General features: G+C 69.5%; 53 protein-coding genes and 2 pseudogenes (2 of these 55 running past the window's edge). 25 read left to right on the top strand and 30 right to left on the bottom strand.

Going from position 1 to position 56,018, the window contains the following annotated elements; genetic code table 11:
• The 3 genes in view from ASF43_RS26450 to ASF43_RS26440 are tightly spaced (at most 11 nt apart) and all read right to left on the bottom strand, a layout consistent with a single transcriptional unit that may run on beyond the window.
• On the bottom strand, positions 1-3,740 hold the 5' portion of the coding sequence (locus ASF43_RS26450; RefSeq protein ID WP_056188136.1) for a RecQ family ATP-dependent DNA helicase. Its footprint begins 1,393 nt before the window's first position; 3,740 of the gene's 5,133 nt are visible here — the first part of the coding sequence; its start codon is at positions 3,738-3,740; its stop codon lies beyond the left edge, outside the window.
• Entirely contained in the window at positions 3,737-4,033 is a 297-nt protein-coding gene (locus tag ASF43_RS26445) for a type II toxin-antitoxin system RelE/ParE family toxin (protein WP_235578386.1), read from the bottom strand. Before ASF43_RS26445 ends, ASF43_RS26450 begins: the two co-directional genes overlap by 4 nt.
• A gap of 11 nt (positions 4,034-4,044) precedes the next feature.
• Complete coding sequence (locus ASF43_RS26440) at positions 4,045-4,317, bottom strand: type II toxin-antitoxin system ParD family antitoxin (protein ID WP_056188131.1); 273 nt, start codon at positions 4,315-4,317, stop codon at positions 4,045-4,047.
• A gap of 186 nt (positions 4,318-4,503) precedes the next feature.
• Between ASF43_RS26440 and ASF43_RS26435 the strand changes: the two genes are divergently transcribed.
• Positions 4,504-4,740, top strand: coding sequence for an AbrB/MazE/SpoVT family DNA-binding domain-containing protein (locus tag ASF43_RS26435; RefSeq protein ID WP_082498187.1), 237 nt, complete (start codon positions 4,504-4,506; stop codon positions 4,738-4,740).
• Between the two features lie 26 nt (positions 4,741-4,766).
• Here the strand turns inward: ASF43_RS26435 and ASF43_RS26430 are convergent, their stop codons facing one another.
• The 6 genes and pseudogenes from ASF43_RS26430 to ASF43_RS32365 form a co-directional block, all read right to left on the bottom strand.
• Positions 4,767-5,972: a GIY-YIG nuclease family protein gene (locus tag ASF43_RS26430; RefSeq protein WP_056188125.1), complete on the bottom strand. Its 1,206-nt coding sequence runs from the start codon at positions 5,970-5,972 to the stop codon at positions 4,767-4,769.
• A pseudogene (locus ASF43_RS26425) lies at positions 5,965-8,078 on the bottom strand (DEAD/DEAH box helicase). Before ASF43_RS26425 ends, ASF43_RS26430 begins: the two are co-directional and overlap by 8 nt.
• Positions 8,075-8,242 carry a hypothetical protein gene (locus ASF43_RS31900; RefSeq protein WP_235578374.1) on the bottom strand — a complete coding sequence of 56 codons (168 nt, stop codon included), beginning with the start codon at positions 8,240-8,242 and terminating at the stop codon, positions 8,075-8,077. The pseudogene ASF43_RS26425 and the gene ASF43_RS31900 overlap by 4 nt, the downstream one beginning before the upstream one ends.
• A gap of 105 nt (positions 8,243-8,347) precedes the next feature.
• Positions 8,348-9,250: a YhcG family protein gene (locus ASF43_RS26420; RefSeq protein ID WP_235578373.1), complete on the bottom strand. Its 903-nt coding sequence runs from the start codon at positions 9,248-9,250 to the stop codon at positions 8,348-8,350.
• Positions 9,247-11,004, bottom strand: coding sequence for a DNA methyltransferase (locus ASF43_RS26415; RefSeq protein ID WP_369803339.1), 1,758 nt, complete (start codon positions 11,002-11,004; stop codon positions 9,247-9,249). Before ASF43_RS26415 ends, ASF43_RS26420 begins: the two co-directional genes overlap by 4 nt.
• Complete coding sequence (locus tag ASF43_RS32365; RefSeq protein ID WP_369803338.1) at positions 10,983-11,528, bottom strand: type IIL restriction-modification enzyme MmeI; 546 nt, start codon at positions 11,526-11,528, stop codon at positions 10,983-10,985. The genes ASF43_RS26415 and ASF43_RS32365 overlap by 22 nt, the downstream gene beginning before the upstream one ends.
• 78 nt (positions 11,529-11,606) lie before the next feature.
• Between ASF43_RS32365 and ASF43_RS26410 the strand changes: the two genes are divergently transcribed.
• From ASF43_RS26410 to ASF43_RS26340, 16 genes are all read left to right on the top strand, one after another.
• On the top strand, positions 11,607-12,557 hold the full coding sequence (locus tag ASF43_RS26410) for an ATP-binding cassette domain-containing protein (RefSeq protein WP_056188122.1): 951 nt from the start codon (positions 11,607-11,609) through the stop codon (positions 12,555-12,557).
• A 71-nt stretch (positions 12,558-12,628) separates the two neighbouring features.
• On the top strand, positions 12,629-13,429 hold the full coding sequence (locus ASF43_RS26405) for an ABC transporter permease (protein WP_235578372.1): 801 nt from the start codon (positions 12,629-12,631) through the stop codon (positions 13,427-13,429).
• Between the two features lie 78 nt (positions 13,430-13,507).
• Positions 13,508-14,188, top strand: a complete 681-nt coding sequence (locus ASF43_RS26400; protein WP_056188118.1) for a TetR/AcrR family transcriptional regulator — start codon at positions 13,508-13,510, stop codon at positions 14,186-14,188.
• Between the two features lie 72 nt (positions 14,189-14,260).
• Entirely contained in the window at positions 14,261-14,809 is a 549-nt protein-coding gene (locus ASF43_RS26395; RefSeq protein ID WP_200932615.1) for a TRAP transporter small permease, read from the top strand.
• Positions 14,806-16,086, top strand: a complete 1,281-nt coding sequence (locus ASF43_RS26390) for a TRAP transporter large permease (protein WP_056188116.1) — start codon at positions 14,806-14,808, stop codon at positions 16,084-16,086. Before ASF43_RS26395 ends, ASF43_RS26390 begins: the two co-directional genes overlap by 4 nt.
• A gap of 49 nt (positions 16,087-16,135) precedes the next feature.
• Positions 16,136-17,134 carry a TRAP transporter substrate-binding protein gene (locus ASF43_RS26385; RefSeq protein ID WP_056188111.1) on the top strand — a complete coding sequence of 333 codons (999 nt, stop codon included), beginning with the start codon at positions 16,136-16,138 and terminating at the stop codon, positions 17,132-17,134.
• Positions 17,135-17,145: 11 nt separating this feature from the next.
• Positions 17,146-18,192: a Gfo/Idh/MocA family protein gene (locus ASF43_RS26380; protein ID WP_056188110.1), complete on the top strand. Its 1,047-nt coding sequence runs from the start codon at positions 17,146-17,148 to the stop codon at positions 18,190-18,192.
• 14 nt (positions 18,193-18,206) lie between these two features.
• Entirely contained in the window at positions 18,207-18,653 is a 447-nt protein-coding gene (gene aroQ, locus ASF43_RS26375) for a type II 3-dehydroquinate dehydratase (RefSeq protein WP_056188107.1), read from the top strand.
• Between the two features lie 6 nt (positions 18,654-18,659).
• Entirely contained in the window at positions 18,660-20,552 is a 1,893-nt protein-coding gene (locus tag ASF43_RS26370; RefSeq protein ID WP_056188104.1) for a bifunctional sugar phosphate isomerase/epimerase/4-hydroxyphenylpyruvate dioxygenase family protein, read from the top strand.
• Positions 20,549-21,481 carry an AEC family transporter gene (locus ASF43_RS26365; protein ID WP_056188101.1) on the top strand — a complete coding sequence of 311 codons (933 nt, stop codon included), beginning with the start codon at positions 20,549-20,551 and terminating at the stop codon, positions 21,479-21,481. The genes ASF43_RS26370 and ASF43_RS26365 overlap by 4 nt, the downstream gene beginning before the upstream one ends.
• A gap of 59 nt (positions 21,482-21,540) precedes the next feature.
• Complete coding sequence (locus tag ASF43_RS26360; protein WP_056188097.1) at positions 21,541-21,795, top strand: type II toxin-antitoxin system ParD family antitoxin; 255 nt, start codon at positions 21,541-21,543, stop codon at positions 21,793-21,795.
• On the top strand, positions 21,792-22,124 hold the full coding sequence (locus tag ASF43_RS26355; protein ID WP_056188094.1) for a type II toxin-antitoxin system RelE/ParE family toxin: 333 nt from the start codon (positions 21,792-21,794) through the stop codon (positions 22,122-22,124). Before ASF43_RS26360 ends, ASF43_RS26355 begins: the two co-directional genes overlap by 4 nt.
• Positions 22,125-22,395: 271 nt before the next feature.
• The gene (locus tag ASF43_RS31020; RefSeq protein ID WP_156373530.1) at positions 22,396-23,064 is read left to right on the top strand and encodes a hypothetical protein; all 669 of its coding nucleotides are present in this window, start codon (positions 22,396-22,398) and stop codon (positions 23,062-23,064) included.
• A 246-nt stretch (positions 23,065-23,310) separates the two neighbouring features.
• On the top strand, positions 23,311-24,639 hold the full coding sequence (locus tag ASF43_RS26350) for a selenium-binding protein SBP56-related protein (protein ID WP_056188091.1): 1,329 nt from the start codon (positions 23,311-23,313) through the stop codon (positions 24,637-24,639).
• The gene (locus tag ASF43_RS26345) at positions 24,636-25,319 is read left to right on the top strand and encodes an SCO family protein (protein ID WP_056188089.1); all 684 of its coding nucleotides are present in this window, start codon (positions 24,636-24,638) and stop codon (positions 25,317-25,319) included. The genes ASF43_RS26350 and ASF43_RS26345 overlap by 4 nt, the downstream gene beginning before the upstream one ends.
• Complete coding sequence (locus ASF43_RS26340) at positions 25,316-26,416, top strand: cytochrome-c peroxidase (protein ID WP_056188086.1); 1,101 nt, start codon at positions 25,316-25,318, stop codon at positions 26,414-26,416. The genes ASF43_RS26345 and ASF43_RS26340 overlap by 4 nt, the downstream gene beginning before the upstream one ends.
• A gap of 6 nt (positions 26,417-26,422) precedes the next feature.
• On the opposite strand, the gene acpA is transcribed toward ASF43_RS26340, so the two are convergent.
• On the bottom strand, positions 26,423-28,108 hold the full coding sequence (gene acpA / locus ASF43_RS26335; protein ID WP_056188083.1) for an acid phosphatase: 1,686 nt from the start codon (positions 28,106-28,108) through the stop codon (positions 26,423-26,425).
• A gap of 133 nt (positions 28,109-28,241) precedes the next feature.
• On the opposite strand from acpA, the gene ASF43_RS26330 reads away from it, so the two are divergent.
• Complete coding sequence (locus ASF43_RS26330) at positions 28,242-29,132, top strand: LysR family transcriptional regulator (RefSeq protein ID WP_056188080.1); 891 nt, start codon at positions 28,242-28,244, stop codon at positions 29,130-29,132.
• 12 nt (positions 29,133-29,144) lie between these two features.
• Here the strand turns inward: ASF43_RS26330 and eno are convergent, their stop codons facing one another.
• From eno to ASF43_RS26295, 7 genes are all read right to left on the bottom strand, one after another.
• Positions 29,145-30,443, bottom strand: coding sequence for a phosphopyruvate hydratase (gene eno, locus ASF43_RS26325; RefSeq protein ID WP_056188077.1), 1,299 nt, complete (start codon positions 30,441-30,443; stop codon positions 29,145-29,147).
• A 20-nt stretch (positions 30,444-30,463) separates the two neighbouring features.
• Positions 30,464-31,879: a pyruvate kinase gene (gene pyk / locus ASF43_RS26320; protein WP_056188074.1), complete on the bottom strand. Its 1,416-nt coding sequence runs from the start codon at positions 31,877-31,879 to the stop codon at positions 30,464-30,466.
• A 13-nt stretch (positions 31,880-31,892) separates the two neighbouring features.
• Positions 31,893-33,179 carry a glycerate kinase gene (locus ASF43_RS26315; RefSeq protein WP_056188071.1) on the bottom strand — a complete coding sequence of 429 codons (1,287 nt, stop codon included), beginning with the start codon at positions 33,177-33,179 and terminating at the stop codon, positions 31,893-31,895.
• Between the two features lie 13 nt (positions 33,180-33,192).
• On the bottom strand, positions 33,193-34,521 hold the full coding sequence (locus tag ASF43_RS26310) for an MFS transporter (protein WP_056188068.1): 1,329 nt from the start codon (positions 34,519-34,521) through the stop codon (positions 33,193-33,195).
• 420 nt (positions 34,522-34,941) lie between these two features.
• Complete coding sequence (locus ASF43_RS26305; protein WP_056188594.1) at positions 34,942-35,850, bottom strand: sugar phosphate isomerase/epimerase; 909 nt, start codon at positions 35,848-35,850, stop codon at positions 34,942-34,944.
• A 5-nt stretch (positions 35,851-35,855) separates the two neighbouring features.
• On the bottom strand, positions 35,856-36,764 hold the full coding sequence (locus ASF43_RS26300) for a 4-hydroxyphenylpyruvate dioxygenase (RefSeq protein ID WP_056188065.1): 909 nt from the start codon (positions 36,762-36,764) through the stop codon (positions 35,856-35,858).
• 75 nt (positions 36,765-36,839) lie between these two features.
• Positions 36,840-37,610, bottom strand: a complete 771-nt coding sequence (locus ASF43_RS26295) for an SDR family oxidoreductase (RefSeq protein ID WP_056188062.1) — start codon at positions 37,608-37,610, stop codon at positions 36,840-36,842.
• A 114-nt stretch (positions 37,611-37,724) separates the two neighbouring features.
• Between ASF43_RS26295 and ASF43_RS26290 the strand changes: the two genes are divergently transcribed.
• The gene (locus ASF43_RS26290; RefSeq protein ID WP_056188059.1) at positions 37,725-38,807 is read left to right on the top strand and encodes an adenylate/guanylate cyclase domain-containing protein; all 1,083 of its coding nucleotides are present in this window, start codon (positions 37,725-37,727) and stop codon (positions 38,805-38,807) included.
• 9 nt (positions 38,808-38,816) lie between these two features.
• Here the strand turns inward: ASF43_RS26290 and ASF43_RS26285 are convergent, their stop codons facing one another.
• Positions 38,817-39,170: a heavy metal-binding domain-containing protein gene (locus tag ASF43_RS26285; RefSeq protein ID WP_056188056.1), complete on the bottom strand. Its 354-nt coding sequence runs from the start codon at positions 39,168-39,170 to the stop codon at positions 38,817-38,819.
• Between the two features lie 68 nt (positions 39,171-39,238).
• A complete protein-coding gene (locus ASF43_RS26280) occupies positions 39,239-40,060 on the bottom strand; it encodes an IclR family transcriptional regulator (protein WP_056188054.1) in 822 nt (273 codons plus the stop codon).
• 244 nt (positions 40,061-40,304) lie between these two features.
• Here ASF43_RS26280 and ASF43_RS26275 point away from each other — a divergent pair, with 244 nt between their 5' ends.
• Positions 40,305-42,338 (top strand): PQQ-binding-like beta-propeller repeat protein, encoded by a 2,034-nt coding sequence (locus tag ASF43_RS26275; RefSeq protein ID WP_056188051.1) that lies wholly within the window; start codon positions 40,305-40,307, stop codon positions 42,336-42,338.
• Positions 42,339-42,405: 67 nt separating this feature from the next.
• Positions 42,406-43,224: a PEP-CTERM sorting domain-containing protein gene (locus tag ASF43_RS31895; protein WP_056188049.1), complete on the top strand. Its 819-nt coding sequence runs from the start codon at positions 42,406-42,408 to the stop codon at positions 43,222-43,224.
• Between the two features lie 74 nt (positions 43,225-43,298).
• Here ASF43_RS31895 and ASF43_RS26265 read toward each other — a convergent pair whose 3' ends face one another.
• Entirely contained in the window at positions 43,299-43,841 is a 543-nt protein-coding gene (locus tag ASF43_RS26265) for a PEP-CTERM sorting domain-containing protein (protein WP_056188046.1), read from the bottom strand.
• Between the two features lie 799 nt (positions 43,842-44,640).
• On the opposite strand from ASF43_RS26265, the gene ASF43_RS26260 reads away from it, so the two are divergent.
• The 4 genes and pseudogenes from ASF43_RS26260 to ASF43_RS26245 all read left to right on the top strand — a co-directional run.
• Positions 44,641-45,246: a ThuA domain-containing protein gene (locus ASF43_RS26260; RefSeq protein WP_056188043.1), complete on the top strand. Its 606-nt coding sequence runs from the start codon at positions 44,641-44,643 to the stop codon at positions 45,244-45,246.
• Between the two features lie 56 nt (positions 45,247-45,302).
• Positions 45,303-45,758, top strand: coding sequence for a ThuA domain-containing protein (locus ASF43_RS31890; protein WP_235578371.1), 456 nt, complete (start codon positions 45,303-45,305; stop codon positions 45,756-45,758).
• Positions 45,755-46,360 carry a ThuA domain-containing protein gene (locus ASF43_RS31885; RefSeq protein ID WP_056188038.1) on the top strand — a complete coding sequence of 202 codons (606 nt, stop codon included), beginning with the start codon at positions 45,755-45,757 and terminating at the stop codon, positions 46,358-46,360. The genes ASF43_RS31890 and ASF43_RS31885 overlap by 4 nt, the downstream gene beginning before the upstream one ends.
• Positions 46,361-46,368: 8 nt before the next feature.
• A pseudogene (locus ASF43_RS26245) lies at positions 46,369-47,358 on the top strand (ELWxxDGT repeat protein); the annotation flags it as partial.
• 347 nt (positions 47,359-47,705) lie between these two features.
• Here the strand turns inward: ASF43_RS26245 and ASF43_RS31880 are convergent.
• The 10 genes in view from ASF43_RS31880 to ASF43_RS26195 are tightly spaced (at most 5 nt apart) and all read right to left on the bottom strand, a layout consistent with a single transcriptional unit that may run on beyond the window.
• A complete protein-coding gene (locus ASF43_RS31880) occupies positions 47,706-48,284 on the bottom strand; it encodes a type II secretion system protein (RefSeq protein ID WP_082498186.1) in 579 nt (192 codons plus the stop codon).
• A gap of 2 nt (positions 48,285-48,286) precedes the next feature.
• Positions 48,287-48,676, bottom strand: a complete 390-nt coding sequence (locus tag ASF43_RS26235) for a type II secretion system protein (RefSeq protein WP_056188033.1) — start codon at positions 48,674-48,676, stop codon at positions 48,287-48,289.
• Positions 48,677-48,678: 2 nt separating this feature from the next.
• Positions 48,679-49,296 carry a type II secretion system protein gene (locus tag ASF43_RS26230; protein ID WP_082498185.1) on the bottom strand — a complete coding sequence of 206 codons (618 nt, stop codon included), beginning with the start codon at positions 49,294-49,296 and terminating at the stop codon, positions 48,679-48,681.
• A complete protein-coding gene (locus tag ASF43_RS26225; RefSeq protein WP_056188029.1) occupies positions 49,293-51,533 on the bottom strand; it encodes a secretin N-terminal domain-containing protein in 2,241 nt (746 codons plus the stop codon). The genes ASF43_RS26230 and ASF43_RS26225 overlap by 4 nt, the downstream gene beginning before the upstream one ends.
• Positions 51,534-52,139 carry a hypothetical protein gene (locus ASF43_RS26220; RefSeq protein ID WP_156373529.1) on the bottom strand — a complete coding sequence of 202 codons (606 nt, stop codon included), beginning with the start codon at positions 52,137-52,139 and terminating at the stop codon, positions 51,534-51,536.
• A gap of 3 nt (positions 52,140-52,142) precedes the next feature.
• A complete protein-coding gene (locus tag ASF43_RS26215) occupies positions 52,143-52,682 on the bottom strand; it encodes a hypothetical protein (RefSeq protein WP_156373528.1) in 540 nt (179 codons plus the stop codon).
• A complete protein-coding gene (locus tag ASF43_RS26210; RefSeq protein ID WP_056188019.1) occupies positions 52,679-53,191 on the bottom strand; it encodes a PilN domain-containing protein in 513 nt (170 codons plus the stop codon). Before ASF43_RS26210 ends, ASF43_RS26215 begins: the two co-directional genes overlap by 4 nt.
• 5 nt (positions 53,192-53,196) lie before the next feature.
• Positions 53,197-53,973: a hypothetical protein gene (locus tag ASF43_RS26205; protein ID WP_056188017.1), complete on the bottom strand. Its 777-nt coding sequence runs from the start codon at positions 53,971-53,973 to the stop codon at positions 53,197-53,199.
• A complete protein-coding gene (locus tag ASF43_RS26200) occupies positions 53,951-55,660 on the bottom strand; it encodes a GspE/PulE family protein (protein WP_082498184.1) in 1,710 nt (569 codons plus the stop codon). The genes ASF43_RS26205 and ASF43_RS26200 overlap by 23 nt, the downstream gene beginning before the upstream one ends.
• On the bottom strand, positions 55,657-56,018 hold the end of the coding sequence (locus ASF43_RS26195) for a type II secretion system F family protein (RefSeq protein WP_056188013.1). The gene runs 844 nt beyond the window's last position; the window shows 362 of its 1,206 coding nt (coding positions 845-1,206); its start codon lies off the right edge, out of view; the stop codon is at positions 55,657-55,659. Before ASF43_RS26195 ends, ASF43_RS26200 begins: the two co-directional genes overlap by 4 nt.

The raw sequence follows: 56,018 nt of genomic DNA, 5'->3' as shown, positions 1-56,018 counted from the left end.
TGCGCGGGGCCGATGTCCTGGTATTCGTCGACCAGCATCCATCGGAAGCCCGCCAGCAGCCGCTCGCGCTGTTCGTCGGCGTCTTCGGGCGCCAGGCCCTGGCCTTCGAGCAGTGCGGTGGCTTGCTGCATCACGCCGTCGAAGAAGTTGGCGTCGGGGTTGCTGCCGGCCTCCAGCCGCGTCCCGGTGAGCCGCATGGCCAGCGCGTGGCAGGTCAGCACGGTCACGCCGCGCGCATCGTCGCCGACCAGGGCCTGCAGCCGCTGGCGGATCTGCACGGCGGCGTGGCGGTTGTAGGCCAGCGCGACGATGCCGTGGGCCGCCTCGCGGCGCACGCGCAGCAGGTACGCGATGCGGTGCACCAGCACGCGCGTCTTGCCCGAGCCGGGGCCGGCCAGCACCAGCACACTGGTCTGCTCGCGCTCGTCGGCCACGATGCGCTGCTGCTGGCGGTGGTCCAGCACCTCGACGATGGCGCGCCAGGAGGCGGGCAGCGTCTCGCGGGCGGTCTCTTTCTCGCGGCCGGGCAGCCAGCGGCCGAGAAAGTCCGCGCGCTCCATGCTGAAGTAGTCCAGCGCCAGCCGCAACGCGTCGGCCATGGCGGCCAGGCCGCGTTGCGCGTACTCGGCCATCACGTGGATCTGCAGCACGACCTCGTCGTAGTGCATCTTGAGCGGCTGGAAGTCCGCCTTGGCGAAGCCGCGCTTTTCCGGCGCGAGGCGGATCGTCATGGCCGGGCGGAACACGGCCAGGCCCTTGTTCAGGCGCATCACCTCCTGCTCGTGCAGCCACAGCAGCGCGCGGTCCAGCAGGCGCGGCAGGTTGGGGCTGCTGGCCGCCAGCACCAGGTCGTCGCGCAGCGCGGTGGTGAGCCGGCCCAGCGTGGTGCTGACCAGCAGATCGGTGCCGCGCGCGCCATCCGCGCATTGCGCGAGGTGCGCCAGCAGCAACTGCGATGCGGCGCGGCGGCGCTCGGACAATTCAGCGATGCGCGCCCAGGGCCGGCGCAATTCCACACGCGCGGTCTCGGGGTCGAGCCGGCGCAGGGCGAGGCTGTCGCCACCACCGCTGTCGTCGCGGCCATCGGCGGCCAGGCTGCGCAGCAAACGCCACACGCGCTCGGGCAGGGCCTGCGGGTGGCCCTCTTCATGCAGCGCCTGGCACAGCTTACGCAGGTGCAGCGTGCCGTGCTGGCCGGGCTCCAGGTCGGGCTCGGCGATGCGCAGCGCCGACAGCAGGGCCGCCTCCATGGCCGAGGCTTCTTCGAGCCGCCTGGGCGAGGCGTTGGCCACACCCAGGTGCACGTAGGCCGTGAGCGCCAGGTCGTTGCTGGAGATGCCCAGTTGCTCCAGGTCGAACAGCGCCTTGCGCACGCCCTCAGGCGAGAGCCGGGCCACGCCCATGAGCTCGTCGGTGCTGACGCCTTGGTCGGGGTCGGCCTGCAGCAGCAGGTCGATGATGTCGAGCAACTGCGTGCGGTAGGGCGGCAAGATGCCGTGGGCCACCAGCGCCTCGCGCGCGGCGTCGAGCGAGGGCACGCGCAGCGAGGACGGGAACACGTTGACGATGTTCTCCTCGCGCGAGAGCAGGCGCGCCTCTTCGAGCCAGGCCACGGCCGTGCGCACGCGCGTGTCGTCGCCGAGCTGGTCGCGTTGGAACTCGGCGCCCTCGTCCTCGCGCAGGATCTCGCCGGCCGTGGCAATGACCTCGCCCGGTGTGTCGCCGGGCCGGCGGCGGCGCTCCAGCCGGCGCAGCGATTTGAGGATGGCCTGGATCTCCGATTGCGTCAGCCGCGAGCGGGCCGACAGGCCGAACTGGCGCTCCACGTCGTCTTCGGCATACAGCAGCACGCAGCGCGCGGCGGCGCGGTCGCGGCCGGCGCGGCCGGCCTCCTGCAGGTAGTTCTCCAGCGAGCCGGGCACGTCGGCGTGGATCACCAAGCGCACGTCGGGTTTGTCGATGCCCATGCCGAACGCGTTGGTGGCGGCCATCACGCGCAGTTCACCCGCGATGAAGGCGTGCTGCGTGCTCTTCTTGCTCTCAGGCGGCAGGCCGGCGTGGAAGTGGCCGGCCGCCCAGCCCTTGGCGCGCAAGAACTCGGCGATCTCCTCGGTGCCGCGCCGCGAGCTGGCGTAGACGATGGCGCCGTCTTTCGCATCGGGCTGCAGGTCGTGCGCCAGCAACTGGTGGATGGCCTCCAGCTTGTGCGCGGCGCTGGTGGGAATGACCGCGAAGTCCAGGTTGTCGCGGCGCGAACCGCCGTCCAGCACGTGCAGCTCCACGGCCAGGCTGGTGCGGAAGTAGTCGACGATGTCGGCCACCACGTCGGGCTTGGCGGTGGCCGTGAGGCACAACACGGGCGGCACGGGATCGGGCCCCGCCAGCTCACGCATGCTGCGGGCCACATAGCGGTAGTCGGTGCGAAAGTCCTGGCCCCATTTGGACAGGCAGTGCGCTTCGTCCATCACCCACAGGCCGATGCTGCGCTGGCGCAAGGCCGTGCGCAGGGCGCGGCTGCGCAACTGCTCGGGCGAGACCAGCAGGAGGGCGATGTCGCCCAGGCGCACGCGCTCCAGCACGTCGGCGCGCTCGGGCATGGAGAGCAGGCCGTTCAGCGCGGCGCAACTGCTGACGCCGCGCGCCTCCAGCCCGGCCACCTGGTCGGCCATGAGCGCGACCAGTGGCGAGATCACGACGGTCAACGCGCCGGTGTTGTCGTAGCGCGAGAGCGCCGGCAGCTGGTAGCAGATGGACTTGCCGGTGCCGGTGGGCAGGATGCCCAGCACCGGCCGGCCGGCCAACGTGGCCTGCACGATGGCCTGCTGCAATGGGCGGCCTTGCGGGTCCACCGGCTCGGGGCGGAAGCCCGGCAGCGCGGGGAACCAGCGGCGCAGCACGGCGTGGGCGCCGTGGTGCCCGGCGCACCAGTTGCAGGCCGGGTCGCGGCAGGCGCGGTCGCGCAGCGCGCGCACCAGCGCGGCGGCCTGCGGGAACTGGTACAGCACCCAGGGCGGCATGACGGAGTTGCCACCGGCCACCGAGATCCAGGCCAGCGCGTAAGCCAACGGCCAACCCGCGTGCAACAGGGCGAGGTCACGCGCGCGGGTCGCACAGCCGCGGCCCTCCAGATAGCCCGCGAGCGCGGCTTGCAGCGCAGCAGCATCCGGTGCCGAGGCCGCGCGCAGTTCCGAGAACAAGGTGGCCGTGCCCACGCCGTCCGGGTCGCGCGCGGCCAGGCCGTGCCAGATCAGCAGCAGCCGTGGATCGGCCTGGCGCAACGCCACCAGCTGGTCCTGCAAGAGCTGCAGCGTGAGCCGCGCATCCAGCTCCGGGTCATTGCGCTGGCCGCGGCGGATGGCACCGTCCTGGTAGTGCTTGACGAGGTGGTGGTAGGGGTTGCGCGGAAAGGCCAGCGGGTTGAGCCGCAGCGTATCGATGCGCGGCAGGCGCAGCACGGCCAGCCCGGGGCGCACGGCCGCCAGGTGCGGGGCGTCGAAGGCGATGAGGTTGTGGCCGAGCAGGAAGGTGGCGCCGGCGGCGTGGGTGTCGAGGGCCGTGAGCGCGGCTTGCAAGTCGCCGCGCGTGTGGACGAAGGCCTGGCCGGTGTCGCCGCGCACGGCAGCCAACAGGTGGATGCGGCTGTCCTGGATGCCGACTTCCAAGTCGAGGGAGAAGCACGCATGGGCCAAGCCCGCCGTGTCGCGGCCGGAGGATGCGATGCCGTCGATGCCAGGAATCATCCGCGCGACACGCCAAACTTCGCCCGCGTCACATCACGCGCGCTGTGCAACACGCGCAAAACTTCGATGCCGTCACGCATCGGCCGGTAGAACACCACATAGCGCTTGACCGGAAAAGCCCGCAGCCTGGGCGCCAGTTCAGGCCGCTCGCGCCCCATCTCGGGCTGCGTCGCCAGCAAGGCCAACCTGACGTCCAGCATGTCCAGGAACAGGTCTGCCTGCTGCTCGCTGTCGTCGGCGATGTAGGACCAGATGTCCGCCAGGTCTGCATACGCCAAGGGCCGCTTGCGCACTTGCGGCAAGCTCAGCCCCTCGCCGCCTTCGCGCGGTCGGCACGCCTGCGCCGGCCTTCCGCCTTGACTTCACCCATGTCGAGCAGCGTGGCCGGCCCGCTGTCGATGCCGGCCTGGATATCGCCACGCAAGCGCTGCAGCTTGGCCTCGCGCTGCGCGTCGTGGTCCTGCAGCATGCGCAACCCGTCGCGCACGACCTCGCTGGCGTTGTTATAGCGGCCGCTTGCGATCTGCGTTTTCACAAAGGTTTCGAAGTGCTCACCCAAAGCCACACTAGTCGGCATGGACCGCTCCTTGTCACTAACTATTAGTGATTATCGGCAACCCGGCAACCCCCGACAAGCAGATCGACACCCCCTGCGGGTTTCCTGGCGGCGATGTCGGCGCGATCTCTGCCGAGTCACGCCAACGTTGCGACGACGCGATTGCGTTCTAGGAAGCCCACCTCGTAAGACTTTCAGGAGCCCGCCCTGTCCGCAGTTCTCGTTTCCACCAAAGGCCAGGTGGTGCTACCGGTGGCGGTGCGCAAGGTGCTGGGCTTGAAGCCCGGGATGCGCGTGAACATCGAGGTGGATCGCAAGGCCGCGCGCATCACGCTGGCGTCAACCACCGCCGCGGCCACATTGGAGGACGTGCAGTCCATCCTGCGCTACGACGGCCCCCGAGTGGCTATCGACAAGATGCGTGTCACTGGTGACGAGAAGTGATCGCGCCCCGGAACCGGCAGCCGCGCTCAGTTGCGTTCTGAACGCTCCACCAGCCGTGCCGACACCGGGTCATAGGCCAACCCCGTCACCGATCCATCACGGATGCGCTCTACCGCCTGATTGATCACATACAACGGCACCAGGAACCACTCCTTGGGCCGCACCGGGTTGCCGAAGCGGTCCTCGATGACAAGGTCCAACTGCGCCGCGCCAAACACCCGGTGGAAGATGTTCTCCAGCCGCGTGCGGTTCAGGTTGTGCAGCTGGTAGGTGGCCACCACCTCCACATCGGCCAGCAGGTAGGTGGCGTCCTTGGGGGCGGCGGAGATGCGCGCCTCCACCGAGCCGCCGGTCACCCCGATCTTGTGGATCAGCTCGCGGTGCGCGGCCACATACGGGTGATCGGACAGGCTGCGCAGCACGTAGATGGTGCCGCTGGCGATGTCGTCGGGCTCGGCCACGTCGCCGAACAGCGGCCCCAGGTCCGGGTCGGAGATGCGCCGGCCCGTGTCGTCCTTGTACAGCGCCCGCTGCAACGAGCGGCGCAGCAGGTTGCTCTCGGTGCCGTTGGCATAGACGACCAGCAGCCGCGCATCGCTCTCGCCGTTCGGCGCCTTGATGGCCCCGCCCACCTCGGCCACGTAGGCCAGCAAGCCGCCGACGATGAAGAAGTTGCCGCCCGCGATGCTGGTGTCGCGGCCGAAGCGCAGCGCCTGGCGCGCGCCGGATCTCAGCTCGCGCTCCACCTGCTCGAACAGCGGCTCGAAGCGCTCGAAGTCTTCGCAGCGCTTGCGGTCTGCCACGGCTTCGGCCGCGCGCTTGTCGGCGCTGGTGCGCACATGGCGCAGCACCGTGATGTCGTCCGTGTCGGCCGGCGCGCCGCCGACGCCCAGCTCGGCCAGCAGGGCCTCCTCGTCCAGTGCGTCCCGGTCGGCCCCCGCAGCCGTATCGGCCGCAGCGCCCGCCAGCAGGCCAGCGGTGTCCAGCGGCGCCAGCAGCGGCAGCGCCTCGGGCAGTTGGCGCAAGCGGTCCAGCCGCACCGCGTACAGGCGCTCGAAGATGTCGCCGCCTTCGCCGTGCTGCGGCGCGCGGCCATGCGTCTGGTGAAAACGCAGGAAGTCCTCGAAGCCCGCGATGATGCGTTCCTCCCGCGCCGTGCGGGTGGTCGGCTGGAGCGGTGCGACCTCGATGCCCAGATCGGCCAGCAGTTCGTCTTCGTCAATGTCAGCCATGGCCCGCCCCGCCCGCCTGGGCCGCCAGCTCCTGCGCCTTGTAGCGCGCGAAGGCGGCCACGCCCTCGGCCATGCGCTTTTCCCACGCATCGGCGGCGTGGATGTCGGGCAGGCGGCCCCGCTCCTTCTTGAAGTCCCGCGCACGTTTGGCCAGTTCCACCGCCTCTTCGCGCGAGATCGCCAGCTTCTTGCCCGCGATGCTGGCCTGCACCTGGCGCAGCGATTTCTCGTCCATCGCCTTGGCCAGCACCGCGTAGGCGGCCTCGAAGGGGTTGATGCTGTCGATCAGATCGATGTCGAGCTGGCGCACGTTCACGAACCTTCGCACGCCGTCGATCAGGGCCGTGCTGCCCTGTGCCGTACCGCCTGCCGCATCCGCCTGGGCCAGCAGCGACTTGGCTTGCTGCGTGACATTCATCGCCGCGATCGCATGCTGGCGAATGGCCTCCTGGTCGGCGTCGCTGAGTTCGGGGTAGCGCTCGCGCACGATCTTGCCCATCTTCAGTTGCGTCAGCTCCTGCGGCAGCGTGTTCTCCTGGTCGAGCACGCCGCGCTCCAGCACCGTCTTGTCCTGCAGAAAGCTGGTCACCACCTCGTTCAGGTCTTCCTGGCAGATGCGCGTGGCCTCGGGCGTCTGCGGCTGGGCCAGGCCGTTGATCTCCAGGTGGATCTGGCCCGTGGCCGGGTTCACGCCCAGGTTTCTGCCGCCCGGCTGGTAGCCCGCCTCGCCGTAGTCGAAGCCCGGCTGCGCGCCGGCATTGCGGGCGTGAACTCGTAGCGCGGCGCCAGCACCTGCTCCATCAGCAGGCTGGCCGAGATGGCCTTGAGCATGTCGTTCACCGCCTCGGCCACGGCCGACTGCTCGGCCGTGGGCTCGGCGATCAGGTTGGTGAAGCGCGCCCGCTCCTTGCCCTGGGCATCGCGCGTGGCGCGGCCGATGATCTGCACGATCTCGGTCAGGCTGCTGCGGTAGCCGATGGTCAGCGCGTGCTCGCACCAGATCCAGTCGAAGCCCTCCTTGGCCATGCCCAACGCGATGATGATGTCCACATGCGTCCGGTCGTTCTTGTGCGCCGGGTCTTTCAGCGCGGCCAGCACGCGGGAGCGCCGGGGGTGGTCGCTGTCGTCCACCAGGTCGGCCACCTTCAGCACGCGGCCGTCCGGGGCCTTGATCCGGTGGAAACCGGTGGCCGGGTCCACGCCCTGCCAGTCGCCCAGGCCGTGCAGGATGTCGTTGACCTCGCGCTCCTTGTCCTTCAGGCTCTCGCGCGCGTTCACGTTCGGGATGTGGACGATGGTTTTCAGCGCCGGGTCCAGCACCTTGGCCACGGCGTCCACATAGGGGCCGGTGTAGAAGAAGTAGCCGATGTCCAGCGACTTCAGCCACTAGTAGCCGTTGAGCTGCTCGTAGTAGGTGTAGGTCACCGTCTCGAACTTGGCCTCGTCCGCCGGGCCCAGCACCGCCTCGCTGTCGCCACGGAAGTACGAGCCGGTCATCGCCACGATGTGGACCCGGTCGCGCGCGATGAAGGCGCCGAGCTGGCTGCCCAGCACGTTGCCGGGGTTGCTGGAGACATGGTGGAACTCGTCGATGGCGATCAGGCGCTCGTCGAAGGCCTCCACGCCCAGCTCTTCCACCGCAAAACGGAAGGTGGCGTGGGTGCAGACCAGCACTTGGTCCGCACTGGCGAGGAACTGGCGCACCGCGTCGACCTTGGACTTGGCGATGCGCGGCTCGTCCACGCCCGGTGCGTTGCACAGGTTCCACTGCGGGGCGACTTGCCAGTCCCACTCGAAGCCATGCGCGCTCAGCGGCTCGTCGGCAAAGCTGCTGCCGATGGAGCGCTCGGGCACCACCACGATGGCCTGGCACAGGCCCTGGTGGTGCAGCTTGTCCAGCGCGATGTACATCAGCGCGCGCGACTTGCCGGAGGCCGGCGGCGACTTGATCAGCAGGAACTGCTCGCCGCGCTTGGCATAGGCACGCGCCTGCATGGTGCGCATGCCCAGCTCGTCGGCCTTGGCGGATGCGCCGGTACGGGCCGTGGTGATGGACACCGAGGGCACGGTGCGGGCGTTGGTGGGGTTGGTCGTGGGGCTGTTCATTCGGGGGCCTCTTCGCTGGCGGGCGCCTCGCCGGTCAGTTCGCGCTCGATCTCCTCGACGCTGGGCAGGCTGGACTTCAGGTCGGTGGGCAATGCACACGTGAGTTCGTAGCTCGACACCCCGATGGGGCTGTCCATGGTGCGCAGGGTGTATTCGGCCAGCACGCGGTTGTGCTGCTGTCACAGGATCAGGCCAACCGTGGGCTTGTCGTCACCATGGCGCAGCCGGTCATTGACCACGCTGCAGTAAAAGCTCATCTTGCGCGCGTACTATGGCTTGAACGCACCGCGCTTGAGGTCGATCACCACGTAGCAGCGCAGCCGCAGGTGGTAGAACAGCAGATCGATGTAGAAGTCCTGGTCGCCCACGTCCACGTGGACTTGGCGGCCGACGAAGGCAAAGCCCTGGCCCAGCTCCAGCAAAAACTTTTGCAGATGCACCATCAGCCCCGTTTCCAGTTCTCGCTCGTGGAAGGGCTCCCGCAGCGTCAGGAAGTCGAACAGATACGGGTCCTTCACCGTCTGCTGCACCATGCCTGAATCCGGCGCCGGCAGGCGCAGCGCGAAGTTGCTGGCGGCACGGCCCGCGCGCCGGTGGCTGTCGCTGCTGATGTGGTTGTGCAGCAGTTCACGGCTCCAGCCGTTGTCCACCGCCGCGCGCATGTACCACTGGCGTGCGGCCGCATCCTTCACCTTTTCCATCAACACCGCATGGTGCCCCCAGGGGATGGCCAGCAACAGCGCGGCGGGAAAGTCCGCGCCCGGCGCGGCCAGGGGCACCAGTGCATCCGCCGCGCCCTCGGGCGGCTGCGCCGCTTGTGCCACAGGCTGTGGCACAAGTTCGGCGTCCAGTGCAGCGCGGGGGTACAGGCGGTGAAACGCCAGCATGCGCTTGATGTTGCGCTCGGAGAAGCCCTTCTCTTCCGGCAGTTCGTTGTGCAGGTCGCGCGACAGGCGGGGGATGACGGCCGTGCCATAACCTTCCTGCCGCTGGCGCCGGTCGATCACCTGGCCGATGCTCCAGTACAGCCGGATCATGTCGGCGTTCACCGCCATCCAGGCACGCGCCTGGGCATGGCAGATGCGCTGCTTGATCTCGCCCAGCAGTTCGGCGTACTGCCGCGACGCCGGGGCGGCGGGTGTTGCCGCCACCGTCTTTTTCTTCGTGCTCATGCTGCACTCCTGCGGCGCACTGCCTTGGCGGACGGCCTGGCTTTGGCCGCGGCCGTCATCTTCGTGTACAGCTCGAACAGCTTTTCCAGCCGCTCGGTGTCGTTTCGGAACCGCCGGCCGATGTAGATGCGCTCCAGGAACCTCTTGAGGAACTGGCTGGTCAATGGATCAGTAGCAAGGACCTTCGCCGCAGTGTCGGTGTCTATAAGAAGACTGCCTCCATCCCGAGGCATATTGCCGAACAGCATGGTCGACTGCTCGGTGATTGGCCCTTTCGCCTTCTGCACGCAAGCGAGGCTGTCCGGAACAAGGTACGGACCAATCGACGAGCAGTGCTTGACGAAATCATCCTGATACAGCTTCTTTGGCGTGGGGCTGCTTTTGCCGATGCCGAGGACCACGACCGTGACCCCTGCATTGTTACTCGCGAGGTTGGCCCACTTGAAAGAAGTGTGCGCAAAGCGAATTTCACACCCGCGTTCAAAAGCCGCCGGCCAGATCTCACTCGCCTGCTGCCCCTGACAGACGCTGTTTGTCGCCACAAAGCCCGCTAGCGCATTGGTTTCCTTGTCCGCGTAATCCATGAACCGCGCAATCCAGCCAGTGACCAGATCCGTTGTCTTGGCCAACTTCGCGTGCCTAGTCCAAGCGCTCGCCAGATCTTCCTTTTGTTCTTCGGTCTGCCACTTACTGCCACGGTAGGGCGGATTGCCGCAAATATAGGTTTCTCCACCCTCATTTTGAAAGTCAATCTCTGTCTGCCGAAGCGGCGTTCCGAACAAATCATCCGCCTGCAGCTTCACCCCCGTCCCCGTCGGGGGGCACACGCTCAACCAATCAAGCCGCAACGCGTTCCCGCACACGATCCAGTTCTGCGCGTCCAGCGGCAGAAACTCCGCCAGCGCATCCTTCTGCCCCCGGTGCAGCACGTCGCACTGGAACTCCGCAATGATCAGCGCCAGCCGCGCGATCTCGGCCGGGAAGTCGCGCAGCTCGATACCGCGGAAGTTGGTCAGCGGGATCTCGCTGCCCCGATGCGATTCGCCGCGGCGCTGGTTGATCTCGGCCTCGATCGCGCGCATCTGCTTGTAGGCGATGACCAGGAAATTGCCCGACCCGCAGGCCGGGTCGAACACGCGGATGCGCGCCATGCGACGGCGCAGGTTCAAGAGCTTGCGCTCGTTGTCGCCCGCGTCCGCCAAGGCGGCCCGCAGGTCGTCCAGGAACAGCGGGTTCAGCACCTTCAGGATGTTGGGCACGCTGGTGTAGTGCATGCCCAGGGCGCCGCGCTCCTCGTCGTCGGCCACGGCCTGGATCATGCTGCCGAAGATGTCGGGGTTGATCTCGCGCCACTTGAGGCTGCCGGCATGCAGCAGGTAGGTGCGGGCCATGCGGGTGAAGCGCGGCACGTCGGTGGCGCCCGAGAACAGGCCACCGTTCACATACGGGAACTGGTCGGCCCAGGTCGGCACGCGCGGCAGGGCCGCCGCACGCGCGCTGGGCTGGATGTTCATGGCGCGGAAGATGTCGCCCAGCACCACGTGGGTGTTGGCACCATCGCGCTCGCTGAAGCGATCCACGGTGCGGGTGAACAGGCCTTCGCCGTTGAAGATGTCGGTGTCTTCGGCGAAGAAGCAGAACACCAGCCGCGCCATGAAGTGGTTCATGTCGCTGCGGCGCGCGTCCGTGGCCCAGTCGGGGTTCTCGCGCAGCAGCTCCACATACAGCTTGTTCAGCCGGCTGGTGGCGCGCACGTCGATGGGTTGTCCTTGATCTCCTGGATGGTGGAGGTGCCGGCCAGCGGCAGCAGAAAGCCGAAGTGGTTCGGAAAGTCGGCGTAGTCGCAGGCGATGGTCTCGCCGCTGGTCAGCTCTTCGGCCTCCAGCGTCTGGCCGTCGGTGGCGAGGATGAACTTCGCCTTGGCCTTGGCGGTGGCCGGGCTGGCGCGCAGGGCCTGCAATGCCTCGCCCACCTGGCCGGCCGCGCTCACGGCGATGTGGATGTGGTTGCGCTGCAGGACGCCCTGCAGCACCGCGCCGCCCGCCACGTCGGACGCGTTGTTGTGGCCGCTGCGCAGGCGCTTGAGGGCGATGTCCTTGTTGCCGAAGCCGGCCAGGAAGGCGTAGGGGAACTCGGCCGCGTCGAAGGGCTGCAGGGCCAGTCGGAGATGGCTTGTTCGATTTCTACGGCGTTCATGGGGCTTGGCCTGGCGGTGAAGGGCTCGCAGCGCTTGCGCGGGTGGAGAACGTCGCCGCCGTCGGTGTTCCTCAGCGGCCATTCGACCGGCGAGGCGCCGGGCTTCTTGGCGGGCGTGCCATTGTCAGCGATGGCCCGACGGCTGGCCGACAATGCCCGCATGACCCCTCCCCTGTTCGACGTGCAATCGCTGACCAAGCGCTACGGCACGAACACGGTCGTCGACGACCTGTCGTTCCAGATCGCGCCGGGTGAATGCCTGGGCGTGATCGGCCCCAACGGCGCCGGCAAGACCACCACCATCCGCATGTGCCTGGGCCAGACCGCGCCCGATGCGGGCGCCATCCACTACCGCGCCGCCGATGGCCGCGCGCTGCGCATGCCCCAGGACATGCTGGCCGTGAAGGCCGAGATCGGCGTGGTGTCGCAGTCCGACACGCTGGACCCGGACTTCGACTGTGCCGAGAACCTGCTGGTCTACGGGCGCTACTTCGGCATGCGCAAGGCCGACATCGCGGCGCGCATCCCGCAGTTGCTGGAGTTCGCCTCGCTGTCGAGCAAGGCGCACGCCAAGCCGGCCGAGCTGTCGGGCGGCATGAAGCGCCGCCTGAGCCTGGCGCGCGCGCTCGTCAACGACCCGCGCCTGTTGCTGCTGGACGAGCCCACCACCGGCCTGGACCCGCAAGCCCGCCACCTGATGTGGGAGCGGTTGCAACTGCTGCTGCAACAGGGCAAGTCCATCCTCTTGACCACGCACTTCATGGACGAGGCCGAGCGCCTGTGTTCGCGCCTCCTGGTGCTGGACCACGGCAAGAAGATCGCCGAGGGCAAGCCGCGCGCGCTGATCGCCGAGCACCTGGAGCCCGACGTGGTCGAGGTCTATGGCAACGGCGCGCTGGAGCTGGCGAAACGCGACGAGCACGCGGCGCTGCGTGCCCACGCCAGCCGCGTGGAGGTCAGCGGCGAGACCGTGTTCTTCTACACGCGCGAAGCCAAGCCGCTGCTCGACGCCTTGGGTGGGCACGGCCACATCCGCACCTTGCACCGGCCGGCCAACCTGGAAGACCTGTTCCTCAAACTCACGGGGCGGCAGATCCGCGAAGACGCATGAGCGACGCGCCGGGCCGCCCCAAGCAAGCTCGCACCGAAGGCGCAGCCGAAGGTACTCAAATGAGCACGAGCATGAACACACGCAGCATCTGGCGCACGCCTGAGATCTCCACCCGCTGGTGGCCCGTCTTCCTGCGCAATCTGCTGGTCTGGCGCAAGCTGGCCATCCCCAGCCTGGTGGGCAACATCGCCGAGCCGCTGATGTGGCTGGTGGCCTTCGGCTATGGCATGGGGGCGCTGGTCGGACAGGTGCAGGTGGGCGGCGAGAAGGTGCCCTACATCCTGTTCCTGGCCTCGGGCTCGATCTGCATGAGCGCGATGAACGCGGCCTCCTTCGAGGCGCTGTACTCGGCGTTTTCGCGCATGCATGTGCAAAAGACCTGGGAGGGCATCATGAATGCGCCCGTGAACCTGGACAACCTGGTGCTGGCCGAGCTGCTGTGGGCCGCGTTCAAGTCCATCTTCACGGTGACGGCCATCCTGTGCGTGATGCTCGCGCTGGGCATCAGCCACAGCCCCAAGCTGCTGGTCGCGCTGCCCGTGCTGCTGGCAGCCGGCATCATGTTCAGCGCCATCGCGCTGATCTTCAACGCGCTGGCCAAGGGCTACGACTTCTTCACCTACTACTTCACGCTGGTGCTGACGCCGATGATGTTCCTCTCGGGCGTGTTCTTCCCGCGCGAGCAGCTGCCCGAGGTCGTGCGGCTGGCATCGGACTGGCTGCCGCTGACCAATGCGGTGGAGCTGGTGCGCCCGCTGTTCATGGACCGCTGGCCCGAGCACGCGCTGCGCCACGGCCTGGTGGTCGTGGCGTACGCCGTGGTGGCGTTCTGGGTGGCACTGGCGTTGACGCGGCGGCGGTTCAAGGGCTAGAAGAACCCTTCTTGCCGCAGTGCAGGCATGCTCGAAAACCATGCCTTGCGGCAAGCGGCGGCTGCCTATACTGCCGCAATGAACCAAACGGTACATTCCCGCCGCCGCACCGCGAGCAGCCGGTCGCGGGGCAAGGAGACCACCCGCACCAACGACCCCGCGCGCACCATGGCCAACATCATGGACGTGGCGCTGGTCGAGTTTGCCGAGAAGGGCCTGGCCGGCGCGCGCATCGACGAGATCGCAGCCGCCACGCAGACCTCCAAGCGGATGATCTATTACTACTTCGGGAGCAAGGAGGGGCTGTACCTGGCCGTTCTCGAAGCCTCGTATGCCGCCATGCGCGAGACCGAGGCCGACCTGCACCTCGATGACCTGGCACCGCCTGACGCACTGCGCCGCCTCGTCGAATTCACGTTCGACCACCACTTCGCGAGCGAGCCCTATATCCGCCTCGTGATGGCCGAGAACATGCTGCGCGGCCAGTTCCTGGCGCAAAGCGACAACATCCAGCAGCTCAACATCCCGGCCATCTCGGCGATCGAGAAGGTCTACGCGCGTGGCGTGGCCGGCGGGTACTTCCGCAAAGGGCTGGACCCGATCGACCTGCACGCCACGATCTCGGCGCTGACCTTCTTCAACGTGGCCAACCGCCACACCTTCGGCCTGATCTTCAAGCGTGACTATGCCGACCCCAAGGTGGCGGCCAAGCGCCGCGAAGTCATCGTCGAGACCGTGCTGCGCTACGCGAGGATCTGAAGCCTAGGGAAACTACTAGGACATGAAAACTAACCAGTTCGTACATTACTGGACCACCGAGGAGACAAGCTCGTGATTCAAAGATTCATCAATGGTTATTGCCGGGCCCTGGCCTGGCTGATGATCGCCAGCCTCGCGCTGATGGTCGTCATGGTGTTTGGCAACGTCGTCATGCGCTACGCGTTCAATTCGGGGCTCACGCTGTCCGAAGAGCTGTCGCGCTGGCTGTTCGTCTGGATGACCTTCATGGGCGCCGTCGTCGCATTGAACGAGCGCGCCCACCTGGGCACGGACGCGCTGATCTCGCGCCTGCCACGCATCGGGCAGCAGGTCTGCCTGGCGGCCAGCCTGTTGCTGATGCTGTTCGTGTGCTGGCTGGTGTTCGCCGGCGCCTACGAGCAGGTCAAGATCAACTGGGATTCGACCAGCGCCGTCATGGAAACCTCCATGGGCTACTTCTACGCCAGCGGCATGGTGTTCGCCATCCTGGCCGCGCCGGTGCTGCTGCTGAACCTCTTCAAGCTGTTCGCGGGCCAGCTGTCCGACGAAGAGCTCGTCGGCATTCGCGAATCGGAAGAAGGCAACCCCAACGACTACATCCCCCAGGAGCAAGCCAAATGACCATCGCCGTCTTCCTGGGTTCGCTCTTGGCCGCGCTGGCCATCGGCATGCCGATCTCGTTCGCGCTCTTGGCCTGCGGCGCCGCGCTGATGGTGCACATGAACATGTTCGACGCGCAGATCCTCGCGCAGAACGTGATCGAGGGCGCCAACAGCTTCCCGCTCCTGGCCGTGCCCTTCTTCATGCTGGCCGGCGAGATCATGAACACCGGCGGCCTGTCCAAGCGCATCGTGAACTTCGCGATGGCGCTGGTGGGCCATGTGCGCGGCGGCCTGGGCTACGTGACCATCGTCGCGGCCTGTTTGCTGTCGGCCCTGTCGGGCTCGGCCGTGGCCGATGCGGCCGCCCTCACCGCGCTGCTCTTGCCCATGATGGTCAAGGCCGGGCATGACAAGGCCCGCTCGGGCGGGCTGATCGCTGCCTGCGGCGTGATCGGCCCCATCATCCCGCCCTCCATTGGCTTCGTGATCTTCGGCGTGGCCGCCAACGTCTCGATCTCCAAGCTGTTCCTGGCCGGCATCTTCCCGGGCATCCTGCTGGCGGCCGGCCTGTGGGCCACCTGGTGGTGGACCACGCGCAAGGAGGACCTGCAGCCGCCGCCACGCAAGAGCGCCGGCGAAGTGTGGGCCGCGTTCCGCAGCGCGGGCTGGGCCCTGCTGCTGCCGTTGATCATCCTGGTGGGCCTGCGCATGGGTGTGTTCACGCCGACCGAGGCCGCCGTGGTGGCCGCCGTGTACGCGCTGTTCGTGGCCGGCGTGATCTACCGCGAGCTGACGATCCACCAGCTGTACGAGGTGTTCCTGAACGCGGCCAAGACCACGGCCGTGATCATGTTCCTCGTCGCCGCCGCCATGGTCTCGGCCTGGCTGATCACCGTGGCCCAGCTGCCCGACCAGATCGTGACGCTGCTGCAGCCGTTGCTGGACAGCCCCACGCTGCTGCTGCTGGCCATCATGGTGCTGGTGATCGTGGTCGGCACGGCCATGGACATGACGCCGACCATCCTGATCCTCACGCCGGTGCTGATGCCCATCGTCAAGGCCGCCGGCATCGACCCGGTGTACTTCGGCGTGCTGTTCATCATCAACAACTCCATCGGCCTGGTGACGCCGCCGGTGGGCACGGTGCTCAACGTGGTGGCCGGCGTGGGCCGCATGCGCATGGACGATGTCACGCGCGGCGTGCTGCCCTTCATGCTGGTGCAGTTCGCCGTGATGTTCCTGATGGTCTTCTTCCCGCAGCTCGTGATGTGGCCCGCCAGGCTGCTGTACGGCTGAAGCCTGCCCGCCCCTCTTACCCACCCGCGTTCAACCTCCGGAGACACCCATGAAACGACTGATGCTCAAGACCCTCGTCGCTGCCGCTGCCATCGCCGCATTCGGCGCCGCCCAGGCGCAGGACAAGACGATCAAGTTCGCCACGCAGAACCCCAAGGGCCACCCCATCGTGATGGGCATGGAGAAGTTCGCCGAGATCGTGGCGGCCAAGTCCGGCGGCAAGCTCAAGGTCAACCTGTTCCCCGGCGGCACGCTGGGCAGCGACCAGGCCAACGTCTCGGCGATCCAGGGCGGCACGCTGGAGATGGCGTCGATGAACTCCGGCATCCTGGCCAGCCAGGTCAAGGAATTCGCGATCTACGACTTCCCATTCATGTTCGGCAGCAACGCCGAGGTAGAGGCCATCGTGGACGGCCCCTTCGGCAAGAAGCTGCACGAGAAGCTGGTGCCCAAGGGCTTGATCGGCCTGTCGTACTTCGAGCTGGGCTTTCGCGACATCACCAACAGCAAGCGCCCCATCACCAAGGTGGAAGACCTGGCGGGCCTGAAGCTGCGCGTGATCCCCAACCCGATCAACGTGGACTGGGTCAAGGCCGTGGATGCCAACCCCACGCCGCTGCCCTTCCCCGAGGTCTACGCCGCGATGGAGCAAAAGGCCGTCGACGGGCAGGAGAACCCGGTCACCGTGATCAACGCCAACAAGTTCTTCGAGGTGCAGAAGTACCTGGTGCTCAGCCACCACCAGTACAACCCGCAGTCGGTGCTGATCAGCAAGAAGTTCTGGGACGGCCTCTCGCCCGAGCAGCAGAAGATCATCGCCAGCGCCGCCGCCGAGGCCACCAAGTACCAGCGCGAGCAGGCGCGCGCCCAGGTCGCCACCGCGCTCGACAACATGAAGAAGGCCGGCATGCAGGTGACCGAGCTGCCACCGGCCGAGGTGGCAAAGATGCGCGACAAGATGCGCCCCGTGACGGCCAAGCATGCCGTGACCGTGGGCCAGGAAGTGGTCGCCGAACTGCAGGCCGAGCTGGCCAAGGTGCGCAAGTAAGCCCCTGCGCCATGGGCAGGACCCGCATCGCCGTGGCCGGTGCCGGCTACATCGGCCAGGCCCACATGGGCGTGGCCCAGGCCAGCGCCCGCTGCACGCTGTCGGCCGTGGTCGATCCATCGCCCAACGCGGCCGCCACGGCCGCGCGGGCCGGCGTTCCGCTGTACGCCTCGATCGAGGAACTGCTGGCGCGCGACCGGCCTGACGGGCTGGTGCTCGCCACGCCCAACCAGCTGCATGTGCCGCAGGCGCTGCAATGCATCGCGGCCGAGCTGCCCATCCTGCTCGAAAAACCCATCGCCACCACCGTGGCCGAAGGCCGGCAGCTGGCCGAGCGCGTGGCGCAGACCGGCGCCAAGGTGCTGATCGGCCACCACCGCGCGCACAGCCCCATCATGGCCAAGGCCGCGCAGGTCATCGCCTCGGGCCAGCTCGGCCGGCTGGTCGGCGTGATGGGCAGCGCCACCTTCTACAAGGCCGCCAGCTACTTCGCCGACGGCCCCTGGCGCCGCGAGCTGGGTGGCGGCCCCATCCTGCTGAACATGATCCACGAGGTGCACAACCTGCGCATGCTGTGCGGCGAGATCGCGGCCGTGCAGGCCTTCGCGTCCAACGCCACGCGCGGCTTCGCGGTGGAGGACACGGTGGCCATCAACCTGCGCTTCGCCAACGGCGCGCTGGGCAGCTTTTTGCTGTCGGACACCGCGGCCTGCGCGCGCAGCTGGGAGCAGACCAGCCAGGAGAACAAGGCCTACCCGAGCTACGACGACGAGGACTGCTACGTCGTCACCGGCACCAACGGCAGCCTGTCGGTCCCCACCATGCGGCTCAAGACCTACCCGCGCGAGCAGGACCGCTCGTGGTGGAAGCCGTTCGAGGTGGGCACCGTGGGCCTGGTGCGCGACGACCCGCTCAAGCACCAGATCGAGCACTTCGGCGCCGTGGTGCGCGGCGAGGCCGCGCCGCTGGTGAGCGCGCAAGACGGGCTGCAGAACCTCCAGATCACCGAAGCCATCGCCGAAGCAGCCCAGAGCGGCCGCTCGGTGGACATCCATTGAACCGGGACACCACCATGAAATTCCTCGTGCTGAACGGCATCAACCTCAACATGTTCGGCAAGCGCGACCCGAAGCAGTACGGCACGACCACGCTGGCCGAGATCGACGCGCAACTCGTCGCACTGGGCCAGGAGCTGGGGGTCGAGGTCGAATGCTTCCAGACCAACTTCGAAGGTGCGATGGCCGAGCGCATCCACCAGGCGTATTTCGACGAGGTGGACGGCGTGCTCATCAACGCCGGTGCCTGGACGCACTACAGCTACGGCATCCGCGACGCGCTGGCCATCCTGAAGTGCCCCATCGTCGAGGTGCACATGTCCAACATCCATGCACGCGAAGCCTTCCGCCACCACTCGGTGATCGCCGAGATTGCCAAGGGCCAGATCGCGGGCTTCGGCGTGGACAGCTACCTGCTGGCCTTGCGCACGGCCGTGAATCTGGCACGCCCCGTGCAAGGCTAAGTCACCATGCGCCGCGCCATCGCCACCGTCTGCCTCTCGGGCCTGCTGCCCGACAAGCTGCAGGCCGCAGCCGCCGCGCGTTTCGACGGTGTGGAGATCTTCGAGAACGACCTGCTGCAGTTCCCCGGCAGCGCGGCCGATGTGCGCCGCATGGCGGCCGACCTGGGCATCACGATCGACCTGTTCCAGCCGTTCCGCGACTTCGATGCGGCCACGCCCAGGATGCTGGCGCGCAACCTGGAGCGCGCCGAGCGCAAGTTCGACCTGATGGCCGAGCTGGGCACGCGCATGCTGCTGGTCTGCTCCAACGTGCAGCCCGACGCGCTGGGCGACCCGGCGCTGCTGGCCGAGCAGTTCGCGCAGCTGGCCGAGCGGGCGGAGCAGCGCGGCATGTATGTCTCCTACGAGGCACTGGCCTGGGGCACCAAGGTCAACCGCTTCGCGCAAGCTTGGGAGGTCGTGAAGCGCGTGAACCATCCGCACCTGGGCCTCACGCTGGACAGCTTCCACACGCTGGCCGTGCGTGACGACCCGGCGCCGATTGCGCAGCTGCCGGGCGAGAAGATCTTCTTCGTGCAGCTGGCCGATGCGCCCTGGGTCAACACCGACGTGCTGAGCCACAGCCGGCACTACCGCTGCTTCCCGGGCCAGGGCGAGATGGAGGTCACGCGCTTCACGCGCGCGGTGGTGGATGCGGGCTACACCGGGCCGCTGTCGCTGGAGGTGTTCAACGACGAGTTCCGCTCCACGTCGGCGCGCGCCAATGCCGTGGACGCGATGCGCTCGCTGCTGTGGCTGGAAGACCAGGTGCGGCATGCCGCGCCGGCCGATGCGCTGAAGGTGCCGCTGTTCGACCCGCCGGCCGCGCCGCCTTTGGCCGGCTGGGGCTTCGTGGAGTTCGCGGTCGACCCGGCCTCGGGCGCGCGTATGGCGGGCTGGTTGCAGTCCATGGGCTTTGCGCGCATCGGCACGCACAAGAGCAAGGACGTGCAGCTGTACGGCCAGGGCGAGGTGCGCCTCGTGCTGAACCTGGAGGCCGACTCGCCCGCGCGCAGCCACTTCGATCTGCATGGCCCATCCGTCTGCGCGCTGGCGCTGACCACGCCCGACCAGGCCGCCACGCTGGCGCGTGCCGAGGCTTTGCTGAGCCCGCGCGTGACAGGGCATGGCGCGCAGGAACTGAGCATCCCGGCCGTGCGCGCACCCGATGGCAGCCTGCTGCATGTGTGTGCGCCGCCGGTCGCGGGACGCCATGCGTTCGAAGCCTTCTTCGACATCGACGAGGCCGCGCTGCGTGCCACGCCGGCAGGCGCCGCGGCACGCATCGACCACGTGGTACAGGCCGTGCCGGCCGGGCAGGTCGAGCCCTGGCTGCTGTTCCACCGCGCGGTGCTGGGCCTGTCGGCCGAGCGCCAGGTGGTGCTGCACGACCCCTATGGCGTGATCCGCAGCCGCGAGCTGGAATCCGCCGACCGCGCGGTGCGCGTGTCCATCACCGTGTCGGAGCGCGAGAACACCTCGACGTCACGCTCGGTGTCGCAGTTCCGCGGTGCCGGTGTGCAGCAGATTGCGGTGCACGTGGACGACCTCGTCGCCACGGCACGCGCGCTGCAGGCCGCGGGCGCGCCGCTGCTGCCCGTGCCGGCCAACTACTACGACGACATCGAGGCCAAGTTCGACATCGACGCCGCGCGGCTGGCCGACCTGCGCGCGCTGGGCATCCTGTACGACCGCGAGCCGGGCGGCGGCGAGTTCCTGCAGCTCTACCTGGCGCCGTTCGAGGAGCGCTTCCACTTCGAGCTGGTGCAGCGCATCGGCGGCTATGCGGGCTACGGCGCGGCGAATGCGCCGGTGCGGCTGGCGGCGATGGCACTCTGGCGGGACAGCGCCCCGCCATGACCAACACCGGCAGCGTGCTCGCTGCCACCGCACCGATCTACCTGCTGATCCTGTGCGGCTTTCTGGTCGTGCGCTACGGCGTGTTCACGCAGGACCAGATGCGCGTGCTGGGCCGCTTCGTGACGCTGATCGCGCTGCCGGCCCTGCTGTTCCGCGCGCTGTCCAGCCGCCCGCTGGGCGACATCCTGAACCCGCGCTACCTGCTGGCCTACGGGGCCGGTTCGCTGGCCGTGCTGGCCGGCGTCTGGTGGTGGGCGCGAAGGCGTGGTGACGGCTCGGCCAAATCGGCGCTGCTGTCGCTCGGCATGGCCAACTCCAACAGCGCCTTCATCGGCTACCCGGTGGCCTCGCAACTGGTGGGCGGCGCCACCGCCAGCGTGGGGCTGGCGCTGTCCATGCTCATCGAGAACCTGCTGATCGTGCCGCTGGCGCTGGCCGCGGCCGATGCGGACGACGCCAGCGGCAGCCTGTGGTCGCGCCTGCGCGTGATCGTGGCGCGCTTGGTGCGCAACCCGCTCATCATCGCGATCTGCGTGGGCATCGGCGTGACGGCGCTGGACATCCCCGTGCCCGACGTGCTGCAGCGCACCGTGGGCGTGGTGGCCGGCGCCGCCAGCCCGCTCGCACTGTTTGTGATCGGCGGCGCGCTGGTCGGCCTGCGCCCCGGCGGCATGCTGCGCGACGTGGCCACGGTGGCGCTGGGCAAGCTGCTGCTGCACCCGGCCGCGGTGCTGCTGGCCATCACGCTGTTCCCGCCCGCCGACCCCTCGCTGCTGCGCGCGGCCGTGATCTACGCGAGCGTGCCCATGCTCAGCATCTACCCGGTGCTGGCGCAGAAATACGGGCTGGATGGCCTGGCCGCGGCGGCGCTGCTGGCGGCGACGACGCTGTCGTTCCTGACGATCAATCTGTGGTTGGCGTGGGTGTGAGCGGGGGTCATTCGACCCGCGATTTGCCAAATTTTGCCAAGCTGCCGTAAGCTTGCGCCATGAGCACCATGAACATCTCCTTGCCCGATACACTGAAGTCGTTCGTGGACGAACAGGTGAGCGCACGCGGCTACGGCACCAGCAGCGAGTACGTGCGCGAACTGATCCGCCGCGATCAGGACCGTCTGCAACTCCGCGGCTTGCTGCTTGCTGGCGCAGCGTCCGCGCCAGCGGGCGTGGCGGATGAAGCCTACTTCCAAAGCTTGCGCGACCGCATTCGAAAGCCCTCCGTGGAGGGAGGGCGCGCACGTTGACTCAGAAGCCGGTCATCCTGCGCGCGCAAGCCCGCCAGGATGTCTATGACGCGATCGACTGGTACCTGGAACAACAGGCCAACACTGCCGCATCTGGTTTCGTCGATGCGCTGGAGCGCGCGTATCGGCACATCGCCCGCCAGCCCACAACCGGCTCACCTCGATACGCCCACGAATTGGGCTTACCGGGCGTGCGCTTCTGGCCGCTCACGCGGTACCCGCATCTGGTCTTCTACATTGAGCGCGACGACCACATCGATGTCTGGCGCGTGCTGCACGGCCAGCGCGACATCCCTGTCTGGATGCTGGAGCCCAGCGATCCGCCATGACGACTGACAAAAGCTTTGATCCGGATCACTCCATCCATTTGTCCGATGTCCTGCAGACCAAGCAGCAAGCCTCAGTCCGCAAGTAGGCCAAAACATGTTGCCACCTGAGGCCCAAACCTACTTTGACTCGCTGTCCTCAAGTGCGTCTGCGGACGCATCGGTCAATCTTGATAGGAAGCAAACTGAGTTCGAGCGTTCTGAGTTCTCACGGGGCCGCGGTCCGAGCGGTACTGGCTTTGCCGCGCGACTCGCTGTGCTGTAGTGAGAGAGCATGTCCGACCGAGCCCGCGCTATCGCGACCGCACTAGAGACGGTCCCCCGATCGTTCCAAAGCCCGCTGGAAAATGGTGTCGATGCGCAGCTGTTGGATTGGGGTACTCGTGCCTTGAAGACTGCCGATCAAGGGCTTGAAGGAGCCTACGTTCGTCACTTGGGGCGCTTCGGCGTTCACGTGACGCATGTGGTCGGGCTGGAGCACACCTATGCGCTGGCCCATGCAACCGTGGCCAATCTCGTGAGGCGCTATCTGTGGGCGCTTCGAAACGTGCCAGCAAAACGCCCAGACCAGCCAACTACGGCAATCCCCATGCCAGTGATCATTCACAACAACGGAACGATTGGTTCACTCCAGACCGGTGCCGGCTCGTTAGCGTACGTTCAGCAGGCGTGGGGCGACGGCGAAAAGATTGCGCTGCTCGCGGGCCTGGCGAACTTGCGTGACAGTTTGGACCGCGCACAGGATGTCGCGCCGGACCTACGTGCGGAGCTGATTGCAGACGTGGACAAAGCATCGGTAGAACTTCAACAGGAAACGCCAAACAAGGGGCGACTGCTTCGCTGGCTCGGTGGCATAGGTGCGGTGATCGGTACCGTGGGGAGTGTTCAACCGGCATACGAGGCGGTGAAGGATCTGGCCCGAGCCCTTGGGCTTTCAATCTAGTCAAGCAGAGGACCGCTCGCCGGTGGTTGAGCCCACTCGACGATGCCGCGCTTGGGACATTCGAGCCGCAAAGGCCGCCCTGCGGTCTGACAATCCCACGCCGCCTCACGAGCCGTAACACCTCTCCCCTGTTCAACGCGCGCGAAAGCTGTCACGCTTGCCGGACCACATCGCAAGCACGCTCCACACAGCCGGCGAACGGGGTCTGCACGCCGGCTGGGTCCACCCGCAGAAAGGAGACAGCCCATGCCAGCGTTCCGCCTCATCCCTTTGGCCGCGGCTGCCGCGCTGCTGCTCGGCCTGCCGCCCGCGCAGGCCGACGAGACCTGCAACTCGCCCTACATGGCCCGGCTCATCAAGGGCCAGGAGCATTACCTGCACGTGTGGACGCTGGGCGTCCAGGGCATGGGCGACGGCTCGGACAAGCTCGTCACCATCGACGTGGCGCCCGGCAGCAAGACCTACGGCCAGGTGATCCACAGCCTGTCGGTCGGGGGGCGCGGCGAGGCGCACCACATGGGCTTCACGGACGACCGCAAGCAGCTGTGGGCCGGCCGCCTGGACGACAACAAGATTTTCGTGTTCGACGTGGGCAGCAACCCGGCCAGGCCCAAGCTCGTGCGCACCATCGGCGACTTCGCGGCCAAGACTGGCTTCGTCGGGCCACACACCTTCTACGCGCTGCCGGGCCGCATGATGGTGCAAGGGCTGTCGAACGCGAAAGACCACGGCGGCGCGACCGGCATCGCGGTCTACAGCAACCAGGGCAAGCTGGTCTCGCTGCATCCCATGCCCAAGGGCCAGGCCGAGATCGGCGGGGGCGACGGATACGGCTACGACATCGCGGTGCACCCCGAGAAGAACCTGATGCTGAGCTCCAGCTTCACGGGCTGGACCAACTACATGATGGACATGGGCACGCTGATCCAGGACGCGGCGGCCATGAAGAACTTCGGCACCACCATGGCGCTGTGGGATCTGAAGGCCATGCAGCCGCGCCGCGTGTTCGAGGTGCCCGGCGCACCGCTGGAGATCCGCTGGTCGCTGGCCTCGGGGCAGAACTGGGCCGTGACGGCGACCGCGCTCACCTCCAAGCTGTGGCTCGTCAAGCAGGACGGCCAGGGCGAGTGGCAGGCCAAGGAGGTGGCGACCATCGGCGACCCGGCCAAGATCCCGCTGCCGGTGGACATCTCGATCACGGCCGACGGCAAGGGCCTGTGGGTCAACACGTTCATGGACGGCAAGACGCGCTACTTCGACATGACGGACCCGGAGCAGCCGAAGCAGACCTTCGAGCAGGTGACGGGCAAGCAGGTCAACATGGTGTCGCAGAGCTGGGACGGCAAGCGCGTGTACATCACCTCGTCGCTGCTGGCCAACTGGGACAAGAAGGGCGCGGACGACGAGCAGTTCCTCAAGGCCTACACCTGGGACGGCCAGGCGCTCAAGCCCGACTTCATGGTGGATTTCTACAAGGCCAAGCTGGGCCGCGCGCACCACATGAAGTTCTCGGCCAAGGCCGCGTCGTACAGCACGGCCGTGCCGGCCACGACGCAGGTGGCGGCATTGCGATGACCGCGGCCCGCCTTGCCGCCTCACTGTGGGCCCTGGCCGCCAGCGCGGCGCTGGCCGCCGGGCCGGAGGTGCCGCTGGTGCAGCGGCCGGTACAGGGCTTCGTGGCCAACCCGCCCGGCAGCTACGCCCTGCCCGTCATCCAGCCGGCCACCGACGGCGTGGTGCTGGAGGGCGACCGCGTGCCGCGCCGGCTCGCGCGCTACACGCATGGCGCGGTCACGCTGCTGTCCTTCGTCTACACCTACTGCACCGACCCGACCGGCTGCCCGCTGGCCTATGCCACCTTCGAAGACCTGCGCCAGCGCGTGGCGGCCAGGCCCGCGCTCCAGGGCCAGGTGCGCTTCGTCTCACTGTCGTTCGACCCCGTGCACGACACGCCCGACGCCATGCGGCTCTACGGCGGCGGGCGCGCCAGGTCCGCCGCCGTGCCCTGGCATTTCCTGACCACCTACTCGATGCGATTTCTCAAGCCCATCCTGGACGGCTACGGCCAGGACGTAGAGGTCGAGCGCGATGCCGACGGGCGGCCCACGCGCGCCATCACGCACATGCTCAAGGTGTTCCTGATCGACCAGGGCGGCATGGTGCGCGAGATCTACAGCAGCGCCTTCCTGCACCCCGAGGTGATGCTGAACGACATCGAGACGCTGGTGCTGCAGGACCGCGCGCACGCGCCATGACGGCAGGCGCCGTGCTGGCTGCGCTGCTGGTGGCGGCCGCGCCGGCCTGGGCCGGCCCTGTACTGGGCCTTCCGGAGCCGCCCGTGGACGCCGACATCCCGCGCCACGCGGCGGCCATCGCCCTGGGCCGCCAGCTGTTCTTCGACCGGCGCCTGTCGGCCAACGGCAGCATGTCCTGTGCGATGTGCCACGTGCCCGAGCTGGGCTTCGCCTCCACCGCCTCGCAGCGCGGCGTGGGCCTGGCCGGCGCCAGCCTGCAGCGCAACGCGCCCTCGCTGCTGAACGTGGCGTGGCGCCCGCTGCTGTTCTGGGACGGGCGGGCCACGTCACTGGTCACGCAGGCCTGGTCGCCGCTGCTGCATGTGGATGAGATGGGCAATGCCTCGGTGGCCGACGTGCTGGCGCGCATCCGCAGCCTGCCGGACTACCGTGGCCGCTTCGAGCAGGCCCTGGGCGGCCGTCCCAGCGAGCGCACGGTGGGACAGGCCCTGGCCGCCTTCCAGGCCACGCTGGTGGCCGGCGACTCGCGCTTCGACCGCTGGCGGTATGCCGGCCAGCCCACGCTGACGCCCCAGGAGCAGGCCGGCTACCGGCTGTTCATCGGCGCCGCGCGCTGCGTGCAGTGCCACAGCATCGGTGAGACATCCGCGCTGCTGGCCGATGGCAAGTTCCACGTCACCGGCGCCGGCCAGCGCCCCTTGGCGCGCCGGCTCACGCGCGTGGCGCTGGCCCCTGGCGTGCACACCGAGCTGCGCGATGCCGACCTGGCCAGCTTCGCGCCACCGCCGGAGCCCGACCCGGGCCGCTTCGCCGTGACACACGACCCCGCCGACCGCCACGCCTTTCGCACGCCCAGCCTGCGCGATGTGGCGCGCACGGCGCCCTACATGCACGACGGCTCGCTGGCCTCGCTGGAGGACGTGGTGGCGTTCTACGACCAAGGCGCCGGGGCAATCGACGGCGCAAGGCCGTTGCTGGCACCACTGGCCTTGAGCGATCCCGACAAGGCAGCGCTCGCGGCGTTCCTGCGCACACTCGACAGTGCAGGCTTGCCAGCGTTGGCGCAGCGGGTCCGGCGCAGCCCAGCGCGCCCTTGAGCCGCTTCAGGCCGGGAACTGCAGCGCGTTGCTCAGGTCGCCCATGGGCAGTTGTCCGCGCGCCTGCATCGCGTCGTCACGGGCCTTGAGCCCGTCGAGCTTCTCCAGGCCGAACACGCGGGTGATGAGGCGCAGGATCGAGCCGGTGTCATAGATGGTGTGGTCCACCGTGCCCTTGCGTGCGAACGGCGAAACCACGATGGCCGGCAAGCGCGTGCCCGGCCCCCAGCGGTCGCCCTTGGGCGGCGGCACATGGTCCCACCACCCGCCGTTCTCATCCACCGTCACGACCACCACCATGTTCTTCCATTGCGGGCTGGCCTGCAGCAGCTTGATCGCGTGCGCGATGTGCCGGTCGCCCGAGGCCACGTCGGCATAGCCGGCGTGCATGTTCAGGTTGCCCTGCGGCTTGTAGAACGTGACGGGCGGCAGCCGGCCGGCTTCGATGTCGGCGAAAAAGCGGTTGGTGCGGCTCTCGTCGCCCAGGCCACCATCGCGCAGGTGCCTTGCGCGGGCCACCGGGTTCTCGGGCCCCAGGTTCTTGAAGTAATTGAGCGGCTGGTGATGCGACTGAAAGTTGGGGATCGCCGGAACGCCCGGCGAGTCCTTGAACTGGTCGATCGTGGCCTGCCAGGCGCCGCCGTACCAGGCCCAGTCCACGCCCTTGCGGTCCAGCTTGTCCCCGATATGGTGGTGCACCTGCGGCACCAGCACGTTGGGTAGCTTGGGATCCGCGTAGGCCGGGTTGGCCGCGTCACGCACCCGTGTCGGCCAGTAAGGCGGCTGCATGGTGTTGACCGCATAGCCGTCGGGCGTCAGCGCGTTCGGTCCGAACTTGGGCGGGCCGTCCAGGGCACTGGCGGGGCTGCCCTCGGCCGGCGCCAGCCGGTGGTCGGTCGGGTCGCTGCTCTGCAGCCTGGCCACCTGCACGCGGGCCGGCGAGTTCATCACGTCCGGATAGAACGGCACGGTGCCGGTCACCAGGTACTGGTGGTTCAGGAACGAGCCGCCGAATGCGCCCTGGAAGAAGTTGTCGCACAGCACGAACTCGCGCGCAATGTCCCACAGCCGCAGGTTGAAGCGGCAGTCGCCGTAGTGGCCCATGGTGATGCCGCCGGCGTCGGTCCAGGCGGCAAAGCCATCGTTGCGCCCACCGTTGATCTGCATCTGGTTGTGATAGAAGGCATGGACCAGGTCGCGCGTCACCAGGCCCAGCGGCAGGCCCTCGCCCTGCGGGCCTTTCAGCACGAACGGCGCGTTGGGCAACTCCCCCTGGTACTGCTTGTCCGCCTCGTAGGCCACACCCTCCACCGTCTGCGGCGCATGCACGACGCCGCCCCAGGTCTGGGGCAACCTCGCCAGCAGCGTGCCGTCACGGTCGCGCTGCGCAAAGTCCCCCGGCTTGAGCGCCGACAGCGGCTTCTCCAGCCCTGGGAAATCCGCGAACAGGTTGTTGAAGCTGCGGTTCTCGCCGTAGATCACGACGACGGTTTTCACATGGGCCTGCAGCGCCGCGTCGGTCGTGCTCGCAACGCTGCTGCGCGGAACGTCGCTGGCGCAGCCGGCCACAGCGGCGCCGAGCCCGGCGGTGGCGATGCCGCCCAGGAAATGGCGGCGCTTGAGGGCCGGCGCAGCAGGCTGTTCCGTGTCGCTGGCAGGGTCGTTCGAAGTGGTGGGTGTGCGATCTGTCATGGTTTCTTGTGGTCGTGGGTGGGTCACATGGAGGCAGTGGTGCGGGCTAAGCGTGGTGGTGACCTCCGCGCCATTGCATACGATGTCTTGGCCGAAATGTGGCGCGGATAATGCGCACAAAATTTTCTGCAACATGGAACTGCATCAACTTCGCGCCTTCCTGGCCGTGGCCCGCCAGGGGCAGCTCGTGCGAGCTGCCGAACAGATTCACCTGACGCAATCGGCCCTGTCCAAACAAATCAAAAGCCTGGAGGACGAGCTCGGCGTCCTGCTGTTCGTGCGCAACCCGAGCGGCATGGCGGCCACGGCTGCCGGCCGCCGGCTGCAGCCGCTGGCCGTGCATGCACTCGATGCCGTGCAGGAGATCGGCACGGTGGCCGCCTCGCTGCGCGGCACGGTGTCGGGCCCGCTGCGGCTGGGGACCATCATCGACCCCGAGTCGATTCGCCTGGGCGCGCTGCTGGCGGCCATGGTGCAGTTCTATCCGCAGGTCGATGTCTCGCTGTCGCACGGCATCTCCGGCGGCGTGCTGCAGATGCTGCGCGCCCACGAGGTCGATGCCTGCTTCTTCCTCGGCGTGGTGAAGGACCCCGACATCGCGGTGCGCCAGTTGCTCATGGAGCACTACGTGGTGATCGGCCCGCCGGGCTGGGAGGAGCGGCTGCGCACCGCCGGCTGGCCCGAGCTGGCGGCCATGCCGTGGATGGCCACGCCGTTCGGCAGCTCGCAGCACGGCCTGGCGACCCAGATGTTCGCCGAGCGTGGCCTGAGCTACCGCACCGTGGTGCAGGCGGACCAGGAAGCCTCGATGCTGGAGCTGGTGCACACGGGCGTGGCGCTGGGCCTGATGCGCGAACGCGCGCTGACGCAGGCGCTGGCCACTCGGCATGTGGTGGCCTGGCCCGGCGTGCGGCTGCGTTGCCCGCTGTCGCTGCTGTACCGCCGCGCCGACGAGGAATCGGCCACGGTGCAGGCCCTGCTGAGCTCGCTGCACGAGATCTGGCCTGAAAGCGAACCCGACTGAGGCGCACATCGCTCAGCCTGCGCTGCGCGACATCGCCAGCGCCGCCCGGCCGGCGTAGCGGGCCTGCGCACCCAGCTCGCGCTCGATCAACAGCAGCCGGTTGTACTTGGCCACGCGCTCGGAGCGGCACAGCGAGCCGGTCTTGATCTGCGTGGCGCTGGTGCCCACGGCCAGGTCGGCGATCGTCGTGTCCTCGGTCTCGCCGGAGCGGTGCGACACCACGGCCGCGTAGCCAGCCCGGGTGGCCATGGCGATGGCGGCCAGCGTCTCGGTCAGCGTGCCGATCTGGTTGGGCTTGACCAGCACCGCGTTGGCGATGCCTTGGTCGATGCCGCGCGCGAGGATCGCGGTGTTGGTCACGAACAGGTCGTCGCCGACCAGTTGCACCCGGCCGCCCAGGCGCTGCGTCAGCAGCTGCCAGCCGTCCCAGTCGTCTTCGGCCAGCCCGTCCTCGATCGACACGATGGGATAGGCCGAGACCCAGCCCGCCAAGGTCTCGACGAACTGCGCCGCGCTGAAGGACTTGCCCTCGGACGCCAGCACATAGCGGCCGTCGCGGTGGAACTCGGAACTGGCCACGTCCAGGCCCAGCAGGATGTCGTGGCCGGGGCGAAAGCCCGCCACCTCGATGGCCTGCATGATGGTGTCCAGCGCCGCGACGTTGGACGGCAGGTCCGGCGCGAAGCCGCCCTCGTCGCCCACCGACGTGGCCAGGCCGCGCGCCTTGAGCACCGACTTGAGCGCGTGGAAGATCTCCACGCCGTGGCGCAGCGCCTCGCCGAAGCTGGGAGCCCCGACCGGCAGCACCATGAACTCCTGGATGTCGACGTTGTTGTCGGCATGCGCGCCCCCGTTGACGATGTTCATCATCGGCACGGGCAGCTGCAGCGGCCCGCTGTCCGCACCGGCCAGCGCGCGGTACAGCGGCCGGCCCGCATGCGCCGCGGCGGCCTTGGCCGCGGCCAGCGACACCGCGAGCAGCGCGTTGGCGCCCAGGCGTGACTTGTCGGGGCTGCCATCCAGCGCCACCATGGCCTGGTCGTTGCCGGCCTGGTCCCGGGCGTCGCGGCCCAGCAGCAGCTGGCGCAGTTCGTCGTTCACATGGCCGACGGCGCGCAGCACGCCCTTGCCGCCGAAGCGCGCCGTGTCGCCGTCGCGCAGTTCCACGGCCTCGCGCGTGCCGGTGGAGGCGCCCGACGGCGCGGCCGCCTCGCCGCTGGCGCCGCCGGCCAGCGTGACGCGGGCCGCCACGGTGGGATTGCCGCGCGAGTCGATGATCTCGAAGCCCTGGATGTCGGTGATGGTGCTCATGTCGTGGTGCTCGGGAGGATTCAGAGGGCCTGCGCGATGTGCAGCAGGTTGGTGGTGCCGGAGGTGCCGAACGGCAGGCCGGCGGCGATCACGAGGGTCTGGCCCGGCTGGGCCAGGCCCTGGGCCACGGCGGTCTGCTGGGCCAGCTGCGTCATCTCGGCGACGCTGGCCACGTCGGCGCAATGCACCGGGTACACGCCCCAGGCCAGCGCCAGCCGGCGCGCCGTGGCCAGGCTGGGGGTCATGCCGAGGATGGGCGCGCGCGGCCGCTCGCGTGCGATGCGCAGCGCCGACGCGCCCGAACTGGTGTAGGCCACCATGGCCGCCACGTCCAGCAGGCCGGCGACCGACCGCGCCGCGCTGCCGATGGCGTCGGCGCTGTTGGCGCCGGCCGGCGTGTGCGAGGCGTCCAGTGCGTCGCGGTAGTGCGGGTCGGCCTCGGTCTGCGCAATGATGCGGGCCATCATCGCCACCGACTCGCGGGGGTACCGGCCCGAGGCCGATTCGGCCGACAGCATCACCGCGTCGGCGCCGTCGTAGATGGCGGTGGCCACATCGGACGCCTCGGCCCGCGTGGGCACCGGCGCGCTGACCATGGACTCCAGCATCTGCGTGGCCACGATCACCGGCAGGCCGCGCCGCCGGCAGGCCCGCACGATGCGCTTCTGGATCGCCGGCACCTGTTCGGCCGGCATCTCCACGCCCAGGTCGCCGCGCGCCACCATCACGGCATCGGTCACCGCCAGGATGGATTCCAGCGCGTCGATGGCGGCCGGCTTCTCCAGCTTGGCGACGATGGCGGCGCGCCCCTGCGCGATGGCCCGGACCTCGGCAATGTCCTCGGCGCGCTGCACGAAGGACAGCGCCACCCAGTCCACCCCCAGCGACAGGCCGAAGTCCAGGTCGGCCCGGTCCTTGTCGGTCAGCGCGGACAGCGGCAGCACCACGCCCGGCACGTTGACGCCCTTGCGGTCGGACAGCAGCCCGCCGTTGACGACCCGCGTGTGGGCCTGGTCGGCGCTGCAGCGCAGCACCTGCAGGCGGATCCGGCCGTCGTCCAGCAGCAGCTCCACGCCCGGCGCCAGCGCCGCGAAGATCTGCGGGTGCGGCAGTTGCACGTGCGTCGCGTCGCCGGGGCCATCGGACTGCAGGTCGAGCCGGAACTCGGCGCCCTCCTGCAGCGTCACCGGGCCGGCAGCGAAGGTGCCGATGCGCAGCTTGGGGCCCTGCAGGTCGAGCAGCACGCCGAGGGGGCGGCCGAGCTCGGCCTCGACCGCGCGCACGGTGGCGTAGCGCGCGCGGTGGTCCTCGTAGCTGCCGTGGCTGAAGTTCAGGCGGAACACGTCGGCGCCCGCGCGCACCAGCGCTTCGATGGTGGCGCGGTCGCCGCTGGCCGGGCCCAGCGTGGCGACGATCTTGGCTTGGGAATGCAGCATGGGATGAAGGTCCTCAGGCGCGGTCGATCAGGATCGCGCGGAAATCGTTGACGTTGGTGAGCGTGGGGCCGGTCACGACCGAATCGCCCAGCTCCTGGAAGAAGCCATGGCCGTCGTTGCGGTCCAGGCTGTGGCGCGGGTTCACGCCCTGTGCCCAGGCGCGGGCCAGCGTGTCGGGCGCCAGCAGCGCGCCGGCGATCTCCTCGGCGCCATCGACGCCATCGGTGTCGCCGGCGATCGCGTGCACGCCGGCAAGGCCGTCCAGCGCCACGCCCAGCGCCAGCAGGAATTCGACGTTGCGCCCGCCGCGCCCGTCCGTGCCGCGCAGCGTGACGGTGGTCTCGCCGCCCGACAGCAGCACGCAGGGCGGCTGGAACGGCTGGCCGTGCAGCACCACCTGGCGTGCGATGCCGGCCATGGCCTTGGCCACGTCGCGCGACTCGCCCTCCAGGCTGTCGCCCAGGATGCAGGGCGTGTAGCCGGCGGCGCGCGCCACGGTGGCGGCGGCCTCCAGCGCGGCCTGCGGCGTGGTGATGGTGGCCAGCGTGTGGCCATCCAGGCGTGGGTCGCCGGGCTTGACGCTCTCGCCCTGGCCGCTCTCCAGCAAGGCGCGCACCGCCGGCGGCAATGCGATGCGGTAGCGCGCCACGATGGCCAGCGCGTCGGCGCAGGTGGTCGGGTCGGCCACCGTCGGGCCGGAGGCGATGTCCAGCGGCGCGTCGCCCGGCACGTCGGAGATCAGCAGCGTGTGCAGCCGCGCCGGGTGGCAGGCGGCCGCCAGCCGGCCGCCCTTGATGGCCGACAGGTGCCGGCGCACGCAGTTCATCTCCGAGATGCTGGCGCCGCTGGCCAGCAGCGCACTGTTGACGGCCTGCTTGTCGGCCAGGTCCAGACCCTCGCCCGGTGCCACCAGCAGCGAGGAGCCGCCGCCGGAGATGAGCGCGATGACCAGGTCGTCGGCCGTCAGCCCCTGCACCAGCGCGCGGATGCGCTGCGTGGCGCGCAGGCCGGCCGCATCGGGCACGGGGTGGGCGGCCTCGACGATCTCGATGCGGCTGCACGGCACGGCATGCCCGTAGCGCGTCACGACCAGACCTTCCAGCGGGCCGTCCCAATGGTCCTCCAGCGCACGCGCCATGGCGGCCGAGGCCTTGCCCGCGCCGACCACGATGGTGCGCCCGCGTGGGCGCGGCGGCAGGTGCGCCGGCAGGCATAGCGCCGGCTGCGCGGCGGCGATGGCGGCATCGAACAGGCTGCGCAGCAGCGGCCGGTGGTCCGGGCCCGGCGATGGCAGGGTCATGGCCATGGTCCGTTCAGCCACGCGAAGGCGACACACCGGCCGGCAGCGTGGCCGACGCGCTGCGCGCGCCCAGCAGCACCAGCACGCCACCGAGCACCAGGCTGGCCGCCAGCACGTACAGGCCCGAGGTGGTGCTGCCGGTCGCGTCCTTGATGCTGCCCACCATGAACGGACTGACGAAGCCGGCCAGGTTGCCGAACGCGTTGATCATGGCGATGCCGGCCGCCGCTGCCGCGCCGCGCAGCATGCCGGTGGGCAGCGTCCAGAACAGCGGCAGGCTGCTCAGGATGCCCATGGTCGCCAGGCTCAGCGAGGCCATGGCCAGCACCACGTCGCCGCCGAAGATGCCGCTCAGCACCAGGCCGATGCCGCCGACGAAGCCGGCCGTGGCGGTGTGCCAGCGGCGCTCGCCGGTGCGGTCGGAACTGCGGCTGGCCAGCACCATGGCGACGGCGGCCAGGCCGTAGGGCACCGAGGTCAGCAGGCCGACGTCGAGCACGTTGCTGACACCGGCCGCCTTGATCAATTGCGGCAGCCAGAAGCTGATGCCGTACAGGCCCATGATGAAGCAGAAGTAGATGCCGGCCATCAGCCACACCTTGGGGTTGCCGAAGACCTGCGAGATGCTGTGCTCGGCCCGGCCGCCCTCGTCGCGCGCGATGTTCTCGCTCAGCACGCGCTTCTCGTCGGCGGTCAGCCACTTCGCATCGGCGATGCGGTCGTCCAGGTAGAAGAACACGGCCACGCCCATCAGCACCGAGGGCAGGCCTTCCAGCAGGAACAGCCACTGCCAGCCCTTCCAGCCGTTCATGCCCGCGAAGGCCTGCATGATCCAGCCCGACAGCGGCCCGCCGACCACGCCGGACACCGCGATGGCCGTCATGAACAGCGCCACCACGCGCGCGCGCCGCTGCGAGGGGAACCAGTAGGTGAGGTACAGGATGATGCCGGGGAAGAACCCGGCTTCGGCCACGCCCAGGATGAAGCGCAGCACGTAGAACATGGTGGGCGTGGTCACGAACATCATGGCCGAGGAGATCACGCCCCAGGTGACCATGATGCGGGCGATCCACACGCGCGCGCCGGTGCGGTGCAGGATCATGTTGCTCGGCACCTCGAACAGGAAGTAGCCGATGAAGAAGATGCCCGCGCCCAGCCCGTAGACGGTCTCGCTGAACTGCAGGTCGCTGAGCATCTGCAGCTTGGCAAAGCCGACGTTCACGCGGTCCAGGTAGGCGACCACGTAGCACAGGAACAGGAAGGGGATGAGCCGCCAGGTCACCTTGCGGTAGGCGGTTTGCTCCAGCGTTTCGCCGGGCGCGGAGGAGGTTGTTGTCGTCATGCGTGTCTCCGAAGGAACAGGAAGACCGTGCGGGGCCGGAGCCTGCAAGGGGCCGCTGGAGCGACCGCCGCGCAGTCTAGGGACGTCCCTTTCGAACACCGAGTGACATCTCGTCAACCCTGCCGCGACGGGCAGGAATAGCCAATGGCGACAACGGTTTGCGCCGTGTGGACGGGTCGTCGGCTAGGGGAAGTACGGAGGGGCGGCGGGCGCTGCCGCCACGCCCGCGCGGGGCCCTGATGCGCAGCAGGTCCACGCCCACCGCTGCGCCCGGCCCCCTGCCCTCAGGCTGGGTCCGGGCGTCGACGACGCATGGGCGGCTGCAACGGACAGGCCGAGCGCGCCCGCTGGTCTGGCACCGGCCGCGATGCAGCAGCCGCAGCGTTCAGCGCCCTTCGGAAAGGCCGCCCGTCGCGCTGGCTACCCCACCATCGCCTTCAACCGCATCTGGTTGGGCAGCGGCACCGAGCGCTTGAGCACATCCTCGGCCAGCCACAGCGCCGACTTGCGCGCGCGCTCGGCCACGGTGGGCAGCGGCAGGTTCAGGAAGTCGTCGTTGAAGACCTCGAAGCTGTAGTCGCCGCGGTAGCCCAGCTTGTCCAGCCGCAGCACCAGCTCGACGACCTGCTCGCTGTGCACGCCCTCGCCAGGGAACACGCGCATCGTGCGCGCGGTGTTCATGCGGTCCTCGAAGGTGGGGGTGTCCTGCCACAGGAAGTCGGCCAGCTGCACGAGGAAGATCTTTTGCGGGTCCAGGTAGTCGATCTCTTCGAGCGAGGTCTTGGCGGCGAGCACGTGGAAGCTGTCGATGCCCACGCCCAGGTTGGGGCAGTCGGCGCGGCAGACCACGTCCCAGGCCGTCGTGAACTCGTTGACCGTGTGGCCCCACGAGAGGCCCTCGTACGCGATCTTGATGCCCAGCGGCACGGCCAGCATGGCCAGCTTGCGCAGGTCGCGCGCGATGTGGTCCAGGTCGTGCGAAGCATGCCGCGAGGTGGACGAGCAGGCCAGCAGCACCTTGCAGCCCAGCGCGGCGCACATCTCCAGCATGCTCTTGGCGATGTCGACCTTGTACTGGTGCAGGTGGTCCGACAGGCCCTCGAAATCGCGCAGCACCTGGAAGCCCGTGCCGCGCAGGCCGCTGTCCTTCACCGCCTGCACGGCCGCGCCCAGCCCGCCCGGGTGGCCCACGAGGTCGTTGGCCTTGAGCATGACCTGCGTGAAGCCGGCTGCCTTCATGGCCGCCAGCTTGTCCTCCAGCCGGCCGGCCAGCGTGATGGTGTCCATGCCGAAGCCGGCGATGTTGCCGTTGGTGTGCAGGGCGGGCATCGCGATCATTCCCGCTCGCTGTGCACGAGTTCGAACACCACCGAGCCCAGATAGGTCTTGGTGATGGCGCCGCGCCGCTCGGTGTGCGCGGCCTCGGTCTCCACGAACTCCACGCCCAGCGCGCGCAGGGCCTGCACGGCGGCCAGCACGTCGGGCACGCCCAGGCCGATGCGCTGCAGCTTCTCGTCGGCGTCGTGCACGTACAGCTCGGGCTCGACCAGCTGCAGCATGAAGCGCTGGCGCGGGTCCAGCGCCGGGGTGCGCAACAAGGTGCCCTTGGGCATGATGCCGAAGCGCTGGTCGTCGGGGATCAGGTCGGTGCCGAACAGCTCGGCGTAGAACGCGATCCAGTCGTTGCTGCGCTGCGGCCCGATGTACTGCACCACGCCGAAGAAGTGGATGCCGGCCGTGGGCGCGGGGCGCTGGTCGACCGAGGGGATCGGCACGAAGTCCACGTCGTAGATCGAGAACTCCTTGTAGCGGTCCACGAAGTAGATGCGGCTGCCGCCCGCGCCATGGATGGCCGGGATGTTCAGCTCCATGACCTCTGCATGCGTGGGCACGGCCCAGGCGCCGCGCTCGAGCACGTAGCGGTAGGCGGCGCGGGCGTCGCGCGCGCGCAGCGCGATCGCCGAGATCGAGGGCACCTCGTGGTTGGCGCCCGGCGCGTCGGCCGCGTGCGCGTTGACCACGATGTTGAGCTCGCCCTGGCGGTACAGCAGGATCTCGCGCGAGCGGTGGCGTGCGATCGGGCGAAAGCCCATCATCTCCAGCACCTGGCCCAGCGCCTGCGGCTTGGAGGTGGCGTACTCGATGAACTCGATGCCATCGAGCCCCAGCGGGTTGGCCGCGTCGCTGAAGGAAGCCTGCAGCGGCTCGCGGTTCTCGGGGGTGTTCAGCAGCAGATCACTCATGGTGCGGGCATTCTCCGGCAGGGCGCAAAGGCGCCCATTGTGCCGCCGAGAGCCCGCTCGAACCCAGGGATTTGCTCAGCGCACGAGCAGCACGCCGCCGTCCACCGTCAGCGTGCTGCCGACCACGTAGTCGCCCGCGCGCGAGGCGAGGTAGATGGCCGCGCCGGCCATGTCCTCGTCCGTGCCGATGCGTTTGGCCGGAATGCGCCGGGCCGTGGCTTCGGCCTCGTCGCGCGCTGCGCGGTTCATCTCGGAGGCAAAGGCGCCAGGGGCGATGGCGCTGACGACGATGTTGTCCTCGATCAGCCGCAGCGCCATGCGCCGCGTGAGCTGGATCAGGCCGGCCTTGCTGGCCGCGTAGGAGTAGGTCTCCATCGGGTTCACGCCGATGCCGTCGATGGACGCGATGTTGATGACCTTGGCCGGCCGGCTCTGCGCCGCCAGCCGCAGCGGCGCGGCCAGCGCCAGCGTGAGGAAGAACGGGGCCTTCATGTTCAGGTTCACGACCTTGTCCCAGCCGGCCTCGGGAAAGTCGTCGAACGGCGCGCCCCAGGCGGCGCCAGCGTTGTTGACCAGGATGTCCAGCTTGGGCTCGTGCGCGACGAAGGCGTCGGCCAGGTCCTGCGCGCCGCGCACGGTGGAGACATCGCCCGGCAATGCCACGCAATGGCCGAACGCCGAGAGCTCGGTGGCCGTCTGCACGCAGGCCTCGGCCTTGCGCGACGAGATGTAGACGCGCGCGCCCTGGGCCAGGAAGCCCTGCGCGATCATGCGGCCGATGCCGCGCGAGCCGCCGGTGATCAGGGCCGTGCGGCCGGCCAGGGAAAACAGGTCTTGGGTGTGCATGGTGTCTCGCTGTGGATTGGGGGTGAGCACGGCAGCTTATCCGCCGCTACGCCGCCGCGCAGCCCCCTACACTGGCGCGCTTGCCGCCTTCGCGACACGACCTGTCGCCTTCCCATGAAACAGATCCACCGCCAGCAACTGGCCGAGCGCCTGCTCGGCCTGGTCGATTCCGGCAGTTTGCAGGCGGGCGATGCGCGCGCGCGGCAGGCACGCATCGCCGCCGTGGTCGACAGCGTGTTCCAGCCCGAGGCGGCGGCCGACATGCGGCGCGTGACCATCCTGCTGTCGGACCTGCGCGGCTTCACGGCGATCGCCGAGCAGCACTCGGCGCTGGCCATGGTGGAGGCGCTGAACCGCTACCTGGCCCGCATGACCGAGATCATCGTGCGCTGGGGCGGCAGCATCGACAAGTTCATGGGCGACGCGATCATGGTGCTGTTCGGCGCGCCCGACCAGCTGGACGAGGACATCAGCGCGGCCATCGCCTGCGCCATCGAGATGCAGATCGCCATGGACGAGATCAACGCCGACAACCAGCGCCACGGCATGGCACTGTGGTACATGGGCATCGGCATCAACACCGGCGAGGTGGTGGCCGGCCAGCTGGGCTCGGCGCTGCACAGCGAGTACACGGTGATCGGCGAGCAGGTGAACCTGGCCTCGCGCATCGAGGCGCACAGCCTGCGCGGGCAGATCCTGCTGTCCGAGGCGACCTGGCAGCAGGCCCAGGGCTTCATCGAGACCGGCGACGTGAACGAGGTCAGCGTCAAGGGCAAGCGCGGCGCGGTGCGCATGTACGAGCTGCTGTCCACGCGCAAGCCGCAGCTGCTGGTGGCACCCAAGCGCGAGATCCGCAACAGCCCGCGCGTAGAGGTGGACATGCCGCTGGTGTTCCAGCGGCTCAAGGGCAAGTCGGTCGGCGCCAGGAAGCTGGACGGCCGCATCAGCGACATCAGCTACGGCGGCATGTTCGTGCGCAGCACCGTTGCATTGCAGGCGTTCGACGACATCTGCTTCTCCCTGTCGTTGTCGCTGATGGGCCGCGAGCTGACCGAGATCTACGCCAAGGTGCTGCGCGTCGTGCCGCTGGCCGACGGCGGCTTCGGCTATCCCGTCGAATTCACCTCGATCGCGGCCAAGGCGCAGCAGTCGATCAAGGAATTCGTGGACGGCATCGTGGAGATGGGCCGGCCGTAGACCGGCCGCTCACGCCATCTTCACGGCCGTGCCGCTCACGGCGACCATCATCATCCCGTTGGTCTCGCCCAGCACCTCGTAGTCGAAGTCGATGCCGACGATGCCGTCGGCGCCCACCTCCTTGGCGGCCGTGATCATCTCCTGCAGCGCCGCGTCGCGCGCACCGGACAGCGCCCGCTCGTAGCCACCGGCCCGCCCGCCCACCACGTCGCGCACGGCCGAGAACATGTCGCGGAAGATGTTGGCGCCGATGATGGCCTCGCCGTTGACCAGGCCCAGAAATTTGGCGACCCGCGCGCCGTCGCCGTCCGGCACCACCGTGGCGAGGAAGAAGCCGTCGTCGGCTTTGGAGAACCAGCCCATGTCGATCCTTTCGTGCGTTGCTGACCAATGCCGCGAACGATACCCGCTCGGCGCGGGCCGGCGCGGGCTCAGGCGGCGGGGAGCGGGTCGGCGGGGGCCGCGGCCGGCGCACTGCGGCGCGCGAAGATCGGGGAGGCCGTGCTGGCCATGGCCAGTTCGCCGCAGGCCGACAGCAGCGGCGCGCCCAGTTCCAGCATGCGCTCCTCGGTCAGCCGGATGGCGGGGCCGGCGATGGTGATCACGCCGATGGTGGGCTCGCCACGGCGGCGCACGGGCGCGGCCAGCGCGCTCATGCCCGGCGCGTACATCTCGTGGATCATGGAAAAGCCGCGCGCGCGGTCCTGCTCCAGCAGCTCGACCACGGCCTTCCAGCCCGTGGGCGCGCGCGGGCCGTAGTCGCGCGGGTCGCCGAAGCCCTGCTTGACGACCAGCTCCAGCGCGCGCTCGTCGTCCAGCGTCATGAGCCAGGCGTGGCCGCCCGCACTGCACGACAGGCGCACGTCGATGCCCATGTCCGGGTCGTAGCGCAGGCCGAACTTGGCGCCCTGCGCCTTGGCCACGAAGGTTAGCCGGTCACCGTCCACGATGGCCAGGCGCACCAGTTCGCCAGACACATCGGCCAGCCGGTCGATGACGGGCTGGGCGATGTCCACGATGCCCGAGCCGCCCAGGTAGGACAGGCCCAGCGAGGCCAGCTTGGTCGTGAGCGCGTAGTCGCCGTGGTCGCGCATCTGGCGCACGTAGCCGCACCGCACCAATTCGGTCAGCAGCCGGTGGCAGGCCGACAGCGGCAGCTCCAGGTCGCTCGCGATGGTGGACAAGGTCATGCCCTCGGGCCGCGCGGCCAGGTACTCGAGGATGGACAGGGAACGTTCCAGGGGGCTGCTCATAGCGACGATTGTGGCGCGAGCCGTACCAGATCAGCGCGCCATGCAGGTGCCGTTCGGCCGTGTTCATCCACCGTTGCGGGGAAACCCTAGGCGCACCGCAGGGCAAAAAACATAACATGGAAAACTATTCCACAAAGAAACTCTTTCCACATCGACCGCCACCCGGCGGGGCGATCCACCACCACCCTGCGCGGCACCGATGCCGGGCAGGGCCGAGCGCTTACCAACTGACGGAGACTATCCAATGCGCCTTGCGACCGTTCCTTCCCTGATCCTGACGCTGGGGGTCCTGGCGACCGCGTCATCCGCCTTCGCCCAGTCACCCGGGTGTTGCGAGCCCACGACCCGCGACGTCGAGAAGGTCGGCGGCAACCTGGGCAACCAGAACTACTCCTCCCTGCGCCAGATCAACAAGGCCAACGTGAAGCAGCTGGGCGCGATCTGGCTCAACGAGATCGAGGGCGGCATCACGACCGGCACGAACCAGAGCACGACCATCGTCAAGGACGGCGTGCTCTACATCGAGTCGGCGCTCGGCAAGCTGCATGCGGTGGACGGCGTGACCGGCCAGACGCGCTGGGTCTACCCCGGCAAGGGCACGATCACGCGCCGCGGCCCGGCCGTGGGACAGGGCCTGGTCTACACCATCGCCACCGGCAACACCGTCGTCGCGCTAAACAAGGACACGGGCCAGGTGGTCTGGGAAAAGGCCATCAACGGCTACGGCAACGTCGCCAAGGTCGCCGTGGTCTACCACGATGGCCTGCTCTACCTGGGCACCAACGACGGCTCGCGCGGCGCGGCGCTGGCGCTGGACGCGAGCAACGGCGACCTGAAGTGGTATTTCTTCGGCATCCCGGGCGCCGGTGAGTTCGGCTACGACACCTGGGGCGGCGGCCCGCAGAGCGGCGCCACGCCCTGGATCCACCCCGCGGTCGACCCCGAGCTGAACCTCGTCTACTGGACCTTCGGCAACGCGCGCGGCGGCTCCTCGCAGGACGGCTCGCAGCGCCCGGGCCAGAACCTGTTCGCCAACTCCATCGTCGCCACCGATGCCAAGACCGGCGCCTACAAGTGGCACTTCCAGTCCGTGCACCACGACATCTGGGACATGGACAACGTCAACGCCCCCGTGCTGGCGGACGTGACCGTCAAGGGCCAGCCGCGCAAGGCCGTGATCTACGGCAGCAAGACGGCCATGTGGTACATCCTGGACCGCCGCGACGGCACGCCGTTGATCGGCATCGACGAGAAGCCCGTGCCGCAGGACGCGCGCCAGAACACCTGGCCCACGCAGCCCTACCCGCGCGGCGATGCCTGGCAATCGCTGTGCGTGACCGACAGCGGCCCCTCGCGCGCCGTGCCCAACTTCAAGCGCGGCTGCCTGTACGCGGCGCACTGGGACGAGCCCATCCTGTCCATCCCCGGCCAGGGCGGCGGCGGCGACTGGAGCCATGTCTCGTTCAGCCACAGCACCAAGCTGGTCTACACCGGCCAGGCCTATGTCGCCGTGGCGCACTCGCGCTCGGAGGCCAGCAACGGCTTGCGCCCGCTGGGCACCGAGATGACGGGCGGCATCGTGGCGATCGACCCGGCGACGAACAAGATCCGCTGGAAGAAGGACATGCCCTACTCGCTGGCGCACGGCAACGGCATCCTGACCACCGCCTCGGACCTGCTGTTCATCGGCCAGCCTGACGGCAACCTGCTGGGCATGGACGCACTGAACGGCCGCGAGCTGTGGCGCTTCCAGACCGGCGCGGCGATCAGCGCCAGCCCCATCACCTATGAGGTGAACGGCGAGCAGTACATGGCCATCTACGCCGGCGGCACGGGCATCCCCTACGGCGACTCGGCCCAGCGCGGCGACCACCTGTGGGCATTCAAGGTCGGCGGCACCGTGCCGCAGGCCGCCGAGCCGACCAAGCCCGTCATCCGCCGGCCGATCTCGGCCGCGGCAGTGGAAGGCAGCGCGGTGAACAACACCGTCACGCTGAACCGCACCTGGTCGGGCGGCCAGCCCGGCGCGGCCGAATCGGATGCCGTGAACGCCATGGCGCCGCAGCACCTGCGCGTGCCCGCCGGCACCACGGTGACCTTCCTGAACCCGGCCGGCAACGCGCTGCCGCATTGCGCCACGCAGTTCTTCGAAGGCCTGTTCAACATCGGCCCGCTGCAGCCCGGCCAGGCGGCCCAGTACACGTTCAGCCAGCCGGGCGAGTACTTCTACAACGACTGCACCAGCCCGCGTTCCACCGGCAAGGTCGTCGTCTATTGATCGCCAGAGCCCGGCCGCTGCACGGCGGCCGGGCCGCTCCCCTTTCCATCCCAACCGGAGACATGCCTTGAACCACCCGATTTCCCGCACCCCGCGCCTGGCGCGCCAGGCCGCCTCGCTCGGCCTCGCGCTGGGCCTGAGCCTGCTCGCCGCGGCCAGCCAGGCCGCCGTCGCGCGCTTCGACACGACCTCCTTCAGCTACACCGTCTCGGGCGGCACGCTGAGCTGGTCGGCCGCCGAGACCTACCAGGCGCTGGACGCCGAAGCCGCCTCGGGCGGCGGCACGCTGGGCAGCGACGCGCAGAACAGCTACCTGGGCGCCTGGACCACGGCGTCGGTCGCGGCGCAGACCACCTATTCCGGTGCCAACGTCGGCGCCACCGCAGACCAGCTCGTGCAGGCCAATGCCAGCGCCACGCGCACCAGCCTGGCCCCGGCCGACCTGCCCACGCACACCAGCCGCGCCTATGGCAACCAGGCTGGCGTCTACAGCCTGTCCGAAGACGGCACCGTCACCTTCACGGTGGGCTGGTCGCTCCAGGTCGAAGGCGCATCCACCGACCCCACCAGCGACTACGCCAACGCGTTCATGTCGTTCACGGCCGGGCTGTACGACTACTCGGTGACGACCAGCTACGAAGAAGGCCTGTTCTCCTTCGACAGCCTCTCCGGCCTGGCCACCGCCAGCGGCACCTGGACGGTCACGGTCGCGCTGCAGGCCGGCGAACTCGGCTTCTACGACCTGACCGGCACGGCCAGCGCCGAGGCCGATGCCGCCTACGCCGCCAACGCCGTGCCCGAGCCCGGCAGCCTGGCCCTGCTGGCTGCCGGCCTGGGCACGCTGGTGGCCGTGCGGCGCCGCCGCGCGCCGCGCCCTGCAGCTTGAAGCGCCCATGAAAAACCGGCCCGCGGGCCGGTGGTCAGCAGCGAAGCCCGGCAACGGGCTTTGCTTCGTGTGGGTCAGGCCTGCGGGCGGCGGCGGCGCAGCGACCAGCCCAGGCCCGCCAGGCCCGCCAGCATCAGCGCGGCGCTGGCAGGCTCGGGCACCTCGGCGATGTCCAGTTCCAGGGTCAGGCCGCCCAGGTTGACGTAGCCCTCGTAGGTCTTGTCGATGCTGATGGCCAGCAGGCCGTCGGACAGCAAGGCCAGGTCGGCCACGCTGAACGTGTAGCTGAAGGCCTCCGGCTCGTCCAGCTCGGACAGGCTGTAGCAGTTGTCCCAGACGCTGCACGAGGCGGCTTCGATGCCGTCGGCCAATATGCGCGATTCGGTCGAGGTATTCGAAAACGCATTACCGAAGGTGCCGCGCAGCGTGGCAGAAACAATATTGCCGACATTCGAGAAATCGAAGGTGCCGACATTCAGAACCAGAGATTCCTTCCAGACCGCGTCCGAGCTGGAGTAATCGGGCAATGTCTGGGTGACGAGGGCGGCCTGGCCGACGCTGGCGCAGGCCCACAGCAGGCCTGCCACGGCGGCCTTGTAGATGACAGAACGTTTCATTGGAACTCCAAGTGTTGCAAAAGTGACCCCAGTGCAGGCCCTAACCCATTGTCAGAACTCGATAAATCTGGCGGCAGACGAGTCTAGCCCAGCAACCTGAAAAGTCTTTCCGGATTTGCACTCTTGACGGTTACATTTTTTGACCTCAACATTGGAAAACAATTCCAGTGGCTGTAGACGCTGTCCAAAGCGATAAAAGGAAGGAAGAGGAGACGTTATCCAACCCATTTACCCAACAGGCGCCCACGCGCCTGCCCAGAAACACTTCGCGCATGACGGACCGGTGATGCGGAAGTGGTCTCAATAATCCACACAGGAAATCAATCCATGCATCGCATATTCGACGGTGATGGCCGCCGCATGCTCGCTGCCACGTTCGCCCTGGCGGGCGCGGCGGGCTTCGCGCCCGCGCTCCACGCCCAGCAGGGCGCGCCGGCACCGGGCGCCATCGACACGCAGTACAACGCCTGCCGCGGCACCAACCCCAATTGCTACAACGACTGGGGCGCGTTCGCCAACACGCCGAACAAGGTGCTGATCTACTCGCGCACCGCCGGCCCGCGCCACGCCAACCTGGGCCCCGCCCTCGGCCCGGGCCTGAACCCCACGCTGGCCCCGGCCAACGCCGTGCAGAACGGCCTGATCCGCCTGCTGGCCGCCGAAGGCATCACCGCCGACTGGACCGAAGACGTGGCCCGCATGACCAGCCTGAACGGCTACAAGGCCATCATCTTCGCCAGCCCCACGCGCGACGCGCTGTGGGACCACANCCGCCGACTGGACCGAAGACGTGGCCCGCATGACCAGCCTGAACGGCTACAAGGCCATCATCTTCGCCAGCCCCACGCGCGACGCGCTGTGGGACCACGCCAAGAGCGCGGCCGGCAGCACGCAGCTGGACGCCGCACGCCATGCACTGCGCCAGTACATGCGCCGCGGCGGCGGCTTCGTGGGCATCCACAACGCCTTCGGCACCGAATACAACTGGCCCTACTACGAAGGCCTGCTGGGCAACGCGAACTTCTACGACCACGGCGCCAACCAGAACGGCACGGTCAAGGTCGTGAACAAGAAGGATGCGTCCACCGAGATGCTGCCGGCCAGCTGGGGCTTCAAGGACGAGTGGTACACGCTGATGCCCTACCCGACGAACGTGAAGTTCCTGCTCGCGGTGGACACCAACTCGCTGGCGACCAAGCGCGGCACCCACCCCGGCCACGGCAAGATGCACCCCGTCTCCTGGTGCCAGTACTACGACGGCGGCCGCTCGTGGGTCACCACGCTGGGCCACGACGCCGGCGCCTTCGCGGTCGACACCTCCACCTTCCCGGGCGCGGCCCAGTTCCAGCAGCACGTCGTGGCCGGCATCAAGTCCGCCATGGGCCTGGTGCCCTTCTGCAAATGAACGCCTTCGCCGAGGCCTTCAAGGCCCAACCCTTCTTCGCATTCCAAGGAAACACCATGTCCCGTACTTCCCGCGCCCTCCGCGCAGTGCGCCGCGCCCTTCCGCTCGCCGCCACGCTGTTCCTGGCCAGTGCCGCCAACGCCCAGATGGGCGCGCCCGCCCCCGGCAGCCTGGACCCTTACTACAAGGTCTGCCGCGGCACCGACAAGTCCTGCTACAACGACTGGGGCGCGTTCGCCAGCACGCCGAACAAGGTGCTGATCTACTCGCGCACCGCCGGCCCGCGCCACGCCAACCTGGGCCCCGCCCTCGGCCCCGGCCTGAACCCCACGCTGGCCCCGGCGAACGCCGTGCAGAACGGCCTGATCCGCCTGCTGGCTGCCGAAGGCATCACCGCCGACTGGACCGAAGACGTGGCCCGCATGACCAGCCTGAACGGCTACAAGGCCATCATCTTCGCCAGCCCCACGCGCGACGCACCGCCGACTGGACCGAAGACGTGGCCCGCATGACCAGCCTGAACGGCTACAAGGCCATCATCTTCGCCAGCCCCACGCGCGACGCGCTGTGGGACCACAGCAAGACCGCCGCCGGCGGCACCCAGCTCGACGCCGCGCGCCATGCGCTGCGCCAGTACATGCGCCGCGGCGGCGGCTTCGTGGGCATCCACAACGCCTTCGGCACCGAGTACAACTGGCCCTACTACGAAGGCCTGCTGGGCAACGCGAACTTCTACGACCACGGCGCCAACCAGGACGGCACGATCAACGTCGTGAACAAGAACGACGCCTCCACCGAAATGCTGCCCGACAACTTCGGCTTCAAGGACGAGTGGTACACGCTGATGCCGTTCCCGACCAACGTGAAGTTCCTGCTGACGGTGGACACCAACTCGCTGGCCACCAAGCGCGGCACGCACCCGGGCCATGGCAGCTTCCACCCCGTCTCCTGGTGCCAGTACTACGACGGCGGTCGCTCGTGGGTCACCACGCTGGGCCACGACGGCGGCGCGTTCGCGGCCGACACCTCCACCTTCCGCGGCGCGGCCGAGTTCCAGAAGCACATCGTCGCCGGCATCAAGTCGGCCATGGGCCTCGTGGAATTCTGCAAGTAGGGCCAGCCATGCCAGCGGGAATCCTGCGCCGATGGCTGCTGCCGGCCGCGGCCGGCTGCGTGATGCTGCAAGCCGCCGTGGCGCAGGGCGGCCCCGCACAGGCGCCCTTGCTGCGGCACCCCGGCGCCGTGGTCGCCGGGCCGGCTGCGCAGCAGCTGCTGCTGCCGGCCACGGCGGCCGACGGCCTGCACGGGGCCGAGCTGTGGTCCGTCGATGTGCGCACGGGCGCACAGACCCTGGTGCGCGACATCCGCCCCGGCCCGCTGGGTTCGCACCCGAGCGGGCTGGTGCTGTGGCGAGGCCACGCCTACTTCGCCGCCAACGACGGCGTGCATGGCCTGGAGCTGTGGCGCAGCGACGGCACCACCGAGGGCACGACGCGCGTGGCCGACCTGCAGAGCGGCCCCGAGGGCTCGCTGCCCAACGGCTTCGTGGCGCTGGGCGACGCGCTGTATTTCTCGGCCGACGACGGCCGGCACGGTTTCGAGCTGTGGCGCACACAGGGCACGCCGGAGACGACGCGCCTGGTGGCCGACATCCACGCCGGCCCGCAGGGGTCGATGCCGCGGCAGCTGACGGTGCGCGGCGACGCCTTGTTCTTCAGTGCCAGCGATGCCGACGGCGGCACCGAGCTGTGGCGCAGCGACGGCACGGCCGCGGGCACGCAGCGCGTGGCCGACATCCGCGCCGATGGCGACGCATCCCCGGAAATGCTGACCCTGGTCGGCGACACCCTGTTCTTCACCGCCGACGACGGGCGCCACGGCCGCGAGCTGTGGGCCAGCGACGGCACGGCCGCCGGCACGCGCCTGGTGCGCGACATCCGCCCCGGCCGCGACAGCGCCACGCCGCGCTACCTCACGGGCGCGGGCGGCTGGCTGTACTTCTCGGCGCAGGACGAGGCCCACGGCGTGGAGCTGTGGCGCAGCGACGGCACGGCCCAGGGCACAGCCCTCGTGGCCGACATCCGCCCCGGCCCGGCCAACGCCCTGCCCAGCCACCTCACCGCGCTGGGCGACAAGATCGTGTTCGCCGCCTTCGACGGCCAGCACGGCGTGGAGCCCTGGGTCAGCGACGGCACGGCGGCCGGCACGCGGCTGCTGCGCGACATCCACCCCGGCGCCGGCCACTCCAACGCCTGGGCCTTCGCGCGCTTGGGCGAGCGCATCGTCTTCGCGGCCGACGACGGCCGCTCCGGCATGGAGGTCTGGGAGACGCGCGGCGAGCCGCAGGACGTGCGCCTCGTGCGCGACGTGCGCGCCGGCGCCGACGGCGCGTTCCCGCGCAGCTTCGCGCTGGCCGGCGATCGCATCGTGTTCGCGGCCGAGGCGGCCGATGGCTCGACCTACCTGGCGTTCGATGCGCCGCCCGGGCTGGCGCGGAACTGCGGCAGCGCCGACAGCGGCACCGTCGGCAAGCCGGGGCCGGTGGTGGCGGCCTGCGTGGCCTCGGCTGCGCCGTCTTCCTCGAACGGGCGGTAGACGAAGCGCCAGTCCTGCAGCGTGGCGGCGTCCTCGAACGCCGTGTCGAGCCGCCCGAAGCCCTGGCGCTTGAGCGGCACGGCCCCCGAGCGGCTGTAGACGCCCAGGATGCCACCACTGGGCGCGGGCACGATGCCCCAGTCGGTGCTGCCGGTCATCGGGTCCACATACACGCGGCGCAGATGCCGGTTGGTCGTGGGCCAGCGCTTGTCCAGCAGCAGGTCCTCCAGCTTGTCGGGGAAGCGGTGGCGCTGGCCGACCGGCACGTCGTTGTAGTAGGCCGTGATGGCGCGGCGGAACTGGTCGCCCACGTAGAGCAGCTCGGCCTCGCGCTCGCGCTGCGCGTGCACGCTCCACACGCTGCCGGCCGCGGCCAGGCCGGCGCCCGTGAGCGCCACGGCCAGCAGCAGGCCCAGGTAGGTGAAGCCGCGTTGCGCGCGCATGGCTACAGGTCGGCCAGGTTGCCGCCGGCCCTGGCCTTGCCGGGCGCGCCGCTGCGCACGTCGTAGAGCCGGCCCGGCAGCGCGCGGCCGTCGGCACCGGGCGGGGGCGGCACGAAGATCCAGCTCTCGCTGCTGTCGGTGAACGGGTCGACCGGCAGCACGCGCAGGTAGCGCCGGTTCACGAGCTCGACCAGGTCTTCGGGGTAGCGGCCGTTGTCGCCGTAGAACTTGTCGATGCCGTCGCGCATGACGGCCAGCGACTGGCGCAGCGCGTTCTCCTTGGCGCGCTCGACCGAGCCGAAGTAGCGAGGCGCGGCGATCGACAGCAGCGTGGCGAGGATGGCCATGACGACCAGCAGTTCGACGAGGGTGAAGCCACGAAGTCGCCGCATGTTCACCACTCGCGGTAGGGGCGGCCGTTCAGGCCAGTCTCTTGCGAGGTCGAGTACAGGTCGTACACGTCCTTGCCGGGCTGGGGCTGGTCGGCCGGCGAGGCGTAGCTGCGCAGGCCCCAGGTCTGGGCGGCCGGCACATCGGCGCCGCCGCGGAAGAAGGGGTCGCGCGGCACGCGGCGCAGGAAGCGCACGGGCCGGCGCAGCGGGTCGCGTGCGTCGACCGAGCCGGCGACCAGGGCCTCCAGCGTGGGCGGGTAGCCCGTGCCGTCGGCCGCCTTGGGCACGGTGCCGGCCTCGGTCGCGCGCTTGTAGGCGTCGATGGCCTGGCGAAGCTCGCGCAGGCTGCTGCGCAGCTCCTGCTCCTGCGTGCGGCGCACGGCGAGCTCGGCCAGCGGCAGGGCCATGGAGGCGAGCACGCCGACGATGGCGACGGTGACCATGAGCTCCACCAGGGTGAAGCCGCGCTGGTGCTTGCGCCGGCCCTCACCCCGGCCCTCACCCCGGCCCTCTCCCGCGCGCGGGAGAGGGAGGAATACTGCGGCGCTCTTGCCCCCTCTCCCGCCTGCGGGAGAGGGTCGGGGTGAGGGTCTGCGCCGCACGGCGCACCAAAGATTCATCGCGCCACGATCCCGATCGACACCGCCGGCGGCGCCTGCGCCGGCATGTTGCTGGACACCACGTCGAAGCCGATCTCCGCCGTCGTCGGCGCCTTGGCCAGCACGCGCAGCCGCACGCTCGCCGGTGGCGCCGCGACACCGGCCACGCCGGACGACGACAGCTCCACACCCGCCCGCCCGGCGCCGCCCTCGGCCCCACCGACAGGCGCGAACAGCGCCGGGTCGTAGCGCAACTCCACGCGCGTGGTGATCGCCGTGTTGCCGCCGGGCAGCGAGAGCTGCAGGCTGAACTCTTCGCCGATGCCCACCTGGCTGGGCGCCTGCACGCTGAGCGCAGCCGGTGCATCGGGCGCCGGCACGGCCACGGCGCCTGCGGGCGCACCGGCGATGGCCGCGGTCGCCCCCGCCAGCGGCGAGCGCATGGTCATCGACGTGCCGTCCGCGAAGCGCAGCGGCACGCGGCCGGGCATGGCCTCGGTGCCGGAGGCGAACTGCGTCTCCACCGTGTCGGGCCGGCGCACGTTGCGCAGCACGCGTGGCGTGACCAGCAGCACGATCTCGGTCTTGGTGACGCTGGTGTCGTTGTTGCGGAACAGGCGGCCCAGCACCGGGAACTCGGCCGCGCCGGGCAGCTTGGCGATGCTCTGGCGGTCTTCGTTGTTGATGAGGCCGGCCAGCACCTGCGTCTCGCCGTCGCGCAGGCGCAGCGTGGTGCTGGCGTTGCGCGTGCCCAGGCGGTAGGCTACGGTGCCCGAGATGTTGAGCTGCGACAGGATGTTGGAGACCTCCAGCTGCACCTTGATGGCGACCTCGTCCTCCAGGTAGACGTTGGGCTCCACGTCCAGCTTGAGGCCCGTTTCCAGGTAGCTCACGGCCGAGGACACGCCCACGTTGGCGGTGGACGTCGTGGTGATCACCGGCACCTTCTCGCCGATGTGGACCTTGGCCTTCTCGCGGTTGCGCACGCGGATGCGCGGGTTGGCCAGCAGGTTGGCGCTGCCGTCGGTCTGCTTGAGGTTCAGGATCAGGAGCGGGTTGGCCGTGAACGCGCGCAGCCCGCCCTGGCCCAGCTGCACCAGCCCGTCGGCCGTGCTGCCGCCCGTGCCGGGCAGGCGGCCGACGATCTGCTCGGGGTAGCGCATGCCGATGTCCTGCACCACGCTGGAGGCCACCTCCAGCACTTCGAGCTCGAGCATGACCTCGGGCTCGCCCAGGTCCTGCGTGGCCACCAGCTGCTCGGCCAGGCGGATGGCCTCGGGCGTGTCGCGCATGATGACCAGGTTGAGCCGCTCGTCCACGAACAGGTCGCGCGTCTTGACCAGCGCGCGGATCATGGCCGCCGTCTGCTTGGCGTCGGCATTGGCCAGGTAGAAGCTGCGCATCACCAGCTCCTGGTACTCGCGCTGCTTGGCCGGCGAGTTGGGGTAGATGATCAGCGTGTTGTCGTTGAGCACCTTGCGTTCGAGCTGGTTGGTCTGCAGCAGCACGCCCAGGATGTCGTACAGGCTGGTGTCGCGCACGAAGATGGTGGTGCGCTGGTCGCTCTTGATGTCCTTGTCGAGCACGAAGTTCACGCCCCCGTTGGTCGACAGGATCTCGAAGATGGTGGCCAGCGGCACCTCGCGCAGCTCCAGCGAGATGCGCCGGCCCATGGCCACGCGCAGCTGCGGCTCCTTCTGCGCCAGCACCTTGCGGCGCTCGGTCACGCCGCGCACCACGGCCTGGGCGTTGCGCTGGCGCGAGTCCTGCGCCAGCACCTCGCGCGCCAGGCGGTCGGCCGTGTCCAGGTCGCCCGTGGCCATGAGCCGCTCGGCCTCGGCCACGGTGCGGCGGTGGGCGCGGTCGGCCTGCAGCGCCTGGATGCCGCCCTGCGCCACGGCCGAGCCCGGGTCGATGCGCAGCGCCGTGCGGTAGCGCTGCTCGGCCAGGTCCAGGTCGCCGGCCTGGCGCGCGCTGTCGCCGTCGCGCAGGTAGACGCCGACGATGGAGTCGCGCTGCAGCATGAAGCTGCTGTAGGCGTTCGGGTCCAGCGGCGGCGTGCGCGCGGCGCGCTCCATGCGGGCCAGGCCCTCCTCGATCTGGCCGCTGCTGATGAGTTGCTGCGCGGTCTGGATCTCGGCCTGGCGCGGCGTGGCGCAGGCGGCCAGCAGCGGCAGCACGGCCAGGGCGGTCCAGTGCCAGGCATCACGCGCGTGCGGCGGGAAGAAGGGGCGGGCTGCCCGGTCAGACGGATTCAATTAATTGCTCTCCTCGGAGTCGGCCGGGGCCGCAAGGGCGGCGCCGGCCGCGGCAGCGGCTGCGGGACGGCCCGCGACCAATGCCAGGGTGTGGCGGGTGCCGGTGGGCACATGGCGCAGCTGCATGGCACGCTCGCCGATGCTTTCGACCAGGTAATCGGGGGTGAGCGGGCGGCCGGCGACGGCGACCAGCCCGCGGCCACCGGACGACAGGAAGACGGTGGTGACGCCGTCCTCGGTCCAGCGGCCCAGGAACACGAAGGGCGGCTCGGTCGGTGTCGTCGCCGTGGCGGGCGGCGGCGGGGGCGGCATGTCCGCGCGGGCCTGGGCCGCGGCGGCGGCTGCGGCCACCTGGGCGGGCGTGATGGCAGCTGACTCGCCGAACGGGCTGCGGCCGGCGCCGCCGAAGGGGCGCTCGGGCAGCGGAGCGAGCGCCAACGGCGGTACGGTGGGCGCATCGGCCGCGCGCGCGGCACTGCGGGCCGGGCGTGCGGCGGGCGCCACGGTGTCGGGCGTGGGCTCGGGTTCGACGGCCCACATGGCGGCTGCCGTGAGCAGGCCGGCCACGCCGTAGAGCATCCAACGCTGGCGGGTCGACAGGGCCATGGTCTAGCGCTGCAGGTACAGGGACAGTCGCACGTCGGCTTCCAGCGCGCTGCCCGCGTCGGCGCCACGGCGGAACTGCACGTCGTCCAGCCCCACGAAGTGCAGCTGCTCCAGCGCCACGCCGATGAAGCCGCGGATCTGCGCGTAGTCGCCCGCGCTGCGCAGCACGATGCGGTAGCGCGTGAGCCGGCCGTTCGCGGCATCGGCGCGCTGCTCGATGCGGTACTCGCCCGAGCGCAAGGCCACGCCCGCACGGCGTGCCACGGCGTCCAGGCTGGCCAAGGCTTCGGGCAGTTCGTCCATGCGTGGAAAGGCAGCATGGAACTGCTGCAGCTGCGTGGCCGGCGAGGCCAGCGCGGCGCGCGTGGCGGCCGCGCGCGGCGCCGGCACGGCCACGGCTTCGAGCGCCTCGCGCTGCGCGCGCAGCGGCGCGGTGAGCCACCACTCCGCCGCGAGCGCGGCCACGGCCAGCAGCGCGCCGGCCAGCGCCAGGCCAGCCGCACCGCGCGGCCAGGCAGAGCGCCGCAACCATGCGGCCTTCATGGCACACCCCACTCGGCCGTGAGCGTGAAGCGCAGTTGCGCGGGCATGGCGCCTTCCTGCACCGCATGGTCGGCCAGCAGCACGCGCGCAAAGCCGGGCGTGCGCTCCAGCGCATCGACATAGGCCAGCGCCTGCTGCAGATCGCCGGCCTGCCCCGCGATGCGCACGCGGCGGCCGGCGGCCTCGGGCTGCAGGGCCGTGAGGTGCACGCCAGGCACGGCCACGGATTCGAGCGCACGGAACCAGGCGTCCCACGGCACTGCCAGCGTGGCGGCCACGGCCTGCGCGGCGTCGATCTCGGCCTGCAGTTCGCGCGGCACGGGCGCCGCGGCCTGCGCGCGGCTGGCGGCGGGCTGCAGCTGAGCCAGTGCAGCCGTGCGCGCCTCGTCGGCCTGCACGTAGCGCAGAGCGGCCCACCCGCAGGCGGCCACGCCCAGCGCCAGCACGCCATGGCCCCACCAGCGCGCGAGCGGCGACGGGGGCAGGAAGTCCAGGTCGGGGGCGGCCATCGCGTTCAGGCCCAGACGGCGCCGGGGCCGAGCGGCACGGTCTTGAGGTCCCAGCCGGCGGCCGCCAGGTGTGAATCCTCGGCAGCGGGCGCCGCCCAGTCCCAGGCCACGTGCACCAGCGGCAGGCTGGCCGGCGCCAAGCCATCGAGCAGGCTGCAGCGCGCGAGCCACTGCGCCCACGCGGCCGGCCCTTCGTGCGCGCTGCGCAAACTGCGCCAGGCGCCCTGCGCGTCGATGCGCGCGAGCATGGCGCCGTCGGGCTCGGTCACGAGCAGCCAGGCTTCGCGGCCGGCCAGGTGCGGCCACGCGCTAGCCGCAGCCACCGCGAGCAAGGGCCGCACCGAGACCGCATGCAAACCGGCCTCACGCCCCGTGGCGAGCAGGCTGGCCAGCCACCCGGCGTCCAGCCCTGCGGCCAACGTGCTGGCGCTGCCCTGGCCGTCGACGGTCACGGTCCAGGTGTCCACCGCGTCGCCATGCGTGCTGCGCAGCACCTCGCGCGCGGCTAGGTGCCGCTCGTTCGCGCCGCGCAGCGCCTGGCCGTGCGGCAGCAGCGCCGTGCGCACGAAGCGGTTGGACACGACGATGCGTGTGTGCGCCTGGGCGGGTGCGGCGTCGGCGGCGAGCCGGGCCAGGGCCTGCAGCGCGTCGGACCCGGCCGCGACTGGGGCCGCATGCGGCTGCGCGGGCGCCCTGCGCCAGCCGCGCCGGCGCAGCGCCACGCCCACCTGCGAGGGCGCGACCCAGACGGTGGCGGCTTCACGCCACGGCAGTCGTGACACGGTCCACCTCCTCCAGGCTGGTGTGCCCATCGCGCAGCAGGTCCAGCGCCGCGTCGCGCAGCAGCCGCGTGCCGCCGCGCCGCGCCGCCTCCTTGAGCAGCCGCACCGGCTGGCGCGTGATGATGAGTTCGGCCAGCTCGTCGGTCATGACCAGGATCTCGGCGATCGCCACGCGGCCCAGGAAGCCCGTGGCCCGGCACTGGCCGCAGCCGCGCCCGGCCATGAACTTGAAGCTGCCTGCCTCGCTGGGCGACAGCCCCGCGTCCGCCAGCCGCTCGGCCGTGGGCTGCACGGGCGCGCTGCAATGCGGGCAGTTGCGACGCACCAGGCGCTGCGCCACGATGCCGTTCAGCGCGGCCGTGAAGCTGTAGCCGTCGATGCCCATGTGGGCGAAGCGGCCCAGCACGTCGAACACGTTGTTGGCGTGCACGGTGGTGAAGACCAGGTGGCCGGTCAGCGAGGCCTGGATCGCGATCTGCGCGGTCTCGGCGTCGCGGATCTCGCCGACCATCACGCGGTCGGGGTCGTGCCGCAGGATGGAGCGCAGGCCGCGCGCGAAGGTCAGGCCCTTCTTCTCGTTGACCGGGATCTGCAGCACGCCGGGCAGCTGGTATTCCACCGGGTCTTCGATGGTCACGATCTTCTCGTGGCCGTGGTTGATCTCGGAGATGGCGGCGTACAGCGTGGTGGTCTTGCCGCTGCCGGTGGGGCCGGTCACCAGCAGCATGCCGTGCGGCTCGGAGGCCAGGCGGCGGATGGTGCGGCGGTCGGGCGCGGTGAAGCCCAGGCTGTCCAGCGTGAGGCCGCGCGCGGCGTCGGCCAGCTGCTTCTTGTCCAGGATGCGCAGCACCGCGTCCTCGCCGAAGATGGACGGCATGATGGACACGCGCAAGTCGATTTCGCGCCCGCGCACCGACACCGTGAAGCGCCCGTCCTGCGGGATGCGGCGCTCGGCGATGTCCAGCGAGGCCATGACCTTGATGCGCGAGATCACCTGCTCCGCGAGCGCCATGCCGTCGCCATGGCGCACGGCAACCAGCACACCGTCGATGCGGTACTTGATGCCCAGGCCGGCGGGGCTGGTCTCCAGGTGGATGTCCGACGCGTTGGCCTTGAGCGCGTCGTACAGCGTGGAGCGCACCAGGCGCACGACCTCGCTCGTGCCCTCGGCGATGCTCTGGAACGACAGGTCTTCGGCGTCGCTGCTGGCGGCCGTCCCGATGGCGCTGGCGAGTTGCAGATGGTCCAGCGCCGACAGGCCCTCCTCGTGCCGCGCCAGGTAGGCCGCGATGTCGCCCGGGTGGGCCAGCACCCAGGTGCAGGCCTCGTGCTGCGCGGGGCCGTGCTGCACACGGGCCATGCGCGCGTCGTCGAACGGGTCGCCGAACACGATACGCAGCGCGCCCGCCGCATCGCGCATGGCCAGCATCTGCAGCGCCTGGCTCTGCGCGAAGGGCAGCAGGTCGAAGGCCGGCTGCCAGCCATGCAGGTCGCCGATGGCGGCCAGCGGGTAGTGCAACGTGTGGGCCAGCCGCGCGGTGAACACGTCGGGCGCTGCGCCGCTGTGCTCCTCCAGCACGCGCAGCGTGGCCGTGCCGCGCTCGGCGCCCAGGCGGCGCGCCTCGGCGATGTCGTGCGGCGTGAAGGGCTGCGGCGTCAGCGCCGCCACTGTGGTGGCGGCGTTCACTGCAAACTTCCGGCGAGTTCGAAGATCGGCAGGTACATCAGGATCACGATCCCGCCGATCACCACGCCGATGAAGGCCATCAGCACAGGCTCGAACAGCTTGGTGAACCACTCGATCCAGCGCGCGAGTTCCTCGTCGTGGAAGCCCGCGATGCGCTCCATCATGGCGGCCATGTCGCCGCTGTTCTCACCCACGCGCAGCATGCGCGCGGCCACGGGCGTGGTGAGGCCGGCAGCGGCCATGGCGTCCGACAGGCCGATGCCTTCGCGGATCTGCTGGGTGGCGCGCGCCAGCCCGGCCTGCATGGCTTGCGGCAGCAGGCCGCCGACCATGGCCAGGGCCGGCACGATGGCCGTGC

This window comes from Pseudorhodoferax sp. Leaf267 (assembly GCF_001422405.1).
In the GTDB taxonomy this organism is placed as follows: domain Bacteria; phylum Pseudomonadota; class Gammaproteobacteria; order Burkholderiales; family Burkholderiaceae_C; genus Pseudorhodoferax.
Note: the sequence above shows the minus strand (reverse complement) of the source record. Positions and strands in the feature narration are given on the sequence as shown.

Bases quoted from the DNA above. Each gene is read 5' to 3' on its own strand.
- ASF43_RS26440 (WP_056188131.1), bottom strand. From the start codon at position 4,317: ATGCCGACTAGTGTGGCTTTGGGTGAGCACTTCGAAACCTTTGTGAAA.
- ASF43_RS26430 (WP_056188125.1), bottom strand. From the start codon at position 5,972: ATGGCTGACATTGACGAAGACGAACTGCTGGCCGATCTGGGCATCGAG.
- ASF43_RS26420 (WP_235578373.1), bottom strand. From the start codon at position 9,250: ATGAGCACGAAGAAAAAGACGGTGGCGGCAACACCCGCCGCCCCGGCG.
- ASF43_RS32365 (WP_369803338.1), bottom strand. From the start codon at position 11,528: ATGGCCGCTGAGGAACACCGACGGCGGCGACGTTCTCCACCCGCGCAA.
- ASF43_RS26410 (WP_056188122.1), top strand. From the start codon at position 11,607: ATGACCCCTCCCCTGTTCGACGTGCAATCGCTGACCAAGCGCTACGGC.
- ASF43_RS26405 (WP_235578372.1), top strand. From the start codon at position 12,629: ATGAACACACGCAGCATCTGGCGCACGCCTGAGATCTCCACCCGCTGG.
- ASF43_RS26400 (WP_056188118.1), top strand. From the start codon at position 13,508: ATGAACCAAACGGTACATTCCCGCCGCCGCACCGCGAGCAGCCGGTCG.
- ASF43_RS26390 (WP_056188116.1), top strand. From the start codon at position 14,806: ATGACCATCGCCGTCTTCCTGGGTTCGCTCTTGGCCGCGCTGGCCATC.
- ASF43_RS26385 (WP_056188111.1), top strand. From the start codon at position 16,136: ATGAAACGACTGATGCTCAAGACCCTCGTCGCTGCCGCTGCCATCGCC.
- ASF43_RS26380 (WP_056188110.1), top strand. From the start codon at position 17,146: ATGGGCAGGACCCGCATCGCCGTGGCCGGTGCCGGCTACATCGGCCAG.
- aroQ (WP_056188107.1), top strand. From the start codon at position 18,207: ATGAAATTCCTCGTGCTGAACGGCATCAACCTCAACATGTTCGGCAAG.
- ASF43_RS26370 (WP_056188104.1), top strand. From the start codon at position 18,660: ATGCGCCGCGCCATCGCCACCGTCTGCCTCTCGGGCCTGCTGCCCGAC.
- ASF43_RS26365 (WP_056188101.1), top strand. From the start codon at position 20,549: ATGACCAACACCGGCAGCGTGCTCGCTGCCACCGCACCGATCTACCTG.
- ASF43_RS26360 (WP_056188097.1), top strand. From the start codon at position 21,541: ATGAGCACCATGAACATCTCCTTGCCCGATACACTGAAGTCGTTCGTG.
- ASF43_RS31020 (WP_156373530.1), top strand. From the start codon at position 22,396: ATGTCCGACCGAGCCCGCGCTATCGCGACCGCACTAGAGACGGTCCCC.
- ASF43_RS26350 (WP_056188091.1), top strand. From the start codon at position 23,311: ATGCCAGCGTTCCGCCTCATCCCTTTGGCCGCGGCTGCCGCGCTGCTG.
- ASF43_RS26345 (WP_056188089.1), top strand. From the start codon at position 24,636: ATGACCGCGGCCCGCCTTGCCGCCTCACTGTGGGCCCTGGCCGCCAGC.
- ASF43_RS26340 (WP_056188086.1), top strand. From the start codon at position 25,316: ATGACGGCAGGCGCCGTGCTGGCTGCGCTGCTGGTGGCGGCCGCGCCG.
- acpA (WP_056188083.1), bottom strand. From the start codon at position 28,108: ATGACAGATCGCACACCCACCACTTCGAACGACCCTGCCAGCGACACG.
- ASF43_RS26330 (WP_056188080.1), top strand. From the start codon at position 28,242: ATGGAACTGCATCAACTTCGCGCCTTCCTGGCCGTGGCCCGCCAGGGG.
- eno (WP_056188077.1), bottom strand. From the start codon at position 30,443: ATGAGCACCATCACCGACATCCAGGGCTTCGAGATCATCGACTCGCGC.
- pyk (WP_056188074.1), bottom strand. From the start codon at position 31,879: ATGCTGCATTCCCAAGCCAAGATCGTCGCCACGCTGGGCCCGGCCAGC.
- ASF43_RS26315 (WP_056188071.1), bottom strand. From the start codon at position 33,179: ATGACCCTGCCATCGCCGGGCCCGGACCACCGGCCGCTGCTGCGCAGC.
- ASF43_RS26310 (WP_056188068.1), bottom strand. From the start codon at position 34,521: ATGACGACAACAACCTCCTCCGCGCCCGGCGAAACGCTGGAGCAAACC.
- ASF43_RS26305 (WP_056188594.1), bottom strand. From the start codon at position 35,850: ATGCCCGCCCTGCACACCAACGGCAACATCGCCGGCTTCGGCATGGAC.
- ASF43_RS26300 (WP_056188065.1), bottom strand. From the start codon at position 36,764: ATGAGTGATCTGCTGCTGAACACCCCCGAGAACCGCGAGCCGCTGCAG.
- ASF43_RS26295 (WP_056188062.1), bottom strand. From the start codon at position 37,610: ATGCACACCCAAGACCTGTTTTCCCTGGCCGGCCGCACGGCCCTGATC.
- ASF43_RS26290 (WP_056188059.1), top strand. From the start codon at position 37,725: ATGAAACAGATCCACCGCCAGCAACTGGCCGAGCGCCTGCTCGGCCTG.
- ASF43_RS26285 (WP_056188056.1), bottom strand. From the start codon at position 39,170: ATGGGCTGGTTCTCCAAAGCCGACGACGGCTTCTTCCTCGCCACGGTG.
- ASF43_RS26280 (WP_056188054.1), bottom strand. From the start codon at position 40,060: ATGAGCAGCCCCCTGGAACGTTCCCTGTCCATCCTCGAGTACCTGGCC.
- ASF43_RS26275 (WP_056188051.1), top strand. From the start codon at position 40,305: ATGCGCCTTGCGACCGTTCCTTCCCTGATCCTGACGCTGGGGGTCCTG.
- ASF43_RS26265 (WP_056188046.1), bottom strand. From the start codon at position 43,841: ATGAAACGTTCTGTCATCTACAAGGCCGCCGTGGCAGGCCTGCTGTGG.
- ASF43_RS26260 (WP_056188043.1), top strand. From the start codon at position 44,641: ATGACCAGCCTGAACGGCTACAAGGCCATCATCTTCGCCAGCCCCACG.
- ASF43_RS31890 (WP_235578371.1), top strand. From the start codon at position 45,303: ATGTCCCGTACTTCCCGCGCCCTCCGCGCAGTGCGCCGCGCCCTTCCG.
- ASF43_RS31885 (WP_056188038.1), top strand. From the start codon at position 45,755: ATGACCAGCCTGAACGGCTACAAGGCCATCATCTTCGCCAGCCCCACG.
- ASF43_RS31880 (WP_082498186.1), bottom strand. From the start codon at position 48,284: ATGCGCGCGCAACGCGGCTTCACCTACCTGGGCCTGCTGCTGGCCGTG.
- ASF43_RS26235 (WP_056188033.1), bottom strand. From the start codon at position 48,676: ATGCGGCGACTTCGTGGCTTCACCCTCGTCGAACTGCTGGTCGTCATG.
- ASF43_RS26230 (WP_082498185.1), bottom strand. From the start codon at position 49,296: ATGAATCTTTGGTGCGCCGTGCGGCGCAGACCCTCACCCCGACCCTCT.
- ASF43_RS26220 (WP_156373529.1), bottom strand. From the start codon at position 52,139: ATGGCCCTGTCGACCCGCCAGCGTTGGATGCTCTACGGCGTGGCCGGC.
- ASF43_RS26215 (WP_156373528.1), bottom strand. From the start codon at position 52,682: ATGAAGGCCGCATGGTTGCGGCGCTCTGCCTGGCCGCGCGGTGCGGCT.
- ASF43_RS26210 (WP_056188019.1), bottom strand. From the start codon at position 53,191: ATGGCCGCCCCCGACCTGGACTTCCTGCCCCCGTCGCCGCTCGCGCGC.